The organism is Paenibacillus sp. Negev47 (assembly GCF_058313655.1).
Genome location: NZ_CM177754.1, coordinates 2,420,985 through 2,478,655 on the forward strand (window position 1 = coordinate 2,420,985; position 57,671 = coordinate 2,478,655).

Consider the following 57,671-nt stretch of genomic DNA (forward strand, 5'->3'; position numbering starts at 1 on the left):
GTTTACAGCACTCCTTGTGTTTGCTTCTGTTTCATATCTTCGATGATATCGTAAAAGGTTGCGAATGGCACATGGTCTACACCCAGCTCAATACACTTGTCCGTTAGAATGGAACGGGAATAGACGAGATCCGCGATCTTGGCACCTTCAAAATCCGTCAGACTGTCTCCAATGAGGATTCGATTGTATTGTTCTTCCGGGAAGGTACGAATCACGGTCGTTTTACACATGCCGCAGCCATTCTCACAAGGAGGCTGGCAGGGGTTCGGCCATTCAATCCGAATGGTTTCACCCGAGAAGTCAGCTCCATTGCAATAGACATGATCCTGCGGGATACCGAACGGTGCGAGTAAGGGGTCAATAAAAAAGTCCATGCCGCCACTCGTCACATTGAATTCGATACCTTCGCTACGGACATATTCAAGAAACTCGCTGAATCCTTCGCGGATCCCCGCTTGTCCAAGCACAAATTTCACAATCTCGTCTTTCTGCGATGCAGGCAACAGAGCGAACATGGCTCCAACACCTTCGCGCAGCGAAATTTTTTGCTCAATCGTATCTTTCATAATCGCTTCAATGCCCTCAGGCTTGAAATGTTTCATGATCGCTACGATGTTGTCCGAAAGGGTAATCGTCCCATCAAAGTCACAGAAAATAACGGTTTTCTTATCACTTCTCATCGTTCGCCACCCCACAGATCCAGTGCGCTTTTCAACTCCGGATGCTCGGTTGCGTATTGCGCGAGTGGTATGGAGCGCTGAGCTGCTTCAATGGCTTGCAGGAATGCCCGTCCTCCTGCTTCAGTGCCCATTGGATGTCCATGAATACCGCCACCCGCATTAACGATGACATCTGTGCCAAAGTCGCGCAAAATAAGCGGTACAAGGCCTGGATGGATACCGGCTGAAGGCACTGGCATACTGGTTCTCACCGGCAGATCAGATGACAACAGCTGCTCGGTAATCGCCATATTTTCTTCCTTCGGCATCGTTACCGATCCATAAGGAGAAGGGAAGAGCACCAGATCGGCACCCGCTAGACGCATCAACTGGCCTAGTACAACGGAAGCCGACATGCCGTAATGTGGTGAAGGATACAGTGCACCTGCAAGAGCAGGGTGAGCCATAATCGGCACATTAATATCTGGATCACTGCTGAGTTCATGCAGCACATCATATCCGTAGGACAATACGTTGAATAGCAGTGCATTGGCTCCTGCACCAATAGCGCGTTCAGCTTGCTCTTTCAGACGAGATGTAGGTCCCGTAAGATTGGTTGCATACAGAAGTTTCTTACCTGTCTCCTGGCGTGCCTGTTCGGCAGCTTTCATGCAGACCTCGACTCTTTTTTCAATAGGTGTCAATTTATTCTCGAACAGAATTTCATCGTCCTTGATCAGATCAACGCCACCAAGAGCCTGACGAATGAATTGTTCACGCAGTTCATCTGCATCCAGTCCGATAACCGATTTGAAGATACTCATTAACAGTGGACGGTCATGTACACCAAGCAGATCACGAACACCATTCAGTCCAAATTTGGGTCCCGGGAATGCACGGAGGAAACCATCCGAGAAACCAAGCTTTGTCAATTTGATCCGTCCATCCATTGAGATCTTGCCAAAGACCGTTACGAGCAGGGCAGGGATATCACGGCTGAAGTTCACATCAGGATATCCGATGGTAATATCGGCGTAACGCTCCCCTGCGGCCATGCCATCAGCTTCATGGACTTCTACGCTGATCACTTCACCCAGATGCTTTTGCATGGCTTCACGCTGGGCCTGTGGCAACTCAGTCCAGCTACCAACGGTCATGCCGATGGCGATGGATTGAGCCTTCTTGCGAAAGTCCGCATGATCATCATGCAGACGATATGTGGCTGTGCACATGTTGTTCATTTTAAATCCCCTTCCAAAGCAGCTCCCATCTCCCGTGAGCGCTCTGCACAGCGGTTGACGGCTGCGATTACATTTTCAAAGAAATCTCCTTCGTCCAGCGTCTTCAATGCTGCCTGGGTTGCCCCTCCCGGGGAGGTCACATCACTACGCAGCTTCATCGGCTCCAAACCGGTTTGTTGTACCATACGTGACGCGCCCAGCACCGTCTGAACAGTGAGATCGCGAGATTGCTGGCTGGATAAGCCACCACGAATACCTGCGGCAATCATGGCCTCCATTAAATAGTATACATAAGCAGGGCCGCTTCCGGAAATACCTGTGAGCACTTCAAGTTTATCTTCAGGCACAATGGTCACGATTCCAACCGCTTCAAACATGGTCATTACCGTACTGCGCTGATCATCCGTAATCTCCGCAGAGAAAGCAAGACCGGTTGCGCCAAGTCCGATGGTACTGGAAGTATTCGGCATGGTTCTGGCAATCGGCTGTTTGCGACCGAGCAAGGACTGCATCGTGCGGATCGATAATCCGGCAATGACAGACACGATCAGTTGATCAGGTGATAACAGCGGACCCAGTTCGCGTAGCGCTGCGGCAGCATCTTTGGGTTTCATACAGAGTACAATGACCGGAGTGGAGGCAAGATGATCCAAGGATTGTGAGGCAGTTCCGGTATGTACAGCATAACGGGTGCTGAGCTCCTCCTGACGTTTCTGGTTGCTACGGTTCAGCATCGTAATATCCTGAGGACGAACGACCAGGCGGGAGATCAGTCCGCGCACGATGGCCTCAGCCATCGCGCCTGCTCCGTGGAAAGTAATCTTCTGTTGTAGTAACGTCTGCTGCTCTTGACTCATATTTATCGTTCCTCCTATATAACTGGTGCTGGGATATTATTGACGAATCTGTCCATTGCCGGTAATCCGATATTTGGTTGACGTGAGTGCTGGAAGTCCCATCGGTCCACGTGCATGCAGTTTCTGGGTACTGATCCCGATTTCGGCTCCATAGCCAAATTCGTATCCGTCGGTGAACCGTGTGGACGCATTGTGATAGACGGCTGCTGCATCCACATCATGCATGAAGCGTTCTGCATGAATTGTATCTCTGGTTACGATACATTCGGAATGTTTGGTTCCGTAATGTGCGATGTGCTGCATCGCTTCGTCCAGGTTCTCGACCACACGGATATTTAAAATATAGTCGTTGTACTCGGTCGCATAGTCTTCCTCGGTTGCCTCCAGAGCGGAAGGGACAAGACGGCGCACCGTGTCGCAACCTTTCAAAACCACATTGGCCTCACGGAATTGCTCGGCAAGAGCAGGCAGATGCTCTTCCGCGTATGCGGCATGCAGCAGTAACGTTTCCATGGAGTTACATACCGATGGACGTTGTGCCTTGGCATTGATGGCAATTTCGGCTGCCATGACTGGATCGGCTGACTCATCCACGTAGGTATGGCAGATGCCTGCCCCAGTTTCGATGACAGGTACTGTCGCATTAGCAACCACATTACGAATGAGTGAAGCCCCTCCGCGTGGAATGATGACGTCCAGCAGTCCGTTCAATTTGAGCATTTCATCCACGGAAGCACGATCTGCATCCTCAACGAGTTGCAGCGCATCAGCAGGCATGTCTGTCGTTGCCAATGCCTGATGCAGCACCTCTACAATTTTGCGGTTGGAGGACAGGGCAGAGGAGCCGCCGCGCAGAAGCACTGCATTACCTGTTTTGAGACATAATCCCGCTGCGTCCACGGTTACATTAGGTCGAGCTTCGTAGATGATACCGATCAGACCAATCGGCACTCTCCGTTTTTCAACATGCAATCCGTTAGGGCGAGTGAATGTCTCCAGCACTTCACCGACTGGATCAGGCAGATCCGCAATCTGACGTAATCCTTCAGCAATGCCAGCAATGCGCTCCTTATTGAGGGCGAGTCGATCCAGCATGGATTCCGGTGTACCTTGTTCTCTGCCTCGTACCAGATCTTCGGCGTTTGCCGTAATGATGGAATCCGTCTCCGTAATCAATGCATCTGCCATGACACGCAGGGCCGTATTTTTCTGTTCTGTATTCAATCGGTTCAGTTGTGGAACCGCGGCTTGGGCTTTGCTGGCTTTTTCTCTAACTTCACTCATCTTAATTCCTCCTCATATATATAAAGTTAATTATTTCGACCACTATATAGCTGTATGTTTATTTTAACGTAATCCACTCGTCTCTATGAATAACTTCGAGTCTGTGGATGCTAGCAAGTTGTTTCATCACTTCGCCACTGGGAAGGCCGGCAATGAGTCGAAGCTGGTCATCATCATAATTGACAATACCGCGACCTAGCAAGGTTTCATCCATTCCAATGACTTCTACGACGTCTCCGGCATGGAATGTTCCCAGTACTCGCTTGACCCCTACAGGTAGAAGACTGTGGCCCCCATGGACAAGTGCTTCTTCAGCACCATCATCCACAACGACTGTTCCCAGCGGAGTAGACATGAACCCGAGCCACTGCTTTTTACGGGATAGCGAAGCGAGTCGTGTCTCAAAGTAAGTTCCTTTGCCCGTGCCATCAACCGCCTGCTGCATATCTCCAGGTTCTTTCACACTTCCCACGAATACAGGTACGCCTCCACGTGTCGCAACCTTGGCTGCATCGACTTTGGATCGCATTCCGCCTGTACCAACCGATGATCCTGAACCACCGGCAAAAGCGTAGATCTCAGCCGTTATCTCGGGGATACGGTCGTAACGCACGGCAGACGGATCTTTCCGCGGATCTGCGGTGTACAGCCCGTTGGTATCGGTAAGAATGATCAGATGCTGTGCCTTGACCAGGTTCGCAACCAACGCGGATAACAGATCGTTATCACCAAACTTCAATTCATCCACCGATACCGTATCATTCTCATTGAAAATCGGAATCACTCGCTGTTTGAGCAACTCTTCTACGGTCATGCCTGCATTACCCATGCGTTTACGACTGTGAAAGTCTGTGCGGGTTAACAGAATTTGCGCCGTAGTAACGCGGTGCGCTGCAAAAGCCTGTTGATATGCCTGCATCAGTAATGCCTGCCCAACGGCCGCTGCGGCTTGTTTCTCATGCAGAAGTTTGGGACGCTGAGGGTAGCCGATCTCCCGGAATCCGGCCGCTACCGCTCCAGAGGTGACCAAGAGCACTTCATGACCCTGATCAGCCAATGCTGCAATTTCTCCGGCAAAAAAAGTGATCGAACTGCGATCCAGACCGCCTTCTTCCGTTGTAAGCGAGCTGCTTCCAATCTTAACTACAATACGTGAAGTCATGGTTTCACTTCCTTAAACATGATTAATAAGTGCTTCTTGGAGCAGGCTTTTGCGGGTACAAAAAAAACTCCCGCCCTTTAGTTAAAAAGGACGAAAGTTCGTTACTTCCGCGGTACCACCTTTATTGATGATTAGATCATCCGGCTTCATGCCCTGTAACAGAAGGCACTGTCCTGTACGTAACAGGCCGCTCAGGGGTAGGTTTCAGAGAAGAGTCGCGGTAAATTCTTTCAGCAGGGTGGAATTTACTCTCTGGGCGCGACTGATTTCTCTTACTGGTCCCGTCATCACGTTTCGTTCAATATTTCTTATAACATACCATGGAAACTTGGCATATGCAAAGGGGTTATGGTCCTGTAAATTACTTGAATAAATTCAGCTTGCCAATCCGCTCCACAGCTTCGCGTAATCGGTTTTCATCACTTAGCAGTCCTGCGCGTACATAGCCTTCACCATGCGAACCAAAACCAATACCCGGGGCTACGGCAACCTTGGCTTCTCGCAGTAACAAGTCTGCAAATGAAGCGGAGGTATAACCGGCAGGTACAGGCAACCAACTGAAGAATGAACCTGCCGGTTTCGAAGCTTGCCAGCCAATCGAGGATAGAGCGTCATAGAACGCATTGCGACGGGATTCGTAACGTAAAACCAGCGAGGCAACACATTCCTGGGAGCCAGTCAGTGCTTCCGTTGCCGCAGCTTGAATCCCACCGAAAAGACTGACATAGATATGATCCTGGAGCAGATTGATTTTAGAGACAATCTCTGCGTTACCAAGTGCGAATCCAACACGCCATCCAGCCATATTATATGTTTTGGATAACGTATAGAACTCAATGCCCACTTCTTTGGCACCAGGAGCTTGCAGGAAACTTACTGGACGATGTCCGTCGAATCCAATCGCACCGTAAGCAAAGTCGCTGGCAACTACGATTTGATTTTGAATGGCAAATTCAACCGTATCTTCGTAGAACGAAAGGGGTGCCGTTGCTGACGTTGGGTTGTTTGGATAGTTCAGGAACATCAGCTTGGCCTTCTCCCGATCTTCCGCAGTAACGGCTTCGTAATCAGGCAGGAATGCGTTGGACTCCAGCAAAGGCATAAATGACATGTTTGCTTTGGCGAGTGCAACACCAGACCAGTAATCCGGGTAGCCCGGATCTGGAACGAGAACGGTGTCTCCGGGGTTAAGCAGTACCTGAGGTAACTGAACCAATCCTGTTTTGCCTCCGAACAGAATCGCAACTTCAGTCTCGGGATCCAGATCAACGTTGTAATCTTCCTTATAACGTTTGGCGACAGCTTCCTTCAGGAAAGAGTATCCTCTAAAAGGGGAGTATTTGTGGTAGAGGGGATTTTCAGCCGACTCTTGCAGTGTTTTCACAATATGGGGTGGTGTCGGTGTGTCCGGGTTCCCCTGACCCAGATTAATCACGTCATGACCACTTGCGATTTCGCGATTTACATTTTGAACAAGGGTAGCAAAAAATTGCGTTGGCAACTGTGCCATCACATCAGAAGTCGGTATCGTAAAGGCTGAACGAGCAGTTATATGGTCTGAATGGGTCATTATATTCATCACTCCGGTTATTAAATATGGCAAATAGTTCTCATTAATTTATCACGCCAATCCCGAGCTGTATAGAGGGAAATCCACTTGCGAACGGATTAAAAGAAGGGGAGACCGCTTCGATATTCACGTTGTATCCCGGGAATCGCCTGTTTGTCATGGCGGGTGCAGGATTGCCACAGTTGTTATATGGAAAAGACGGGCTGAAGCCAACTGCGGAAATTCAGAAAGTATTGGATGAGAGGTGAACCGACATGAAGGCTTTGGATCCCGATGGGGAGCGTACGAAGCAGATGTGGGCGAAGTCCATACAGAAAGATTGAAGAAGGGGAAACGGCATCTGTATTTACAGATCATCGGGGTGCACGATTATTTGTTATGGGCAATATCAGTGAATGTGGGTGATGCGCTCACGATCGATCGATTGCTGACCCTGCTCCCTGAGTTGTTATGTGGAGGTTTATAACGGAAACAGGGTTGCAGTCCTTAAGATGATCAAGCTATGATAGCAGGTATTACGGTTCAGAGGAGTGCTTGTCATGACAGAACAACAACATGGGGAAATGCGTGTAGCCCTGATTCAGGGCGATATTCAGCTCGGAGACCCTGAGGCCAATCATAAACATATGCAGTCGTTGCTTGAACGTGCGGTAGAACAATATCCGGATCTGGGGCTGGCTGTGTTGCCTGAGATGTGGAATACGGGCTACGCTCTGACGCAAATTCATGAACTCGCTGACCCGGAAGGCCAGAAATCACGGGAGTGGTTATCTGCTTTTGCTCAAAAACATCAAATCTCCATCGTGGGCGGTTCAATCGCCGAGAAGCGGGATGGACAGATCTACAATACAATGTACGCTTATAATCGTGAAGGAAAACAGGTAACACGATACGATAAATTACATTTGTTTCGCCTGATGGATGAAGAGAAATATCTACAGCCTGGTGCGGAACCTGAAATTTTTGAATTGCAGAACGGTCTTACAGCTGGTGCTTCGATCTGTTACGACATCCGGTTTCCGGAACTGGCCCGCACACTTGCTCTAAACGGGGCCAAGGCCTTGATTGTACCTGCGGAATGGCCGAATCCTCGTCTGCACCACTGGCGTACCTTGCTTACAGCACGAGCCATTGAGAATCAAATGTATGTAATCGCCTGTAACCGTGTGGGTAAAGGGGGAGAGACCGAATTTTTCGGGCATTCCCTCATCATTGATCCTTGGGGTGAGATTGTGGCTGAAGGTGGCGAAGGGGAAGAGATCGTGACCGGAATCATTCGTCCTTCCCTGGTAGATGAGGTTCGCGGCCGTATTCCCGTATTTGAGGACCGTAGACCTGGCGTTTATTTTGGCAAAAAATAAAAAAGCGGAATAAAATTTTTCGTAGAAGTGTTTATTCATCCAGGACGCGGGTAATGATAACTATCCCGTCACCAAGGAGGATGATCAATCAATGGACAACCATGTGAAAGATACGCTCAGGAGACTGGAACAGGATAACACAAGGGAAGATCACTTAAGGGCATTCTTAGAGAATGGAGCAGGAGGGCTATCACCCCCTGATTCAACTGTTCAGGACGAAGGCCGTGTAATGAATCAGCAAAACAGGCTGACAAGCGATCGTAATTTGCGAAAATAAACCGCCAGACATGAAGTTTTCTTATGTACGTTTCTACGTTAACATTATAAATAAGCATCGAAGCTAAACAACTTAACAAGCAACATTGTACTGGAACCAGTTACTGTGATTGCAAAGTAAGAACTTTATCCTGCGGATGCGGGAAACGAGTAAAACAAAGGCTTGGCCCATAGGGGTCAAGCCTTTGTTTTGGTTCAGTACCATATGCCTCCCATATCCAAAGGAACAATTCATTAGTCCCCTTGGGACAGTTCGGCAACGGTTTGTTGAAACGTATGGATGAAGGCCTCGGCTGCTTTTGACAGTACTCTTCCTTGACGATAAGCCACAACAAGTGTTCTGCTTGGAGTAGGCTCAGCAAGTGGCACATACACAGGCACGAATTCACTGCGCGGTGCACGGGCAATAAAGCGTGGAACCAGTGTAATGCCCATACCTGTGGCGACTAGCGACTGAACGGTTTCAATATTAGTGCTCTCAAACACAACTTGGGGATCAAAACCGGCCTGCTCACAGAGATCAAATGTAAGTTTGCGGAAGCCCTGTCCTTTTTTCAACACAACAAAGGGTTCATCACGAAGCTCTTCAATTCGCACAGGAATCGGATGTTCCGGATCCGCCCTGCGTGCCAGAGGATGATTCGGGGGAACTGCCAGATCAATCCGTTCCTCTCCAATGGTTACATAAGACAAGCTTGGTTCTTGTAAAGGAAGAGATAGCAAACTCAGATCAGCTTTGCCGCTTGCTGTCAATTTCTCCAGTGTAAGCCCGGAGTCTTCCAATAAGGTAACCTCAATCTCCGGATAAGCTTGTTGGAACGCTGGAAGCACATGTGGGAGCAAGTGTGAGCCCGTGATCGGCATGCTGCCCACAACGACTTTACCTTTGCGAAGCTGGGAGATGTCTGACATTTCCTGACGCAATAGCTCCATGGCATCTACGATCTTTTGGGCTTGCTCAACAAACGTAACACCGGCATGGGTTAACTCCACCGTACTTGTATTTCGCTGAAAAAGGAGTACACCCAATTCTTTTTCCAATTTGGATAATTGCTGACTTAATGAAGGTTGGGCAATATGCAGCTTCTCTGCTGCCCGGGAGAAATTGCGCTCGGCCGCGATTTGCAGCGTATATTGAAGTTGTCTGAATTCCATCGTCATCGGTCATTCCTTTCGTTATGCCACCATTATATCACTGCAGATGAAGAAATCATTAATTTCGCTTAATCGCTTGCACTACATCAGAAGAGTTGTTATACTGATTTTGAAAACGCTTAAGAGAATCACTTACCCGGGTAAAACAAAATCAACGTTTTCATATGTATCAGCTTTAAGCTTCAGCACGGATACATTTCAAATGTCATATTCTTTTTTGTTCATATAATTGAATAACAGTTCATCCAACGATGGCGTGTTACTGTTCGGCAGGCAAGACCTAGATTGGGTGGGAATATTTATTTTTCCTACCCTTTTTAGGTCTTTTTTTGTTTCCTACATGAAATATTGCGGAGGTGCACCATGAATCACAAACAATTAGCCCAATCGATTATGGAGCTGGTCGGTGGCAATGATAATATCAACACGTTAATTCATTGCTCTACCAGGCTCAGACTTACCCTGAAGAATCCGGATATGGCGAAGACCCAAGAAATTAAGAGCCTCGATGGCGTTATTGGCGCAGTGAATAGCGGCGGACAATATCAGGTAATTATCGGTAATGACGTCGCATACGTCTACAATGAACTTGCCAAGATGGTGGATACTCGGCAATCAAACGAGATTCAGGAGAAACAAAAAGCGGATTATAGCCCCAAAGGTCTGTTTAATACCTTTGCCAGTGTCATTGCAGGCATTTTCCAACCTATTATCCCAGCCATTGCTGCCTCGGGCATGCTTAAGGCACTGTTGCTACTAGCGACCGTGACCGGCTTGATGTCCAAAGAGAGCCAGACATATACCGTTTTGAGTGTCATGTCTGATGCTGCCTTTTACTTTCTTCCGATTCTACTGGCCTATTCCAGTGCAAATAGATTTAAAACCAATCCCTTTGTTGCCGTTCTGTTTGGTGGCATCATGTTACACCCGAATATGATTGGTCTGCTTGGCGGTGAAGATCCGGTGTCCTTTATTGGCATACCTGTTGCATCCGTTCAATATGCGACATCCGTAGTACCGATTATTCTAACGGTCTGGTTCATGTCTTACATTGAAAAGTTCGCGGACAAGATCTCACCAGGGCCGGTCAAGATTTTCCTTAAACCGTTGATTGTTATTCTCATTGTTGCTCCAGTTGCTCTGATTGTACTTGGACCTCTGGGGATGTATCTCGGAACGGGAATGTCCAACCTGATCTATTGGATTCAGGATAAGATTGGATGGTTGACCGTTGTCATTATGGCTATATTGATGCCTCTAATTGTCATGTTCGGTATGCATAAAGTATTTTATCCTATTATTTTTGCAGCCTTGGCTTCACCTGGATACGAGACACTGGTGCTGGTCGCGATGCTGGCATCCAATATGGCGCAGGGAGCAGGCGCACTGGCGGTGTCATTCAAAACCAAAGATATCAAGCTGAAACAAGTCGCTTTGTCTGCAGGAATTTCAGGTGTATTCGGTATCACGGAACCCGCTCTGTACGGTGTACATTTAAGGCTCAAGAAAACGCTGTTTGCCTGCATGATCGGCGCCGGAGTCGCTGGGTTGTTCGCAGGTATTGTGAATCTCAAAGCATATGCTGCCGTGGGTCCGGGGATTGCCTCCATGCCTATGTTTATCAGTGAAGATCATATGAATATTATCTATGCGATCATTACCATGCTGATCTCTGCCATTGTCGCGTTTGTCGCCGTATATGTCATTGGATTTCAGGATGTTGTTCCAACAGCAGTGTCGATGGCAGGCAGTCCCACAATCAAAGCGAGAGGCGAATCTGAAATCCAGCCATCCACAGGGATCAAATCGAAAAAGATCGTTTTTGCTCCATTGGAAGGCAAGGTGATGCCTTTAAGAGAGGTGAAGGACGAAGCCTTCTCACAAGAGGCCATGGGACAAGGTATGGCGATTCAGCCAAGTGTTGGAAAGGTGTTTGCCCCGTTTGATGGTACCGTTGAGACGGTGTTTCGTACCAAACATTCCATCGGTCTGAGATCAGTAGAGGGAGTTGAACTTCTGATTCATGTCGGATTGGATACGGTGAAACTGAAAGGCCAGCATTTTGATGTAAAAGTAAACGAAGGAGAACAGATCTCTCATGGTCAGCTCCTGATCGAATTTGATCTTGAAGCAATACAAGCTGCAGGTTATGACACCACGACCCCTGTAATTGTGACCAATTCATCGGATTATCTGGAGGTGTTGGGCAATGAAACTGCATCGATAACAGGACCGGGGAAACCATTAATTACGGTGTTATAACCCGCTGAAATATGAATGAAAGGCAGGCAGCCTGATATGGAAGTCGTAAAAATACTGAATTCGAGCATTGTTCTCGCCAGACGTGGTGAGGATGACAAGGAAATTATTGTGATGGGAAAGGGCATCGGCTACAAGAGCAAACCGGGAGATATCGTGAGTGAGGATGAGATCGAGAAGATCTATGTCCTTGAAAATGAAACGATCTCCTCAGATCTCACTGCCCTGATGAAGGAAACGCCAAAAGAATATCTGATTCTGGCTGATGAAATCATCTCCCATGCCAAACATACATTGTCCCGCCATCTGAGTGATCATCTCTATGTCGCATTAACGGATCACCTTTATATGGCCATGAAGCGATTCAAGGACAATATGACGATCCAGAACCGAATGCTGTGGGAAGTGAAAAAGTTCTATCCACAGGAGTTCAGTATCGGGTTGCACGGCCTGTCTCTCATTCAAAAAGAGCTTGGTCTCACCCTGCCAGAAGAGGAAGCGGCCAATATCGCCTTTCATCTCGTTAATGCCCAGCAGAATGATGACAATATGAATCAGGTCATGTTGATGACTAACACCGTCAAGGATGTACTTAATATTATCAAAATTCACTATCACGTGGAGCTGGATACACACAGCATCAACTATTCACGCTTTTTGACCCATTTGCAGTTCTTCATTCAACGGCTCTTTGAGCATAAAACATTAAATACGCAGGATCATGAGCTCTTTGAGCAGATCGCGAGTAAATATCCGCAGGAAGAAGCCTGCGTACTTCTGATCAAGGATTATATTGAAGCCCGGTTTGAACATACGATCTCCAATGAGGAGATGATGTATTTGATTATTCATATCAATCGGGTCATGAGTCGTAATTAAGCAAGAATGAAAGAGTCACAGCGTTAATCCAAGGAGGAATACACAATGACCAATACAACAAGACCGTTTCCAGAAGACTTTCTATGGGGAGGGGCAATAGCTGCCAATCAGGCAGAAGGAGCCTGGAATGTGGACGGCAAAGGTCTGTCAACAGCCGACATTGCTATCTATCGAAAAGGTGTGGCCAAGAGTGAGTATAAGAAACACAATGCAATCAATGAAGAACAAATCAAGACTGCGATGGAGTCTACCTCGGATAGAGAGTATCCGAAACGCAGAGGCATTGATTTCTACCACCGTTACGAGGAGGATCTGGCCTTGTTTGGGGAGATGGGTCTAAAAACGTTGCGCCTATCTATTGCGTGGACCCGAATTTTCCCAAATGGTAACGAAACAGAGCCGAATGAAGCCGGTTTGCAGTTCTATGACCGCGTTATTGATGGCATGCTGAAACAAGGAATTGAACCATTGATTACGTTGTCACATTATGAAATGCCGATGTATCTGGTGAATAACCACGGTGGATGGACGGATCGGATAGTGGTCGATTATTTTGTTCACTTTTGTAAAACCGTGTTCACCCGTTATAAGGACAAAGTGAAATATTGGATTACATTTAATGAAATTGACAGCATTGTTCGTCATCCGTTTACCAGTGGTGGCATTGTTCCAGAGCGTTTTGAGAATGTGGAGCAGGCGATATACCAAGGGTTACACCATCAATTTGTAGCAAGTGCGCTCGCAGTGAAGTACTGTCATGAGATCATTCCAGGTTCCCGGATCGGATGTATGCTTACCAAACTGACGACGTACGCTCATACATGTAATCCCGAAGACGTACTCGTTGCTTCCCGGGATAATCAATTCAATCTGATGTTCACGGATGTACAGGTGCGCGGAGCGTATCCGTACTTTACAAAGAGATTTTTTACCGAAAAAGGAATTCATCTGGATATGCTTGAGGGGGATGAGGAGATTCTGAAAGTACACACTGTGGACTTTATCTCATTCAGTTATTATATGTCCCTCGTCTCGAGTGTGGATGGCGACCGATTGGAACAGGTGAGTGGCAATACAACTGGAGGGGTGAAGAATCCGTATCTCCACACCAATGATTGGGGCTGGCAGATTGACCCGGTAGGTTTGCGTATCTCATTGAATGAACTGTATAGCCGTTACGAGGTGCCCTTGTTTATCGTTGAAAATGGGATTGGAGCTGTAGATACGATTGAAGCCGATGGTAGCATTCAGGATGATTATCGTATTGATTATTTCTGTTCTCACATTGAACAAATGCATGAAGCGATTCTGGACGGTGTTGAACTGTTGGGCTATACCAGTTGGGGAGTGATTGATCTGATCAGTTATTCTTCTTCAGAGATGGAGAAACGATATGGCTTTATTTATGTAGATCAGGATAATGACGGCAATGGAACACTGGAGAGAAAACGCAAGAAGAGTTTCCATTGGTACAAAGATGTGATTGCGAATAACGGCTTGTAATACGCGAGTAGGACAAGCACTCCATAAGACATTGTTGACTGGAATGGATCATCTAATAAGTCTAATGAGGAAGTGGGAAAGCAGCTCTGGATTCAGGGCTGTTTTTTCCTGTTTTAGATAAAAGCATTGACAGCGAAGAAGCGGGAACGTAGTATAGACTTTATATGATAATGATAATTGTTATCAACTGAAACCTCTGCTATGAGCAGTGGTTTATTTGCTTTTCCCTCATTATAGGTTAAACCTATTACATCTATAGATATTATATCTTGGAACAATGAAGGACAGGGTGATATATTTATGTCATTCAAGAGCTTCACTTTTTAGAAGAAACACGAGGCTCTTCCAAGGACCGAACTTATGATGAGGTGAAAATGATGAGTAAAAAAACGATGTTTGAGAAAATTTGGGAAAATCACGTAATTCATCAAGAAGAAGGCAAACCGAGCATTCTGTATATCGATCTGCATCTGGTGCACGAAGTAACTTCTCCGCAGGCATTTGAAGGACTTCGTCTGAGTGGGCGTAAAGTTCGTCGCCCTGAGCTGACATTTGCGACAATGGACCACAACGTTCCAACAAAAGATCGTTTCAACATTACAGACCCAATCTCCAAGCAACAAATTGATACACTTTCGCAAAACTGCCGTGATTTCGGCGTGAAATTGTATGATCTGGACACAATTGATCAAGGCGTTGTGCACGTTATGGGACCTGAACTCGGTCTGACTCACCCAGGCAAAACAATTGTATGTGGTGACAGTCATACGTCCACACACGGTGCGTTTGGTGCACTGGCATTCGGAATCGGAACAAGTGAAGTTGAGCACGTTATGGCAACCCAATGTTTGCAACAAGCGAAAGCCAAAACAATGGAAGTTCGTTTTGTCGGCAAACGTAACCCGGGTGTAACCGCGAAGGACATGATCCTCGCAGTTATTGCCAAATACGGTACAGACTTTGCAACAGGTTATGTTATTGAGTACACAGGCGAATCCATCCGTGAGTTGAGCATGGAAGAGCGTATGACGGTCTGCAACATGTCCATCGAAGGTGGAGCAAGAGCAGGATTGATCGCTCCGGATGAAACAACATTCGAATATCTGCGTGGACGTGAATACGTACCAGCGGATGCCAAATTCGATGAAGCTGTAGCAGGTTGGAAACAACTTGTAACCGATGAAGGTGCCGAGTTCGACCATGTGGTTGAAATCGATGTGGAAACATTGATTCCGCAAGTAACTTGGGGAACAAGCCCTGGCATGGGAACCGACATTTCTTCGAAAGTTCCTGTTCCGGCTGAATTGCCTACAGAAAACGAACGCAAAGCGGCTGAAAAAGCGCTTGAATATATGGGACTTGAACCGGGAACACCAATCGCCGAGATTCCAATTGACTATGTATTTATCGGTTCTTGCACCAATGGACGGATCGAAGATCTGCGTGCAGCAGCACAAGTGGCTAAAGGTCACACGGTATCCAGTCGGGTTACAGCAATTGTTGTACCAGGCTCAGGACGAGTTAAAATCCAAGCAGAACAAGAAGGTTTGGATAAAATCTTCACGGAAGCCGGATTTGAATGGCGTGATGCGGGATGCAGCATGTGTCTGGCGATGAACCCGGATGTATTGAAGCCAGGACAACGTTGTGCTTCGACTTCCAACCGTAACTTTGAAGGACGTCAAGGACGCGGAGGACGTACGCATCTGGTGTCTCCGGCAATGGCAGCAGCAGCAGCAGTTAAGGGCCACTTTGTGGACGTACGGGACTGGAATTTCAAAACGGAAGCAGCGATCTAACCAATAACGGACAGAAGGGAGAACGTTTAATATGGAAGAATTCAAAACATTACAAGGCATCGTTGCACCGGTAGACCGGGTCAATGTAGATACAGATGCAATCATTCCGAAACAGTTTCTGAAACGGATTGAGCGTACAGGATTTGGACAATTTTTGTTCTATGAATGGCGTTTTGATGAAGAGGGGAACAACATTGCTTCCTTCGAAATGAACAAACCTCGTTACGAGGGAGCATCGATCCTGATCTCGCGTGCCAACTTTGGCTGTGGATCTTCCCGTGAGCATGCGCCATGGGCGATTATGGACTATGGATTCCGTTGTGTCATCGCACCATCGTTTGCGGATATCTTCTATAATAACTGCTTTAAGAACGGAATCTTGCCCATCAAGCTGTCGGAAGAGCAGGTTGAGGACCTGTTCCAGCGTACAGCAACACATGAAGGCTACGAGATGAATGTGAGTCTGGAAAACAAAACGATTACTGATGCATACGGACTGCATATCGATTTTGATCTGGATGAGCACCGTCGTCAATTCCTGTTGCAAGGATTGGACGACATCGGTCTCACCCTTCAACATGATGATGAGATTGCTGCATATGAACAACGCCACGCGGCAAAACTGTTCGGTTAATCTCTAAAGTATCCTATAACAAAAAGCTTCTGCCTCCGAAAGGAACCTTGTTCCGATCAGTGAGACAGAAGCTTTTTGTATTTCAGAAAATATATATTCAAAGCGAACTCCGTGATCGGATTAGCCGTTTTGCCCATATCGTGTCCATCTACAATCCCAGCCCTCTCCAGCCGAGCTCACTGATCAGTACTTCACTAGCCTTATCCTTGAGCCACAGATCACGTTTGGTTCCTGTCATACTCTTCATGGGATATTGGATGAGCAATACGTAACCGTACTGCTGGGAGGCTTCTTTATAGCCCTGATCTGTGAAGCGCTTCAGATAGTCTCTTTTGAATTCGTCCTCATCGCGGTATCACACGGAAAGTCTTTTCTGCTCGTTGTACCATGAGTACCGACTGTGCCGATATGTTCAACGACTTGTCCTTCTTCAATCCAGTATTCCGCATAAAGGAATTTGCCATCGGGTTCTTTCTTATATAGTGTAAGCATCCAGTTCCCTCCTAAGAGTTTTTTATCTAATAACTTCTTTTTTTAGCAGTACTTTCTGTTCCAGAATATGTATACTTTAAAGTTACATTGTTAGATGTAATATCGTCAATATATGACATCATTGAAATGAAATCGATATACATTCATGACAATAAGAGATTCATGGCTTCATGTGATCCCTTTTTATCATCTTATTTCCGACTGAATATGACAACGTTGTAACCGGATGAAGGGACAATATCTGATAAACTGTTTAGTATATTATGGAAGGTTACATAGCGTCATTGTTTTTACACTGCAGAGAATCAGGTCGGATGTTCAAAAGACAAAAAGAATGGTGGATGAGGTATGAAGAAATGGTCAGCAGCAGTCGTTTTTTTTCTGTTCCTGTGTTTATTTCCAGTCATGGCACATGCAGACACCACTCCCTCGATTGTGCTCGACGGTGTAACCATTGACCAGCAGACGGGAGCTCCTGCAGAGAATATCGGGAAGACGGTCATGGTTCCAATTCGAATTGTATCCGAGAACCTAGGTTATGAAGTGAAGTGGGAGAAGGCAACCAAGTCAGTCCAGGTTCAAAAAGGAAGCAGCACCATTCAAATGACCGCTGGTAAAGATGCGGCTACAGTGAATGGAAATGTAGTAAACCTGGATTCGCCCCCATTAATCAAACAGGGAACTACGCTTGTTCCGCTACGTTTTGTCGGGGAAGGCATGGGTCTGCGTGTTGGATGGGACAATGGAACCAAGACAGTAAGCCTATTTAGTATTCCTCCCGTGGTTGAAACGGAAGGTGACAGTGCCCCCGTCGAGGCGCCTGTCCCAGGTGGTCTGACAGAACTTCAAGGGATCAGCTTCAGCGGAGATCGCTTGATTATAGCGACAAACGGTAATATTAGCCCGAAAGTTTCCAGTATTGGTGGGCCAGACCGTATTATTGTTGATCTTCCTGCAGCGACATTTTCTCAGGAATTCATTCAAGGACAAGCCTCTAACCCGGATGGCAGCGGACAGATTCTCGTTACGGATTCATCCCTGGTTTCCAAAGTTCGATATGCCATGTTCAGCAAGGCGCCTTCCACCGTGCGTGTTGTTCTGGATCTAAGTCAGAAGGCTACTGCCAAATGGTCTGTTGGAGATAACAATGTCCTGCTCGTCGATCTGACAGCCACGAGTGGAGAACCCACAAGCCAACCGGCAGTGCCTACGAATGACGGGAAAACGATTGTGGTCATTGATCCGGGACATGGTGGTCGTCAATCGGGTGCAGTGAGTTTGTCGGGTGCTTATGAGAAGGATTTCAATTTGGCTGTAGGACTGAAGGTACAGGCAATCCTTCAACAATACCAAGATATTCAGACGGTCATTACACGCCAGGATGATACAGAGCTTTCGCTTAAACAGCGCGTAGATATTGCTGAATTGAATCAGGCAGATATTTTTGTGTCCATTCATGGAAACAAATTTACGACACCCGTACCAAACGGCGTTGAAACGCTCTACAGCCGTAAGGAAAGCAAAACCTTGGCTGACACTCTTCACAAATATGTGTTGCCGATAACAGGACTCAAGGATCGTGGTGTTAAAACGGCGAGTCTGCATGTGACGCGCGAAACAACTATGCCTGCTGTGTTACTTGAACTTGGTTTTTTAAGCAACCCAACAGATGAAGCAGTCATGCTTACCGAAGAATACCAGGACAAATGTGCACAGGCGATTGTGGACGGAATCGTTGAATTTTTGGGACTGTAAAGTGAATTATGCGCAAATATGAAGGTTAGGGTAGTACGTTGTTTAGAGATGTATATTTGATAAATAAGGAAAAAAACAGACATTAAAATGTAAAAAAAGCTTGATCTGACAACGTTTTTTTTCTGTTATGTTGGAATATATTCGCAACTTTTGAGCGCGAGGGGCGTCTAATAGGTGTCTGGTAATGCCCAAGCGGTCAGTCGGAGTTGGAAAATGACAACATGCGGCAAAAAAATATGAGAATGGTAGGGGTGAAGGATGAAGAAGTTCGGTTTTTTGGTACTGTTATTTGTCTTTGGGCTCGTTTTCCCGGGCTATAGTCATGCAGCAACAGACACGAAAATTATCCTAGACGGAAAAGAAATCGTACAGCCATCGGATACGAAGGCGGAAATTATCAACAGCAAGGTGATGGTTCCGATCCGGGTTGTGTCCGAAAATCTTGGGTATAGCGTGGAGTGGAAGCAGCAAACGCAAACTGTGACTATCAGCAAAGACAACACTGCCATGCAGATGATTGTTGGACAGAAGACGGCAACGGTGAACGGCAGTAACGTAAACCTGGATGCCCCGCCACTCGTTAAAAATGGTACTACACTCGTGCCTCTCCGATTTATTGGTGAGGAAATGGGTCTTAAGGTGGGTTGGAACAATACCACGAAGACGGTAACATTAGTTACCCAGAATTCAGGTTCCGGAAACGGGACAACCACACCTCCGAACTCTGGCAATGAAGGTGGAGGATCGGATCAGGAAGGTCTTGTACTGGTGAACGGCATCAGCTTCAGCGACAACCGCTTCATGATTGCAACAAGCGGAAGTACGAAGCCGAACGTCTTCACGATGACAGGACCAGATCGAATCGTTATAGACTTGCCGAATACCGCATTTGCTGATTCATTCAGTGAAGGACAGGCTTTAGACAGCAACCAGAATGGACAACTCGTCGTTAGCGGCTATCCGGATGTGTCTAAGATTCGTTACTCGTTATACAGCAACAGTCCATCCACACTTCGTTTTGTGATCGATCTGTCGAGTTCAAAAGGGTACAGTGTGCAAAATGATTCCGGACTGATCATGATTGACCTCAACAATCAAAGTGGTACACCTGCTCCTCCAGTTGGTGATAATGGCAAAAAAGTTGTCGTTATTGATGCAGGTCACGGAGATCAGGATCCTGGGGCAATCGGTGTAACAGGCAAACGTGAAAAGGACTTCAATCTGGCAATAGCTCTGAAAGTAGAAGCCTTGTTGAAAAAAGAATCCAAAATTGACGTTGTGTTAACGCGCAGCGATGATACATTTTTGGCATTAAAAGAACGTGTGAAGATTGCACAAGACATAAAAGCGGATATCTTTATCTCCATTCATGCTAACAGTGGCCCGGCTGCTGCGAACGGTGTAGAGACATTCTATACACGCTCCAACAGCAAAGCACTTGCCACTGTAATGCACAAGTATCTTTTGCAGTCTTCCGGACTGAAAGATCGTGGAGTGAAAACGGCAAGTCTCCACGTAACCCGTGAAACGACAATGCCAGCAGTTCTGCTGGAAGGTGGATTCCTTAGCAACAAGAGTGACGAAGCAGCCTTGTTCACGGAGAGTTTCCAGAACAGCGTTGCCAAAGGGATTGTTGCAGGAATCAAAGAGTACCTGGGAATTAAATAAGGGACAAGCCCTTATGTTGAGGAGGCGGAGTTAGAATGAACAAGAAAATATGGATTGCAGCCTTGCTGGTCACGGTTATGGCAGTTGCTGCTGGATGTGGAAGCAAGCCAACAGCTGCTCCGAATCAGACGCAAGGCGCAGGAACCGAAACCGAAACCGAAACCAATGTGACCGAAGTTGAAGGCGAAACAATTACCGAACCGGTAACTGCTGATCCTGAAGAGAACACAACACCTACAGAATCCACGGAAGGCAGCTCAGAGGAGACGACTACTCCGTCTAGCGGAACGTCCACGGAGACGCCAGCAACTTCCGAAGGCAATGAAAAGAAAACGATCACTGTATTCTATACGGATGAAGAAGAACTGGAGTTGCACAAAGCTTCGGCAGAGATTTCATATGCATCGGAGGATGCCAAGTATAAGGCTGCCTTTGAATCTTTGCAACAGAGCAAAGACGATAAACTAGTTCCACTGTGGGCGAAAGAGATTGAATTGAAATCTGTGCAGTTCAAAGATGGAGCCCTTACGCTGGATATTCATATGCCAGATACGGCACGTCTTGGTGCAGGTGGAGAATCCTATGCGCTGGATGCTTTGAAACAAACATTCTTCCAGTTTGATGAAGTTAAATCACTTGATTTACTGGTAGACGGTCAACAGTCCGAGAGTCTGATGGGCCATGTGGATCTTGAACATCCAATGACAAGATAGGCTTTACAGCATGCTGTCGTACCGTGAATTCACGGAATATAGGTCGTTTTACATGAGAGAGGGGAATCATAGGTGACTTTTAAATATAACCATCCATCACACTCTAAAAAAGTAGTATCAGCCGTGCTTGCAGGCATGATGGCCCTTAGCGCCGGTGGAGCTGCCATGGCAGCAGAATCAACAGAAACGGGGCAGGGTCAGACTGCTACAATAACGAACACGGCTGCACCAACTGGTTTGTTCAGTGACATCAACGTCGGATACTGGGCTGAGAAACATGTGTACAAACTGGCATATCAAGGTATTCTCCTCGGTAATAACGGCTTGTTCCGTCCAGGAGACGCGGTAACTCAGCAAGAAGCTGTAACTATGGCAATCCGTTTTATGAATCAAGAGGGCCAGTTGAATACCGACACGGCTGCGGCATTACCGACAAACATGGAAGTGGGAAATTATTTCAAGCCATATGTCGCGCTGGCACTTCAACTGGGACTGATTGACAAGACGGAAGAATCAACGGTGGATGTATCCAAGACATCCTGGGGTCAAAAACCGGCTTCACGGGAATGGATTACGAAATTGTTAATCCGTTCATTGGACAAGGATGCTGAAGCCAAGGCACAAAACAATCAATCTACCGGATTTGCTGATAATGCAAGTATCTCCGAAAGTGGTAAAGGTTATGTCAATCTGGCTGTTAGCCTGGATCTGGCCAAAGGTGTGGAAGGCAACAAATTCAATCCAACCGGTTCCGTAACCCGTGCTCAACTCGCTACCTTCTTCAGTCGTGGCGAATCGTTAACGGATACAACGTATCCGAACACATCCACGGGTTATGTGACTGGATTGAAAGATGGGCAGATCACGCTGGTTGTGGACGGTAAAGCCGTTAACTTCGCAGTGAACAGCAGTACGCCTTACTTTACGAAAGACAGTGAAACCCGTGCTTCATCCACAGATGTGAAGCTATATACGAAAGTTATGGTTGTAGGTTCGGCAGGTGGGGCTTCTTATGTGGAAGTCGTTGATGCTACACCGCAGGTGGAAAGCGTTGAAGGTACTTTTGCGCGTTCATTGTCTGGTAACAAGATTGGTATCTTTGTGGGCGAAAATTACGAAACGTACAGTTATGATGAGGCAACTGCATTCATTGATCAGAATGGTAATACAATCAAACTGTCCGATATTACAGCTGATAGCATCATTGAAATACAGCGTGAGACGTTCTCGGCTGACAAAAAAACAGTTGCTATTCGTGTGAAATCCGGCATTGTTAACAAGAGTGACAATGGTGTAATTGCTGAAGTATCCACTTCTGGCAAAACAATCAAACTTGTCAATGCAGCGGGTGCTACAGAGCAGTTTGCATACAATGACAATCTGCTTGTCACATATCAAAACCGTATTCTGTCAGTGGCTGATCTCAAAGCTGGCAGTGCCGTGAAATACACCGTAAAGGACAGTATTTTGCAAACAATCGCATTGTCTCAAGGTGTGGAGCAATCGGTGCGCGGAACATTGGTTGAGATCGGTGGCAACCAGTCCACGTTAACGTTCAAACGTGAAGGGGGTTCCCTTGAGGCGAAACTGCTGACTGAAAAACCGGAAGTTATTATTAATGGTATTCAGGATGCGACGCTAAATGATCTAATCACAGATGCAACGAACGGAGATCAGGTGGAGCTGTCATTGAACTCTGACGATCAGGTAACGCGTATTCAGGTGATTGGACGTCAAATGGAACCTATGAACGGAGTAACGGTTGTATCTTACAACAGCAAAACAAAGGTACTTACCGTACTGGACAACAACAAAAAACCGTTTGTATTTACATTGGACGAAAAAACCAAATTGGACTACAATACGACCAAACCTACACTCGCTGGTCTGGAGTCGATTTTAAATGATGGTCGCAAATTGGATCTGACCTATGTGGGAACACGTGCGTTGTCCGTTAAAGTGATTTACAAGTACGAAGGTACGATTAGCAACATTGACACATCGGGCAAAAAAATCAGTTTGTTGTCTGGTAATCAGACGATTACAGTGCCTTATACTACCGCTTCTACGGTTGAGATCTATAATAAATCGGGCGCAAGTCTGGGAGATTTGAAGATTGGTGACAAAGTTACCGTAACGCTTGGAGCGAATCAGGATGTGGTTCAGAAGGTTGCACTGAACACTGTGGCTCAATTCGAAGTCGTAGCCTTGGAAGCGAATGGTCGTATTCGAGTAAAATCCGATCTGTTGACAAGTCAGTTCTACGTGGATCAAGCGGTGCTGACAGGAGAGAGTGGTCAGACGATCACGCCTTCACAACTGACAGCAGGCAACCTGATTAATGTAACGTTTGAAGGAGCTACGCCAAAAGCGGTACAAGTCGTGAAGCGCACGTTGGCTGAAGTCACAGCCGTGGATGCTTCATCCGTAACACTTAAGCAGTTTAACGGTCAGACTGAAACCGTGCCTGTTAGCGGTTCGGTTAAAGTCGTAAAATCTGGCTCTACCTTAACTTCACTGACTAGTCTTACGGTCGGAGATCGTGTCGAAATGACAAAAGATACGGATAATTCTACACGTTTCAGAGTGCTGACTGTCATGAGCAAACAATTCTGGTCTTATGATGGCGTTGGCAACCAGATTCTGGTTAAGCGGGAATCGACAGCAGACACGAACTATCGTTTTGCACTCGGATCAAGTGTATTTGTTCACCAGGGTGACAATACTTTAAGCGTGCAATCTCTCAGAGATAATGATAATATTGTATTGTATCTCCTGAACAATGTTATTCTGGAGATTCAAAAACAGTAATCGTTTCTTTTCGAGGATCAAAAGAATGACCGTCTTGATACGGGATCTTTCCCGCATCAAGACGTTTTTTTTGCAAGCTTTTTGGGGTCCCCGCAAAGCACTTGGATGAAGCTTCGAAGTAAGGCTCCTCAGAATGGAGTTATTTTGTGGGAGGTAGCTCTTCATGAATGCAGCGACGGTTAGACATATACTCGAAACTATGGAAGCAATGTTTCCTGATGCACATTGCGAATTAAATCACAGCAATGCATTTGAATTGACGGTAGCTGTCCTTTTGTCTGCCCAGTGCACCGATGAAACGGTGAACAAGGTAACTGCAGATTTGTTCCAAAAATACAGAAGCCCAGCAGATTATCTGGCGGTTCCTCTCGAAGAGCTGGAACAGGATATACGGCGTATTGGTTTGTATCGGAACAAGGCCAAGCATATTCAGAACATGTGCCGAATTTTAATAGAGCAGTATGGCGGCGATGTACCGCAGGAACATGATCAGCTTGTGACGCTACCAGGTGTCGGGCGGAAAACCGCGAATGTAGTTGTTTCCAACGCATTTGGAGTACCGGCAATTGCGGTAGATACTCATGTTGAACGAGTATCCAAGCGGCTGGCCCTTGCAGGTTGGGATGACTCCGTACTTGAAGTCGAGAAGAAACTAATGAAGCGCGTCCCCCGGGATGAGTGGACTTTAACTCACCACCGGTTTATATTTTTTGGACGCTACCATTGCAAGGCACAGAACCCTGCGTGTCATATCTGTCCATTGCTGGACATATGCAGGGAAGGGAAAAAACGTATGAAAACGTCCCAAATCAGGAAAGATAAGGAACGTGTCACTACCCGAAAACGAAAAATAAATTAATGAGCAGAAAAGGATGAATAATCATGAAATGCATTTCCGTGTACACTGACAATTTTGAGGCCTTCTCCGATATTTTTGAACAGATCGTTGAACAGGAAATGGCTGAAAATGAAGAAAAAGAAGTAGAAGGCATCACAGTAAGCCATTCTGGCGACGTGCCTGAACATTATCTGGAGCGTATGTCCGTAAAACCAGAAGTTGTTGTCATGAGAGACAAAGGCAGAGACATTACAATCCTGCAACATGGACAAGTATTTGAAATCTTGTTGCCTTCCATGGAGAACGCAGTTTCCTAAGAAGTGATTACACCAGTGGTCTTGTTGCGTTAATGCCATGTGGATCGTCTTGGTTAAGGTGATTGCGTCGGCCTTTAATGCAACAGACATTTGACTGATTGCTGATTATAGAACGTAATACAGATAAAACCGACTTGTTTCGGTTTTATTTTTTTTTAGATTATAGAATCTATACGTTTTCACCAGAGCTGAAGGAATTGATATTCGAAAGAAAAGCAACCGCTAAACCACGAATGGTTCATCATATCGATAGTGCTTCGATCGGAAGCTTTTCTTATATTTACTGTGTAGTGTCATGTATATTCAATTCCAACCGTTCAAATTCAAACTTGATAATGTTAAAATAAATGTTGTAAAAGAGATAGACGTCGAAACGGATGTCAAATTAGAGGAGCCAGGGGGAAGGCCAGTCATGTCCAGAACAGCAGATTACCCAAAAGAAATGGCCAAACCTCTGCTTCCGCTGCGTGAAGCGATGGAGCAGACAGGGGACCATACGGCTGTAAAGGCTTTAACGGATTTAATCAGCAAGGCGGAAATGAAACATCTGACGATTGCGTTCTGTGGTCACTTCTCTGCAGGCAAATCGAGTCTAATCAACAGTTTATGCGGAAAGCGGGTGCTGCCTTCAAGCCCCGTGCCAACAAGTGCGAATGTGGTATCCATACGTAATGGTAAACCGAGAGCGCTCATTTATACATCAACAAACGTAAGCGCTGACAATGGAGCAGGGACACTTGAAGTTTCTCCAGAGGAATTGGAGGCGTATTGCAAAAATGGTGGAGCTTATAGCTCAATTGAGGTATGGGATGATATCCCGCTGCTGAAAGATGATGCTGTTCTGCTGGATACACCAGGTGTGGATTCAACAGATCGGGGGCACAGTCTCGCGACTCATTCCGCGCTCCATCTGGCTGATGTGGTGTTCTATGTCATGGACTATAATCATGTTCAGTCCGAGACAAACCTTTCATTTGCCAAGAGTCTGTCAGATTGGGGCAAACCGCTGTTTCTGATCGTGAACCAGATCGACAAGCATCGGGAGCGGGAGCTTTCTTTTGACCAATACACCGAAGGTGTGGAAGCTATATTTGCGGCCTGGGAAGTCAGATATGACGGACTGTTGTTTACTTCCCTCCGCGACAAGGAGCATCGCTATAACCAGTGGGATGTGCTTCCGGAACTCATTGGACACATGATGCAAGAGAAGGAAGCTTTAATTAAGCACAGTTTGGCAAGTTCGGCCAATCATGTAACAGAGCAACACCTGACGAGACAAGCGGAGAAACGCGAGGATGAAGAGAATTCCCTCCTGGATGAGATCGGTGGCAAGGAAGGGATTGAACGCTTGGAACGAGAACTGGAGCTTCTCGATCAACAAGCAGCAGATATTCGTACCGGGCCTTCGCGAGTGCGTGAGAAGTTCAGGGCAGAGCTGGAACCCCTTCTTGCGAACGCGAATCTTACTCCTGCGGATATTCGTACGTCGGCTGCTGCCTATTTGGAGAGCCGTAAACCGGGCTTCAGGGTAGGCTTATTGTTCTCAGGCGGTAAAACTGAGCAGGAGAAACAACGCCGTGCTTCTGAACTGGTGCGGCTATTACAGGATCAGGCTTCCGGACAAGTGGAAGTACATATTCGTACGATGCTTAGGCAGCTGGGTGAATCCCATCAGTTATGGGGAACGGAGTGGGAGCAGGCGCTCAATACGGAGCTGCCTTCTGTAGATGAAGCACTATTGGAGATGAAACGCAGTGCCAGTGCAGAAGTCTCTCCAGAGTATGTGATTCAATTCAGCAAAGATCTGCGGGGCGAGATCGAAGCCCGCTATCGCAAGTCGGCCATGATGCTGGCCGACCGCATGCTGGAGGTGCTGGCTGCGCAAGGCGAAGCTGCGCTCCAGGCGCTGGACGCCAGCCGCGCAGCGCTGCTGGCGCAATCCGCGGCGGCGGCGCGCTACACGGCGCTCCAGCGCAGCGCCGCCGCAGAGGCAGCAGGGCTGCGCAGCCTGCTGCCCCATGCGGGCCCCCTCCCCTCCGGGCTATTGCCGGAGGTGAAGGGCCCGCACGTGCCCGCGGTGCCTGGACCGGGCGAAGCTCCCGGTCCGCATGCGGGCACGTCAGCGTCTGTGGCTGCGCAGCCACAGACGCAAGAGGCACCGCCGACGCAGCGCACAGCTGCAGCGGGGGTGCCTGGGCCATCGTCGGCGGCTGGCGCTGAACGCCGCCGACGCCTGGACGCAGCAGCGGCACGGCTCGAAGCCGCTGCTGCGCTGGTGGAGCCGTACCCCGCCATGGGGTCGGCGGTACGGGATCTGCGTGCACGCGCGGCTTCGCTTGCGGGCGGCACGTTCACTCTGGCGCTGTTCGGAGCATTCAGCGCCGGCAAATCCTCCTTCGCCAACGCGTTGCTGGGCGAAGCCGTACTACCCGTCTCGCCGCATCCAACGACAGCGGCGATTAACCGGATCATGGCTCCTGCAGGGGGCGCGGAACATGGAACAGCCCGGGTCCGCATGAAGACCCGGGCTGCCTTCCAGGAAGACCTCGGTTATTCCTTCCGATTGCTCGGCCTGGGTGAGCCTGGAACCGAGTGGCAGAAGCGAGTACGTTCCCTATCGCCACAGGATGTCCATCCCGCGGGGCGCCCGCATTACAGCTTTTTGCAGGCAGCAGCATCCGGCTGGGAAGAGACAGCGGACCAGTTAGGTCAGGATGTGTTGGTTGATCTGGAGGGTTACCGTAACTTTGTCGCAAACGAGAAGAAGTCCTGTTTTGTAGACAGTATCGATCTCTACTACAGCTGCGATGTAACTGAGCAAGGTATTGTATTGGTGGACACACCAGGAGCAGACTCCGTGAATGCTCGTCATACGGGTGTGACCTTCAATTATATGAAGAATGCAGATGCACTCATTTTCGTAACGTATTACAACCATGCTTTCTCACAAGGAGATCGCCAGTTCCTGAACCAGTTGGGACGTGTCAAGGATAGTTCTGCCATGGATCAGATGTTCTTTGTCGTGAATGCCAGTGACCTGTCTTCCTCCGAGGAAGAACTGGAGCAGGTTCTCGATCATGTGAGCACTCAACTGCGCAGTAACGGAATTCGGGCACCACGACTCTTCCCGGTATCCAGTATACTGGCGATGGAAGGCAAGATGGCTGGGGATTCGAAGCTGCTTGAGCAATCCGGTTTTATCCGGTTTGAGGAAGAGTTCAATCAATTTGCAGGCAGAGAATTAGCCGATCTTGCCGTCGGTGGTGCTTCCGAAGAGATGGCACGCGTCATTCAGCGACTGAAGAAGCGTGCGGAGGATGCGGCTCAGGGCGAAGAAGCATTGCAGCAGCGGCGGGATGAACTTGGGACCATTCAGGGACAGTCACGCCAGCGCATACAGCGGCTTGCAGAGCGATCCATGAAGGAAGAATTGTCACAGGAAACAGCAGAATTGCTCTTCCATGTGCGTCAGCGACTTGCCTATCGCCTTGGTCTATTCATGGCAGAAGCATTCCATCCATCCGTGCTTCGGGAGGATCGGGGGAATCTGAAGGCGGCTTTTGCAGCCTGTGGACGTGAGCTTTTGCGCATGATTGCAATTGAACTGGAGCAGGAACTGCTCGCCACAACCCTCAGACTCGAACAGGCTGGTCAGACCTGGCTGATGAAGCAAGTTACGGAATGTATAGACGAGGTGAGACAGTTATCTGGGGGCATGGATGTATCTTTGCCATTGAACGAACATTGGAGTACACCTGTGCTCGAAGAAGTCCGTTTGGAAGAACCGTCCGGGTGGAAGAACTATTTGAATTATTTCCGTAATCCGAAGCAGTTCTTCGAAGGGGATGGACGTCAGCGGTTACAAGAGGCACTGGATCCTGTCCTCAAACAGATGATCATTGAAGTTCTTCCTGCTGCACAAGACAAGCTGATTCAGTTTTATGACAACCAGCTTCGTCAATCATTGCAGCACCAATCCCGTCAGTTGGAAGAACGTCTGGACGAGGCGGTGAGCGGAATTCAAGATACGCTGGAGAGTGGAATTCCGGCCGAGCAATGGTCGAGCTTGTCTGTACAACTGGAACAGATTGAACGCAGTTAAAATCGTAGCATGACGCGTATTCTCTGGAAGTCTTTGTAAAACAAAATGATGGATACAGCAACATATTGAAAATGTTGCGTAAACCAACCCAAAAAGGCTCCTGCCGAAAAGGCATATAGGGAGCCTTTTTTTTGTACGAACAACCTGAAATAAAGAGAATATTCAAACATTTGATTGAAAGGTGGGCATTTACCTTCGTTAATGCGTCAATAAGCTGAAAGCAGGCAGAATATGGTCTGTTATTCGCTTTGCCGCGAATGGGGTACGGTGATAAACTTCATAAATGTTCATAGTATTTTTGAACGACATAAGAGGAGGAGAAACATGGATGTTCTTAGGCAACTGCAAACCTTTTTTTGGGAAAAGCGAACGTATTTATTTGTATCAATCTTTTTCCTCGCCTTAGCGACCGCGCTTGGGTTGGTGTATCCGTACATGCTGAGGATACTGATTGATGATATTATTGTTCCGCGCACTTTTGAAGACGTTCCCATAATTGCCTTGACTGTGTTAGGTGTAGTTATTTTGAAAGCGGGAATGCAGTTTTTACATGGCTTTTTTGGAGGACGCTTGGGTAACTTCCTGGCGTACAGACTCCGTAACGCATGTTACGAAAAGCTTCAATTTTTATCCTTCCGTTATTATGATACGGCCAAGACAGGTGATCTGATGTCCCGCCTCACGGGAGATTTGGAAGCCATCCGTAACTTTATCGGATTTGGTTTCGCCCAGATTCTTAACATGGTTTTGATGGTCGTATTCGGCGCAATCATGATGATGACCATGAGTTGGCAGCTTACGCTGTTCACGCTCATATGCATCCCATTACTTGCCTTCGTTGCGCTGAGATTCGAATCCAAAATTCACCCTGCATTTCAGGAGATGCGGCTGGCGCTCAGTTCACTGACGACAGCGGTACAGGAGAATATCACTGGAGTACGTACGGTAAAATCCTTTGCACGTGAGCCTTATGAAGTGGAGAAATTCTCTATACGCAATGAGCGTTACAAGACGAATCAGATCCATGCCGCAACATTGTGGAGTCGCTATTTTCCAATCATGGAGATTCTAGCTTCGGTGAGTATCGTTCTGTTGCTGGTAATCGGTGGAAAAATGGTTATACAGAAGACGCTGACACTCGGTGAACTCGTTGCCTTTTTCAGTTTGATCTGGTACATAATCGGTCCAATGTGGAACCTTGGGTTCCATATCAACAACTATACGCAATCCAAGGCTTCAGGTGAACGGGTGCTCGAACTGCTCAATACGCCAGTGGATGTGGAAGAAACGCAAGATCCGGTCATTGTGGAGGCAGACCAAGTGAACGGCCATGTGACATTTGAATCCGTAACCTTTGCCTACGGCAACAAAATGCCAGCGGTAACCGATATTAATTTTGATGCTGCACCCGGTTCTGTAATCGGTTTCCTCGGGGGAACAGGGTCAGGTAAATCGACCATTATTCAGCTCCTGATGCGTGCATACAACGTGAACTCGGGAACGATCAAGCTCGATGGAAAAAACATCAAAGATATAGGTATCCGCAGTTTGCGGAGTCAGATCGCTTCTGTATTCCAGGAAACATTCCTGTTCTCATCCAGCATTCGCAATAACATATCATACGGACTTAAGAACGTCACCATGGATGAAATTATCCGTGCAGCCAAGCTGGCCAAGGCACATGAATTCATTATGGAGTTCCCAGACGGATATGACACGGTGGTTGGTGAACGTGGTATGGGATTATCGGGAGGACAGAAACAGCGGATTGCGATCGCAAGGGCTTTGCTGAAAAATCCGAAAATTCTGGTACTTGATGATGCAACCAGTGCCGTGGACATGGAGACGGAACATGAGATTCAATCCGGTTTCCAGGAAGTCATGCGCGGCAGAACTACATTTATTATTGCACACCGGATATCTTCACTACGACATGCAGATGAGATTCTGGTACTCGATGAAGGTCGCGTGGTACAACGTGGCAAACATACCGAACTCATTGAGGTGCCTGGACCATATCAGGATGTTTATAAAATTCAATATGCAGATTATATTGCCCGCGGTAAGCGGGAGGCTGGGGAGCAGGTGAATTCATGAGTGCCGAAACGATAGCAGACAGGCGCGAGGCCAAAGTGGCCTCTGAGAAGAAACTGAATGAACGATTTGTTTATCAGGACGATGAAATTATTGAAAAGCCGTTTAACTGGAAAGAATTCGGACGTTTATTTGCATACATGAAACCTTATGCAAAACAACTGTTACCACTCGTTATTCTAATGATGATTTTGGGTACCATCACGAAATTGTCCGTACCTTTTCTGATCAGTCTGGCGATTGACCGGGCCATCGCACCGGCAACGGGGTTGCCGAGTATGACTATGCTTTATCTTATTGCAGGCTCCATATTCGTGTTGTATCTCATTCAATGGGCAGCCAATACGTACCGGATCAAACTGACGAACATTATTGGACAGCGCGTTATCTATGATCTTCGCTCGGATCTGTTCAAGCATATCCAGAAGCTGTCCTTTAACTTTTTTGACAAAAGACCGGCAGGTTCCGTACTGGTGCGTGTGACGAATGATATTAACTCTCTTCAGGATCTGTTCACCAACGGTGCAGTTAACGTCATGATCGACTGCGTGCAGCTGCTCGGGATCATTGTGATCTTGCTGTTGATTAACTGGAAACTGGGTCTTGCCGTGATCATTACGGTGCCGATCATGTTTATCATCTCGACCAAACTGCGGGTGCTGATCCGTCGTGCCTGGCAGGATGTGCGCATGAAGAACTCCCGTATTAACTCCCATTTGAATGAATCTATTCAGGGGATTCGAGTGACTCAGGCTTATACACAGGAAAAAGAGAACATGAAGTATTTTGACAACATGAACCTGTCCAGCAAAAAGTCATGGGATAGAGCATCAGCGATGAACCAAGGCTTCGGACCGCTGATTGAAATTACAGGCGGTTTCGGTACATTGATTCTCTTCTGGTTTGGTGCTTACCTGATTCAGGAAGGTCAGTTGACCGTGGGATTACTTGTTGCTTTTGCCAACTATGTCGGCAACTTCTGGGACCCGATCAACCGTCTGGGACAGATGTACAATCAGCTGCTGGTTGCGATGGCGTCATCGGAGCGCATCTTCGAATTCATGGATGAAAAGCCAAGTATCGCAGACAAACCAGGTGCCAAGCCGCTTCCTTCTATTAAAGGAGATATCGCATTCGAAAATGTTGTGTTCGAATACGAGAAGGGCAGACAGGCGTTGAAAGGAATCAGCTTCTCGGCGGCTGCAGGACAATCGATTGCACTTGTTGGTCATACGGGCTCAGGTAAAAGTACGATCATCAATCTAATCAGCCGTTTCTACGATATATCCGGCGGACGTCTCACCATTGACGGACAGGATGTGCGGGATGTAACGGTAGAGAGTTTACGCAGCCAGATCAGTATTGTATTACAGGATACCTTCATCTTCTCGGGTACAATCCGTGACAATATTCGATTTGGACGACTGGATGCAACGAATGAAGAGGTGGAGGACGCGGCAAAAGCAGTCAATGCACATGAGTTCATCATGAAGCTGCCTGGTGGATATGATACTGAAGTAGAAGAACGCGGAAACGTATTATCCATGGGACAACGGCAATTGTTATCCTTTGCCCGTGCGCTTCTTGCCGATCCACGCATATTGATCCTGGATGAAGCTACAGCCAGCATCGACACCGAAACAGAGCTTAAAATCCAGGAAGCGTTGAAGGTGCTGTTGCAGGGAAGAACGTCCTTTATGGTTGCTCACCGTCTATCGACAATCCGGAACGCAGATAACATTATCGTCCTGGATCATGGAGAAATTAAAGAAGAGGGTAACCATGAGCAACTTATCCAGAAACAAGGCGTTTATAATGGATTAATAGAAGCTCAATACAGATTTTTGTGATGATATCCTTGGACGACTGTGAAGCGTCTGATCACATATGAACTTATAACACTCTGGCGTTCTTTAGCCTGATCCTTCAATAATAAGTGCATCTTATTCATTGAAGACAGGTGAAGTAGCCGGAGTGGCTTATGAGGAACACCAAGAGTGGTTCAAAGATTAAATGAAATCTTCAGAGAATAAATCGAAAAATCCCAAGGTTTTAAACTTGGGATTTTTTTGTGTATTTCGATCCGCTGGAGTATTAAAATCTGTTCTTTTAACATTTCCTTAATTATGGGAGGAATGGAAGGAGTATCGAATCTGTGAACGGTAATTGTAAAATTTGATCGAAAAAACACAAAAAATCTTGTAAAATTCACAAGAAAAATAGGGGACACTCTTGCAATCTTTAACCAAAACCCCGAAAATAGAGAGACAGATATAGAAGATTTCTCTTTGGGAGGATTGGAAAGAACATGTGGGGTGCTCCTTTTACGGCTCAAGCCAAAAAAATGCTGCTACTAGGCAGTGGAGAATTGGGAAAAGAGGTCGGTATTGAGGCCCAACGACTGGGAGTAGAGACGATCGCTGTTGATCGTTATGAGAACGCACCTGCAATGCAGGTCGCGCACCGGTCTTACTGCATCGACATGCTGGATGCTGAAGCTTTGAAGCAATTGATCCGTAAAGAAAAGCCTCATTACATCGTACCTGAGATTGAAGCTATTGCAACAGAAGCTTTACTGGAGCTTGAGGAAGAGGGATTTTGTGTAGTACCTACTGCCCGAGCTGCACGTCTAACGATGGATCGCGAAGGCATCCGTCGGCTTGCAGCCGAACAATTGGAACTTCCGACAGCTGATTACCTTTTTGCGGATAACCTGGAACAACTTCAGGAAGCCGTACGTAAGCTTGGCACACCTTGTGTTATTAAACCATTGATGAGTTCTTCCGGTAAAGGGCAGAGTGTATGCCATACACCGGGCGACGTGGAGGATTGCTGGAACATTGCTCTTTCGGGAGCACGTGGCAAATCCGTTCGTGTCATCGTGGAGAGCTTTGTGCAATTTGACAGTGAGATTACATTACTTACCGTTAGGTCGGTATCAGGCACCGTTTTCTGTCCTCCGATTGGCCATATTCAGAAGGATGGGGATTATGTCGAATCTTGGCAACCTCATGCAATGACTCCTGAACAATGGGAGCAGGCTTGTCATATTGCCAAATCTGTTACGGATGAACTTGGCGGTTATGGACTGTTTGGAGTGGAATTGTTCCTGACTCCGGATGGTGTTGTGTTCAGCGAGGTATCTCCTCGTCCGCATGACACCGGCATGGTAACAATGGTGACGCAAGACAGTTCCGAGTTTGCGCTGCATGTACGTGCAATTCTTGGTTTTCCGGTTACAGGTGTACATCTGTTGACACCGGGAGCTTCAGCAACGCTGAAGGCTAATGATGAGACATCTGACTTTACTATAGGCGGGATTGAAGAAGCACTGGCTCTTCCTCGTACTCAGATTCGTGTATTTGGCAAACCTGAGACCAAAGTAGGACGCCGAATGGCTGTAGCGCTAAGTGCTGGTCAAGATGTGGAAGAAGCTCGTAGAACAGCGGTGCAAGCCGCTAATATGCTGAAAGTGGAGGTAAATCATGTCCAATAATGTTGAGGCCCCTGTACTGATGATCCGAGAGTGTGAACTGCGAGATGCTGAAGCGGTAACGGGACTGATGCGAGAGGTCAGCTATCCGACAACAGCCAATGTCATGAAAGAGCGCATTGAATGTTTGGAAACCAATCCAAACGCGTGCATGCTTGTTGCCGAAGTGGATGAACAAATTATTGGTGTGATTGGCTTGCAATGTGTGCAAAGTCATGCCTATCCAGAACCTGCCGCACAAATTACTTCTCTGATCGTTGGCCAGGAACATCGTGGTGGTGGAATTGGCCGTCGTCTGATGGCTCGTGCTGAAGATTGGGGCAGACAGCAAGGTGGTAAACAACTGTTTGTCACGGGTGCGAACCGTGAAGTGACTTCAACAACATACTCTTTTTATGAGCACATTGGTTTTCAGAAGAGAGGTTATCGGTTCAGTAAGGTTCTTCTATAGTATAAAAAGGTCTTTCCTATAACATGAAAATTCTCCTTATATCCTGATCTGCACCTTCTGGTGTCGTGAATGATAAATAGATGGTGAAGTGGCATTCGACTAGCATCTTTAGTCTGAATGTCTTTTTTTTATGGTTTTGTAAACAGGGATAGTGGCATGCAAAATAAGTGACAGGGCGTGTTTGAAACACTTTAAAAATGACAAAAAAGTTACTTTTCCATATTTTATGGGTACACAATCTCCGTATGAATTGATATACTGCTAGAGTATTAATTACAAATTTGTAATAACTATTCTTAAGGAGATGAATGAATTTGAAAAAGAAATGGATGAAAACCGTCGTAACGAGCAGTCTGACAGCCGTATTGGCCGTAGGGGTAATGCTCCCTGCTTCCGCGTCTGCTGCAGATTCATCATATAAGACTACCACAACGTACAAAATTACGAGTACAGACAGCCTGAAAGCATATATTGAGCAATGGCTTAAACAAAACGGATACACGGTATCTGAGGGGCAAATTGTAGAGAAACCTGCTACGCAGCCTGATCAAACTCCCAAACCTGCTGAGCCGACAACAAAACCTGCTGAGCCAACAACTAAGCCTGAGCAACCGGCAAAACCAGCACAACCAGCTCCAGAAGAAAAACCGGCAACTACACCAGCCAAAGATCCTTCGAACACGGGCAATACTGGCAACAATACAAATAATAACGGCAGTGAAAGCACGCAATCTGACTTTTCTGCACAAGTTGTTAAACTGGTCAATGCTGAGCGTGCCAAAGCAGGTCTGAGCGCACTGTCTTCTGATGCCCTTCTGGACAAAGTAGCTGTAGCCAAAGTAAAAGATATGAGCAACAATAACTATTTTGATCACCAGTCACCAACGTATGGTTCTCCGTTTGATATGATGAAACAATTCGGAGTAACTTACAGCTATGCTGGCGAGAACATTGCCAAAGGACAAAAAACACCACAGGAAGTTGTAACAGCCTGGATGAATAGTGAAGGCCACCGTGCCAATATCCTGAGTAAAAACTTTACGCATATCGGTGTAGGATACTACAATGGATATTGGGCTCAAGAGTTTATCGGTAAATAAAACATTTAATGAAGTAATTGTAGATTTGTTCTTCCATAAGGTTATGCCTGCACAGTTGAAATCTGTGTATGGTATAGCCTTTTTTCCGTAAAATGACATATGGAAAATGAATTCTACGATTATAGCGCCAAAATTTGCAAATTAACGACAGAACATTTATGTTATTTAGGAATAGCATCATCAGGGCGTGTCTGAAAACTCCGAAGTAAGCGGATTTTCAGACACGCCTTAATGTAAAATCATTATAAATTATAAGCACCCGGATTGGTGTACATGAGCGGAGATGTGATGATGAAAAAGAAAAAAAGCCTTGATTCAGCACCTTGGATCTGGAGAACCGTTAGTACAGTATCCATCTTGGCAACCTTGTTGTTATTATTTGGATTTGGATACGCGATAAAAGATGTGATTTTCCCTAAGGGAAATTCTGCGTTAACTACGGAGCAGGAGACAACTGCACCACCTGAGAATCACGTGGGGGAACCAGCGGTCGTGGAGGATGGCAAAATACGAATGGCCGTCATCGGGGATTCCCTGGCAAGAGGTACGGGAGATGATAAAGGACTTGGCTTCGTGAGACGTGCAGGGAATCTGCTCAAAGATAAAGGATATGACGTCCAGGTTCTTAATAATTTAGGTGTTAACGGGTTGAGAACAGATGCTTTATTGACAAAATTGGATGAGCAAGGTGTACGTTACGTATTACAACAGTCTAATTTTATTTTGATCTCCATCGGCGCGAATGATCTGTTCCAGGGCGGGCAGGTTTTGCAGGGGGAAGATCCGCCAACAGCAGAACAATTGGCAGCGGCTTTGCCGGAAACGTCGAAACGTCTTCAAGAGATTTTGAAGAAAGTAAAAGAAATCAATCCCAATGCACAGATTGCGTACATAGGGTTGTACAATCCATTTGGCGATGTAAAGGAACTGGAGAAGCCAGGCAATGCAGTTGTTGCTGCATGGAACGATGCTGCGTTGGCTATTTTGAACAATGAGGACAAGATGACACTCGTCCCTACATTCGATTTATTTGAAAATCATCTGGGGGAGTATCTCTCGTCAGATCATTTTCATCCTAACGGACAAGGTTACGAGCAGATTGCAGTTCGAATCGCACAGGAGTTTCAGGCGGATACACCTGCAGAAGGGAGCGGAAATTAAATGGCAGAGAAGCAGTATGATTCCGTCCTGTCCGTACAGCATCTGAAGAAGAGGATCGGACGCAAGTGGATTATCAAGGACGTTACATTTGATGTGAAACCTGGTGAAATCTTTGGATTTCTCGGACCTAACGGTGCTGGGAAAACAACAACGATTCGGATGTTGGTGGATCTGATCAAACCGACAGAAGGAAAAATTAAAGTCTGTGGTTATGATGTGAATCGGGATCCTGAGCGTGCTTTGAAGTATGTAGGTTCCATTGTTGAGAATCCGGAGGTATATACATATCTGACCGGGTGGGAGAACCTGGAGCATTTTGCTCGCATGCAACCAGGTGTGGACAACGAACGGATTCAGGAAGTTGTGGATATTGTACGTCTGGATCAGCGCATTCATGATAAAGTCAGAACATACTCACTTGGTATGCGTCAACGGCTCGGTATTGCGCAAGCATTGCTCGGGCGTCCGCGTCTGCTCATTCTGGATGAACCAACGAATGGTCTTGATCCGAAAGGCATTAAGGAACTTCGTGTCTTTATTAAGCAACTTGCCAGTGAAGGTATGGCTGTATTTGTCAGCAGTCACTTGTTAAGTGAGATCCAGCTTCTCTGTGACAGAGTAGCGATTATCAGTGCTGGACGTGTGCTTGCCGTTGGAGGCGTTAGCGAACTGATTGAAGATCATTCCAAGTTGGCTATATGGCATGTTTCACCTTTGGAGCAGGGCAAAAAGATGTTGTTGGATGCAGGCATTGCTCTGGTAAGTCGACCTGCGGATGTGATGGATGATACCATTGTTGCGGGCCTTGGCCCAAACGCTGTTGTTGCCGAGATGCATGAAGATCGTATTTCTGATATGGTGCAACAGATGGTTCAAGCTGGTGTACAGGTTGAAGGGGTACAGCGGATTCAGCCTACACTCGAACAACTATTCTTAAAAATGACAGAAGGTGAATCCATTGAATAACATCATGCCCCTGGTTCGGAATGAAACGATCAAGATGGTCAAGAAAAAACGCCTTTATATTATTTTTATTGTACTAGCGATCCTTGTACCGATGTTTACGTATGCCCAGATGAAATCTGCGGAGAATAATCGGGACAAGTTTGGTGGCGATTGGCGGCTTGAACTGCAACAGGCCATCACAGACAATCAAAACTCGCTCGGTAGTGATCGGGTACCCGAAGAATATAAAAAGTATAGAACAGTATATATACAGCAGATGCAGTATTATCTTGAAAATGATATCAATCCCAAAGAACCGGGCGGTGTTACCTTTACGCGGGAGTTCATGAACAACGCGGTTGGATTGTTCATCCCACTGTTGATCATGGCCATTGCCTCGGATCTTGTGTCTGGCGAACGAACGACAGGAACCATTAAAATGCTCTTAACTCGTCCGGTTAGACGCTGGAAAGTGCTTCTGAGCAAATTAATCACCCTGATTATGTTTGTATCCATTATAGTGGTATCAGCCTACATTATCTGTTATGTCATATCTGGTGCCGTCTTTGGATACAAAGGTTTCAATATGCCCATCTTCACAGGATTTAAGGTTGTGGGAACGGATGTCGATATGTCGGCAGTGCATGCTGTAGACCAGTGGCTGTATATGCTGATGCAGGCAGGACTGATCTGGTTTGTGAGTATAATCGTGGCTATGCTTGCATTTATGGTATCTGTGCTCGTTCGCAGTACTGCGGCAAGTATCGTCATTATGATGGCTGCACTAATTGCAGGAACGATCTTAACCAGTATGGCAGCATCCTGGCAGACAGCGAAGTATCTGTTCATGGTTAACCTCGAACTTCCGGATTATTTGTCTGGCGGATTACCACCAATCGAGGGAATGAATTTGGGTTTTTCCCTTATTGTGCTTAGTGTTTGGGGGATTGCTTCACTCATTGTGTCATTCCTTGTCTTTACGAAACGGGATATCTTGAATTAAAATGGACAAGGATAAGAAAACATCTGTTTGCATTTTAAGCATTTTTTTAGTTGCAAGTTAAGAAGGGGGAGCATGAATGGTCGAGCAAATCGATATGTCGGCAGGATCGACAGGCGGAGGACAAGGGTCTTCAGGCTACGAAGCGGACGACATTCAAATACTTGAAGGGTTGGTAGCGGTACGGAAACGGCCGGGGATGTATATCGGCAGCACCAGCACTTCAGGTCTACATCATTTGGTATGGGAGATTGTGGACAACGCTGTCGACGAGCATCTCGCCAAATTCTGCTCCAAAATCGATATCACGCTGCATAAGGACGGTTCTATTACGGTTCAGGATAACGGAAGGGGAATTCCGACAGGTATACATAAAACAGGGATTCCTACTCCCCAGGTCGTGTTTACGATTTTGCACGCAGGCGGAAAGTTTGGTGGATCAGGATACAAAAAATCCGGCGGTTTGCACGGTGTAGGTGCGTCAGTTACAAACGCACTGTCCGAATGGCTTGAAGTCGAGATTTTCCGTGATGGCAAGATTCATCGTCAACGATTCGAGTATTGGAAGGACAAAAAAGGGATTGAACATGTCGGAGAATCAGTGTCAGGTCTCGAAGTGTTGGGCAATACCAATCGCACAGGTACAAAAGTTACATTTAAACCGGATATTCGGGTGTTCCAGAGCGGTATTCAATTCAATTATGATACACTGGCAGAACGTCTTCAGGAGATTGCTTTTCTGAACTCAGGTCTGAGAATTGTGCTCAAGGACGAACGTTCGGGCAATCAGGATGAATACATGTATGAAGGCGGAGCAAGCCAGTTTGTTGCTTTTCTTAACGAAAATAAAGATGTATTGCATGATGTCATTCACTTCTATGCGGAGAAGGATGACATTGAGGTTGAAGTGGCGATCCAGTATAACGCAGGTTATACAGAAACGCTGGCTTCGTTTGTAAACTCGATCCCTACTCGGGGTGGCGGTACTCATGAGACCGGATTCAGAGCGGCGTATACCCGTGTTATGAATGACTATGCACGGCGTACCAGCATGATCAAGGAAAAAGATAAAAACCTCGAAGGCAATGATTTGCGTGAAGGTATGATGGCCGTTATCAGTGTCAAAATGTCAGAGGTTGAGTTCGTAGGTCAGACAAAGGATCAGCTCGGCAGCGCTTCCGCTCGAAGTGCAGTGGATTCGGTCGTGTCCGAAAATATTCAAAGATTCCTGGAAGAAAACCCGCAGGTAGCGCAAACGTTAATTCGCAAAGCGGTTCAAGCCTCCAGAGCCAGAGAAGCGGCTCGCAAAGCACGTGATGATATGCGTACAGGCAAAAAGCGCAGTGAAAGTTCTAACCTGAACGGCAAGCTGACGCCGGCGCAATCGAAGGATTTTACCCGAAATGAGTTATTTATTGTCGAAGGGGATTCCGCAGGTGGTTCTGCCAAACAGGGACGCGACTCGAAGATTCAAGCTATTCTGCCCCTGAAGGGAAAACCGCTCAATCCGGAAAAAGCGAAGCTGGCCGATATTCTCAAAAATGAAGAATACCGTGCTATTACAGCGGCGATCGGGGCGGGCATTGGAACCGAATTTGCAGTTGAAGACAGCAATTATTCCAAAATTATCATTATGACCGATGCCGATACCGATGGTGCACATATTCAGGTACTGTTGTTAACCTTCTTTTATCGTTATATGAAGCCATTAATTGATGCAGGCAAAGTATATATAGCTCAGCCGCCATTGTACAAACTTACTCGTAAGTCTGGTAAGCTTGCGAGCGTTCGATATGCATGGACGGATGAAGAACTGGCTAATTATATGAAGGAATTCGGAAATAATGTTGAGCTTCAACGTTACAAAGGACTTGGTGAAATGAACCCGGATCAATTGTGGGAGACAACGATGAATCCGGAAACACGTGCGATGCTGAAGGTACAGATCGTTGATGCAGCAAAAGCAGAACGTCGTGTATCTACGCTCATGGGTGATAAGGTTGATCCGCGTAAACGCTGGATTGTAGAGAACGTCGACTTTACAGAGTACGAAGAATAGAAGGTGCTTGGAATGAGTCCATCAGAACAATTTATGCCGGCCTTTCTGGAAGAGGTCGTTGGGGACCGTTTCGGTCGCTACTCCAAATATATTATTCAGGATCGAGCCATTCCGGATGTTCGGGATGGGTTGAAGCCTGTACAGCGGCGTATTCTATACGCCATGTATGATTCAGGCAATACGCCTGACAAGACTTACCGCAAGTCTGCCAAAACCGTTGGGGACGTAATGGGTAATTATCATCCTCATGGTGACTCCTCCATCTATGAGGGCATGGTGCGGATGGCACAACCATGGAAAATGGGCCATATGCTCGTAGATGGTCATGGTAACTGGGGATCTCAGGATGATGACCCGGCAGCGGCGATGCGGTATACGGAGGCCCGTTTGTCGCCGATCGCGATGGAGATGCTTCGCGATATCGAGAAACGGACTGTTCTGTTTAAGGATAATTTTGATAATACGGCCAAAGAACCGGTTGTATTGCCATCCCGTTATCCGAACTTGCTGGTTAATGGTGTCAGCGGAATTTCCTCGGGCTTTGCAACGGAGATTCCTACACACAATCTGCGTGAAGTCATTGATGCTTCCATCGCTGTAATGGAAAAACCATCCATTGAGCTGGATGAGATCATGATGTTTATGAAGGGCCCTGACTTTCCGACAGGCGGATTGATCATGGGTGGGGACGGTATTCTGGATGCCTATCGCACAGGTAAAGGACGGATCTATATCCGGTCCAAAACCGAGATTGAAAACATGCGCGGTGGCAAACAACAGATCGTCATTACCGAGATCCCTTATCAGGTCGTGAAGTCTCGTCTGGTTACAGCGATGGAGAACATTCGACTTGAGAAAAAGGTTGAAGGTATCGCCGAAGTGCGTGATGAGAGCGGACGTGAAGGTCTGCGAATCGTGGTTGAGCTGAAGAAAGAAGCGGACGCACAAGGTATTTTGGCTTATTTGCTGAAGAAAACCGACCTGCAGGTCACCTATAATTTCAATATGGTTGCGATCGTGAATAAAGCACCTCACCAATTAGGATTGAAATCGATCCTAGAGGCTTACATTGCTCATCAGCGGGAAGTTGTGACATTCCGTACCCGGTTTGAGCTGGAGAAGGCGCAAGACCGTGCTCATGTACTCGAGGGCCTGGTAAAAGCACTTAACATCCTCGATGAGGTCATTGCGGCCATCAAAGCGTCGAAGAACCGTCAAGATGCTCAAAATAACCTGATGTGGATGTTTGGATTCACGGAACGCCAAGCGGATTCCATCCTTACTTTGCAACTGTACCGTTTGACTAATCTGGAGATCAATTCTCTGGAAAAGGAACTCGGTGAACTGATGAAAAAGATTGCTCAATTACAATCCATTCTGGATAGTGACCGCAAGCTCATCGGAGTCATCCGCAAAGAATTGATGGAGATTCGTGAGAAATACGGCATAGACCGTCGTTCTACGATCCAGGGTGAAGTGGAAGAACTCAAGGTAAATCTCGAAGTACTTGTGAATGCCGAAGATGTATTTGTCACATTATCCAAAGAGGGATACGTGAAACGAACAGGCATGCAGTCCTTTACACGTTCTGGTGGTGAACGGAGCGGAAGTGGGGTAAAAGACGGCGATTATATCGCTCAGGTTCTGGAAGTAAATACGCTTGAGAATCTGCTTGTCTTTACTCGAAAAGGTCAGTATTTCCTGTTACCTGTTCATCAGGTGCCTGAGTTCAAGTGGAAAGATCCAGGTACAGCCATTGTGAACGTCATTCCACTCGCGAAAGATGACCGTATTGCAAGTGTGCTTGCTGTGAAATCCTTCGAAGAGCCAAATCATAGTCTGGTCTTTGTGACACGCAGAGGACAGGTGAAGCGAACGGAATTGAAGGATTACGTTACCAAGCGTTCCGGTGCAGTTGCGGCGTGCAAAGTGGGCAAAGACGATGAAGTCTTATCTGTACATCTAAGTACAGGCGGACAAGATATTATGTTGATTACGAAAGAAGCCATGGCGATTCGTTTCCGAGAGGATGAAGTCAATCCAATGGGGCGTGTATCCGGTGGTGTTCGTGGTATTCAGTTAAGAGATTCAGACGAAGTTGTATCTGCCCTATGGGTAGAAGGAGATGAAGGTGAAGTTGCTGTGTTGTCCGATTTGGGATATGGTAAACGTTCATTGCTCCTGGATTACGCTGTGCAGAGTCGTGGAGGCAAGGGGCTTGCCACATTCGAGTTCAAGGAAGGCAAACGTGTGAAACCGAATGGCAGCCGCTTGGTTGGAGCGTTTTATTGCAAAGAGAACCGTAATATCACCGTCATGACCAAAGAAGGTCAAGTGTATCCGATATCTTCAGAAGGTGTTCCAATAACCGAACGCAAACATATTGGTAAGCTGCTCGTTCATGTGGACAAACAGGATGAGATCGTTGAACTTCTGAGGGACTTTAATGAGAATCAGCCAGCATCATCTTCATAAAAAATAAGCAAACGAGACTTTTCGCAGAACAGCTAATCCTGTCATGCGAGGAGTCTTTTTTTGTTGTTCAAAGGCGGATTAGAAGAGCGCATCCATGCGAAGTTTAACAACCTTCGTCGATTACGGTCGATCGCTAGGAAAATGAAAAAAGGCAGCAGGAATGCGGCTTTGGAGAGCGAAAACTTAAGCAGGTGAAGTGATAACCGGTTGCAGAGAGGAGCGATGAAAGATGTATAATTCCGATTTTGCCAAGTGCTGGTCAAGACTAACCAAAGATTATAAACTGCATATGGATCAGGAACTGGCACCCTCATTAACGGAGGCTCAGCTGGCAGTTCTGGAGGTACTTGAAGATCATCAGAAGATGAAACCTTCGGATCTGATTCCTTTTCTGGCGACTACGCCAGCAGCCGTAACGATGCTGCTCGATCGTATGGAGAAGAACGACCTGATTCGCAGGAATCGAGATAATCAGGATCGACGCATTGTATGGGTATCTCTGTCCGAGAAAGGAAGAATGGAGACAGAGCGGGGGATCACCATCCGTAATGAATTCATGAATTCCGTGCTCAGTAACATTTCAATGCACAATCAACAACTGCTGGTATATCTGTTAGGCAAAATGACAACCCCCAAGACCAAAGAGCCTGCATTATCCACTTCGGTATGATAAAATGTTGATTCTTTTGTATAGCCATAGGTGTGCCTGCTCGTTTCGTGCAGGAGTCCTATGGTTATTTTATTTACAAAATACATATGCTACTCACTGTATCTGGGTAAGTTGATTCAGGGCTGAGATATAACCATGTAGTATGTCCTAATATTATTTTGGTGAATTCATATGTAAAGAGTTGACTATGTAAATATTTTTGTTATAATAAGTAATTGTTCCCCTGATATTTCGTGTACGAAATATTATATTCCAAAAGTAAAAGGGTGAATCAATGACTGATACGTATGAAGTATTCTATATTATCAATTCGTTCCGCCAAGTGAATCAAATGCTTTTTCGAGCATTTTGGAATGAAAACAAGGAGATCGAACTGACTTCGATCCAGTTTATGGTGTTATCCATCCTGAGAGAGCGTCCTTCCATCGGTATCAACGAAGTGGCTGAATTATGCCATATGGGTAGTAGTTCCATGAGCGCTGTTGTAGAGCGGCTGGTCAAAGGGGAATATATCGTTCGGACACGATCGGATGCTGACCGCCGATCCGTTAAGCTTCAAATTACGGATAAAGGGGAACAGGCACAACAGGAGACGCACCATTTATGGATGGAAAGAGTATCACCCATTCTGGATATATCGAAGGAAGATCTTGAGCACCTGCTTAGAATCCATAGTCAAATGATTGAAAAGTTAGAAGGAAGAGAGATGAACAACATATGAGTACGACTACTGCTGCAGCTCCATCCTCGGCGATGGACAACATCAAGAAAGGCCCAATTGTAGCGGCATTGTTAATTGGTGCCTTTGTAGCATTCCTGAACCAAACCCTGATGAACGTAGCTCTTCCTAAAATCATGGAAGACCTCGCTATCAATGCGAACAAAGCCCAATGGTTGACTACGGGCTATATGCTCGTCAACGGTGTACTGATTCCGGTTACGGCATATCTGATTGCAAAATTTTCGACACGTCAAATTTTTATTACGGCCATGACACTCTTTACCATAGGGACGTTAGTCTGTGGTCTTAGTCCGACCTTTACCATTCTGATGGTAGGTCGTGTCATTCAAGCGGCAGGTGCAGGTATTCTGATGCCTCTGATGACCGTTGTATTTCTGACTATCTTCCCGATCGAGAAACGTGGTCAGGCAATGGGCACGATGGGGATTGCAATGATTCTGGCTCCTGCAATTGGACCTACACTTTCCGGTTATGTGGTTGAGCATTATTCATGGAGATTATTGTTCTACATTATCTTGCCATTCTCTATTATTGCAACGGCGATCGGTATTGCATTTGTCAAAAATGTAACACGCCAGTCCAAGCCTAAACTGGATTATCCAGGCGTTATTTTATCCACGCTTGGTTTTGGTAGTTTGCTGTACGGATTTAGTGATGCGGGTACAGATGGATGGGGCAGTGTCATTGTTGTTAGTTGCCTGGTTGTAGGTGCGTTATCCTTGATCCTGTTCGTTATTCGTCAGTTGACGACAGATCACCCGCTCCTTGAGTTCCGTATTTTCAAGTACAATATGTATACATTAACGACGATCATCAATATGCTCGTGACAATGGCGATGTTTGCAGGTATGATTCTGCTTCCTATTTTCCTGCAAAACATTCGTGGATTCTCACCAATTGAATCAGGACTTCTGATGATGCCTGGTGCGATATTGATGGGGATCATGTCTCCAATTACAGGTCGTATATTTGATAAAGTGGGTGCTCGCTGGCTCTCGGTTGCAGGTCTTGCCATTACGGCGATTACAACTTGGGGACTGAGTCGTTTGGCAATTGATACGACGTACGGCTACATGATGTTTATTTACACGGCTCGTATGTTCGGTATGTCGATGCTGATGATGCCGATCCAGACAGCAGGTCTGAATCAACTGCCTCAGCGTCTGAATGCTCATGGTACAGCAATGTCCAACACATTGCGTACGGTCGCGGGTGCAATTGGTACAGCCGTTCTCGTTACCATCATGAGCAGCAAGCTCAAAACGCATCTGGCAGAGACATTGGCTGCGGGTCAGGTTAATCCGAATGATCAGGCGGCAATGGTTCGTGCTACGGCAGATGCAACGATTTACGGCGTAAACTATGCATTCATCGTTGCGACGGGAATGACCGTGGTTGCGTTGATCATGGCGTTCTTTATCCGTAAAACTAAACCGGCGATTGAACCGGTAACAGTGGAACAGGAAAAAGTGACTGCGACAGCATAATTCAATGTCGTCTAAACAAGAAAAGAGAACTCTAGCAGTTGAAGTGGGCGTACGCCATTAACTGTCTGAGTTCTCTTTTTTGTGTGTGCGCGATATGAGGAGAGTCGTCTTAGTCGGGCTGGGCCGATGGATCGAGAAGGAATACAGGATCGGGCTCATATCCAAACCGTTTGAGGTCAATGGTTCCGTTCATCTGAAACTCCACACCTTCGCTAATAAGTTCTGTTTCCTGCATCATGCGCGACTGTTCATCCGGTATGGAGATTTCGCCTTTTGCATTGACGACACGGTACCAGGGAAGGCGTTCCTTGCGGCTCAAGGAGTGCAGAATCCGTACGACTTGTCTCGCGGCTCTTGGGCTTCCAGCGTGGGCGGCAATCTGACCGTAAGTCATCACTTTACCTTCGGGAATCGCCGCGATGATTGCAACGACTTGTTTGGTAAATGGGGTCATTTTATGGCTCCTCTCTGTATCTTACGCATATAGCTGAAAATATTAAAAAACGTGTCATTCAGATACAGAATCTGAACGACACGTTGTATGGACAGATGTGACCTGATCCTGTGCACTTATAGAGGTTGTTCAAAAAAACCGCTTTTGATTACGAAGGATGCCTGCCGGCATCATCAGCATCGAATATGGGATTCAGCCGAAATGTCCGTTGCTCACGTAGTTTTCCCTACGCTCCGCTACTCCATTTCTACCTTTATCCCATCTTCTCGGTACTGAAAACCAGTCTTTTTGAACGTGCACTTATAGAGGTTGTTGTTCAAAAGCTTTTTGGTACACAGCAGCTGGCCATTCTGCCCAGGGAAATTCTCTTGCAGGCAAAGATTGCAAAATAACCTCTTCCTTGGTAACCGGATGGGGAAAAGCTGCAATTGCAGACCACAGAGCGATCTGTTGCCCGGGTTTATTCACGTTTGCACCGTACTTCTGATCCCCGTACAGCGGGCAGCCGATTTCTTTCATTTGCACTCGAATCTGATGAGATCTGCCGGTGTGCAGTTCGATATGAACCAGGCTGTATCGGTCCGTCTCACCAATGACCTGATAATCCAGAACGGCATCCTTACCGCCAGCCGTACCCTTAGGTACAACAGTAACGGTATTCGTACGTGCATCTTTCAGCAGCGTGTGCTTTAACGTTCCCTGCTGTGCAGGCAACTTGCCATGTACAACAGCCGCATATATTTTACGGAAATGACGTCCCCGCACAGTCTCGGACAATCTCGAAGCGGCTTTGGATGTCTTGGCGAAGATCATTGCCCCTCCAACAGGACGGTCAAGTCGGTGCACTAACCCAAGATAGACATTGCCGGGCTTGTTATAGCGTTCTTTCAGATCCTGCTTCAGCAATGTAAGCAAATCCGGATCCCCTGATGCATCTTCCTGGGTGGGTACATTGACCGGCTTCGTAATACCTAACAGATGATTGTCTTCGAACAGAATCGGAATCGCATCGTGATCATGCCGATGTTCTGACATGATTAGGACTCCCAGCGGCCCAAAATGCCACAAGGCAGATCGAGACCACTGCGTGTGATCGGCAGACCGATTTCACCTGCAGTAATTTCACCACCGTACTGAGCAGACATCGTCATGGTTAGCATGTTGCGCAGAACCGTGGAGGAGATGCCCGTAGTGTAGGAGTTAACCAGCATGAATAATGGATTATCCGACAAGATCGTCATACACGACTTCAAGAAAGGATAAAGGTTCTCTTCCAGCTTCCATGTCTCTCCATTAGGACCTCGGCCATAAGAAGGAGGGTCCATAATAATGGCGTCATAACGATTCCCGCGCCGTTGTTCCCGTTGTACGAATTTGAAAACATCATCTGTAATAAAACGAACAGGGCGGTCAGCCAGTCCGGATAATTGAACATTTTCCTTGGCCCATTGAACCATGCCTTTGGCTGCATCTACGTGAACCACCGAAGCACCGGCATAAGCAGCCGCAACAGTAGCACCGCCTGTATAGGCAAACAGGTTCAAGACGGAAATAGGGCGTCCTGCATTGGAGATTTTATCCATCATCCAGCTCCAGTTGGCGGCTTGTTCAGGGAACAGGCCAGTGTGCTTAAAGCTGGTAGGTTTAATGTGGAATTTCAGGTTTTCGTATCCGATCGTCCAGCGCTCGGGAATGGGCTTTTTCATATCCCAGTTACCGCCACCGGAAGAGCTGCGATGATAGTGACCATGGACTTGACGCCATTCATTAGTCTCTTGCTCAAGGGGCCAGATAATCTGTGGATCGGGTCTGCGTAGAATAACATCTCCCCAACGCTCCAGTTTCTCGCCGCCTCCTGTATCGATTACTTCATAGTCCTTCCAATTCTTAGCTACGTACATAATGATTTATCCATCCTTCAAAAGTCATTTGGATACTATTGTACAACAAAAAAGGGCTTGTACGCCAGTTGGGGGACGGGAGTAAGGAAGGAACCGAGTGGATCTGACCTGAAAGGTCAAAGTATTTTTAGCTGTGTTGAAATCCAACGTGCACCATATACTGAAAAACAAAGATAACCAAAAATTTAATTTGACAATGATAATCATTATCACATATGATTTTGATAATTCAAATTCATTCTTTCTTCGGAGAGAATATTAACATGAACAAACTAAAGTGAGGGAAAAATAGATGGCTAAATTGTTAGTGGCTTATGCAAGCATGACGGGAAATACAGAAGAAATTGCAGAACTGATTGTGGAAGGAATTACACAGGGAGGTCACGAGGCAGACCTGAAATCCGTAACGGATTGTAATGCATCCGATGTAATGGACTATGACGGATTCATGATCGGTGTCTACACTTGGGGAGACGGGGAGTTGCCTGATGAATTCCTTGATTTCTATGAAGAACTGGATGAGCTTGACTTGAGTGGCAAGAGAGCAGCAGTGTTCGGTAGTGGTGACACCTCTTATGAGCAGTTCTGCGGAGCGGTTGATCTTGCCGCTGCCAAGCTGCAAGAGCGTGGGGCGGAGGTATCTCCAGAGATGTTAAAGATTGAATACAGTCCGCTTGAGCAGGAGAAGGATACATGCCGTGACTTTGGCAAACGGTTCGCTGCTGCCGGATTACAGGTGTCCTAAAGGTCATGATAAGACATAATGTTCAGGCGGCGATGCCGGTTGGAAGGAAAGACCTTCCTGGACATCTGCTTGAGGATTACAGATTGGAAGAGATGCTGCGCAGCCCACACCGGTTCATCCGCCCTGAACCGGCGCCTGAACAGCATTCTCCTCTGCAATGGAGGCATCGTGTACAGTATGCGGTCAGTCATGCGGTCAATGCTTTTTACAGTCTTGACCCTGATGTTCGCAAAGAGGTACCCATACAGTATTTACTTGAGAAATGGTGGCCCAAGAAGACGAATGGTTTCGAATCTGTTCTCCATTACTGGGATGTAAAGAACAAGATTACGGATGAATTGTCGCTCGCCGTTGCAATGAACGATGATCTGAAGCATCCAGCGATTCTTTTTGAACAGTGGAGAACGGAGTTGCCTTCATTATCCATGCACTTATCAATGATATTTCAGGCGGCCTGGCAACCAGAAGGCTGGGATTCACTGCTTATTCAGAAATATATGGTTGTCCATGATCCGAATGTGGTTGAGGCATTTCAGCATATGGTCAGTGCATTCTGCTGGGAAGCCTTCGGTCAATTACCGGGTATGATCGAGATTTATTGCTTGCTGGAAGGACGCAAAATAAGATACATCCCTGGACGCCAATCTTTGATTCGTTCCATGGATTATATTCGTTTGATACGAGACAGTATGCCGCAAGCAGAAGTGGTGGAATCGGAGCAGTTTACAACGCGTGACAAAGCACGGGTACACGAAGAGGTAAATCGCTGGAGAACGGATGCCGCCGAACCGAAGAAAACATGGTTGATGTAAAGGCGGTCGAAGGATAACCATATATTATGCTGATAGAGGAGGGGATGTTGCCATGTCTACCGGTCTAAGTCAAGATATAAGCAGCGGCAAAAGACGTACAGGAGCTTGCGAATTCAGTCCGTTGCCAGTCCCACAGTCGGTCATACGAAAGCTGCTTGATGATGCAGATCCTTCATTATATGTCATGAGTTCAGAACCCTGGCGGTTTATGTTGTTCGCAGGCGAAGGACGGCAGCTTTATCTGGAAGCGGTCAGACAGAGCTATCCACCCCATCTGGCCGATCGCTACGGCGATTGGGCTACATATCAATACACGGAAGCGATCCCTGCCCACCTGGTTGTCGTGGCACCTACCAATGCCCGTGAGGATGATCTTCTACCCGCCAAAGCCTGGAGCAAGCGCTTTAGTATCCTGGCTGCGGAACAGGGCTTGAATGCTGTCTGGAAGATCAATGATTATCAACAACATCCTGTGTTTATGAATCTGATGGGCTTGACTAGTGAAGAGAAGGTGCTCGGGGTATTTCATATCGGTTACGGAGACCAGCCTGCATTGCGGGATATGGATGCAAGTCGACCAGCCTCTGAACTGATGACGGTCTATGACCATCTGGTATAAACATAAAATGATCCGTTAGTTCTCTTATTTGTTGGTGTTGGATAGAAAATCACGAACGAGCTGACGATTCGTCTGGTCCTTATTGCAGGCGGAGAACAGTCGATTCGATACCGTAATGGTATTGCCAAAAAAGAATCGTTCGAACTGGGTCTGTCTGCCCCCGAATGAACCCGCCCCAAGCTCCCAGATCAGGCGGAACAGAGCGTTGCGTTCGTGAGAATCCATATCGTTTCCTTTAAGATATACATTCAGTGAAGGAGCGATGTTGGAATGAAACTCTTCTTCCTGAGGGACCATAATCACCCCGCTCGAACCCAAGAGTTGCAGGATTTCAATCATTTCAGGATATAGTCTCGGAAAAAGGAGATTGGCTGCCATCAATGGTTTGGGTGCAGGTAACACAAATCCCCGCCCGTCTGGTATAGCACCTGCCTCCGCGGCCAAGGCCAATGCTTTTAACGTTTCGAGACCTGCGAACACACGCGCTGTTTTCTCGACAACATGTGCTTCCGTATTCAGATCCAGGGTATCTGTGAGAAGCTGGAGTGTACCGAGAACAAATTCCGTCTTTGCAATATAACGACACAACACCTGATGGCCTGCGTGAATATGAAAATGACTACTACTGAAGAGACGGGAGGACATCTCCTCACTTCCTGCAAAAAATATTCGTTCATGCGGAACAAGTACCTGGTCAAAGATGACGATATTGTCCATTTCTTCATATCTGGAACTCAGGGGATAGTTGGTGTGAGATTCGTCTGCGTAGGTATCCCTACATACCAGACTGATTCCAGGCAGATCATTCGGGACAGCAAAGGAAAATGCAAATGGATTCTCATCTTCAAATGGGGCAGGCGAAGGTGAAGGATAGACAAAAATCTCATCTGAAGTTGCAGCTTGTGTAGCCATCATGAATGCACCGCTAATAATGAGGCCTTCCTCAGTGCGATCTACGACCTTTGCAGCAATAGCATCCTCCGTAGCGTCCATTTGCCCTGAGATTTTGCTGGCGTGTGGCTGAATGAAAGCATGGGATAGTGTGATATCATGGTCCCGGCAGTACACATAATAATTTTTGAGATTTTCTGCATATTGGGGAGATAATTCGTTCAGGAGATCTGCACCTGTGTAAAAGGCCATAATGGCTGTATTCATATAGTCTGGTGAACGACCAAGAAAGCCATGATGCACATTCGCCCAGACATTCATTCCTTCCCGTCGTTTACGGAGGTCGTCGACACTGGTAGGAGGCAGGAAGGAAATGCCCACAGGTTTGCCGTCTACCGGGGAGGCATACGTCATCGTTTCTGCCAATGTTGGATCAGATTGCAGATCATACATGTACATCTGAGTCTCCATCAAACCAGCAAATGCAACATGTTCAGAGCGTTTTCCAGTAATAAGCTTACCTTTATACCAGCAGGGGACGGACTGGGCATTAATTCGTTCGCGATACTGTGTGCCACTTTTAACAGGCATTGTTATTCACCTCTTGGTTCTAATCGTTCATGGGCAGATTGACTTCTTACGTAGTGTACGTGGGTGATCTGTCCAATGTGCATTTAAGAGGTGAGCAGGATTTTTGCAGATTAGGGCTTGATAATAATTATCATTCTTGTTACAATAGACAAAGAAAAAAGGAACCGGTAAGGGCTCCTTTAAATGGAACATATGCAATTTCTTATTTCACTTCAAAAGTTTTGCAGTCTGTTTCAGCAGATTGACGAACTTCATCGTTGGAAATGTTGCTTACAATGTAGATCGAAGAAGCGTTACATTTGTTTTCATCAGCCCAGTGACGACAGGAATTAACTTCACACAATACGTCTTTTGCCATGATTGTTAACCTCACTTTTAATTTGGATTACATTCGTTGGTATAAAGATTCCGGAAATAGCAAGTTGCCGCTTGCGATATCTGGAAAATTTTGATGCTCTCATGAAATTTAGAGGGCTTTTTTGCGTTATACACAACGATGCATATTTAGAATAGCAAATTTCCTTGAAGCTTGCAACCAAATACCCCACCTTCTAGGGCAATATAGTGCCTTTGCTGTAGTTATCTTTGCAAATAGGCAGCAGTATGCTATTATTTAATAGTAATAATTACGATTAAAGAACGAAACCATAAATGAAGGAGCATGTGTACACATGAGCAAAATAAATCATATGAATCGGATTCCCCGAGCGAAAGGGATTGATATGGCTGCTTTTTACACACCGAAAGAGTGTAGGCGCAAAGCCCAGCATATTGTATTTTCCGCTGAAAATGAGCGTATCATTAATGAATTCATAACCATTCTGGGTATGAAAGAGAAGTTCAGAGAACATGATGTGTCAATCCCCAACAAGATGGTCATGTTCGGGCCTCCGGGGACGGGTAAAACATTAACTGCATCACATCTGGCTGAGCGCCTTGATATGCCATTGGTACTCGTGAGGTTAGATGCAATCATTCATAGCCATCTTGGGGAGACCGGAAGTAATGTACGCAAGTTATTCGAATATGCACGAATTAACCCCTGTGTACTATTCTTGGATGAATTTGATGCCATAGGCCGTACACGTGAGAGCAATGATGAGGTGAAAGAGATGGCACGTGTCGTCAATACGTTGTTGCAATGTTTGGACGAATTCGATGGAGACAGTATTCTGGTGGCTGCTACGAATCTGGAAACCCAACTGGATCACGCCATATGGCGACGTTTCGATACCAAGATGACCTACGGTATGCCTGATGATTCAAGCCGCAGATTGTATATCAGCAAGTTGGTGGGGGCATTTGAGCAGGAGAGTCAGATGGAAGAGTACATATGTGAACGCTTGGCAGGGTGCAGTTATGCGGATATAGAGCAGATTGTTCTGAAAGCAAAGCGGAAAGCGATCATCGCCAGCAGTGTGCTCCATAAGCAATTGATCTCAGATGCGTACGATGAATACAGGCCACGTGTATTAGAGTGTTGAGCGCTTCCATTCTGGATAAAACAACAAAGAACAAACATGAAATAGCCCAGTCTCCTGAGTGGAGTCGAGGGCTATTTGGCATGTTAGCGTGGTGCGTTACACTTTAACGGCTGCTCCGTATGCCTTTTCTGTAGTCATGGCTTCTTGCGTCGCAGTCCAGCGTGGCAGACTTAATCTGAACGTGCTCCCTTCCGGGCTGCTGGAGACAAGTGTCAGTTCACCGCCTTGTTCCTGAGCGAGTAGTCGACTATATGTTAATCCCAGACCCAGGCCACGGTTACGGCGTTTTTTGAGCTCTCCACGATAGAAGCGTTCGAAGATCTTAGGTTGGTCTTCGGCCGCGATGCCAGTACCGTTGTCCTTGACATCAACGTACAGCATCTGTACTTCTGCGCGCAGATAAATATCGAAGACAGCCTTTTGTTCAGGAGCTGTGGCATGAAGTGCGTTATTGAGCAAATTGACAATGATCTGCTGAATGCGGAGAGCATCCCCCATGGTGAAAAACGTAACGGGAGGGGAGTGCAGCTGAACCTCTGGCATTTTGTCCTCATATGCAATCTTCCACTGATAGATGATCTCACCGACCAACAGCTTCAGATCCGTTCGTTCCTTGCGAACGGCAACACTTCCTGCAGCCATTGCATTATAGTCAAGCAGATCTGCGACCATACGCTCCATACGTTCGGATTCTTTCAAAGCGATATCCAAAAATTCTTTTCCTTCCTGTGGACTCACGACATCGTCACGTACCGCCATAACGAGCCCCTTGATGGAAGTTACCGGTGTCTTGAGTTCATGACTTACCCCTGCCAGCGAAAGTGTACGCCACTCTTCGAGTTGTTGAAGACGTGTGGCCATATCGCGGAATGAATTTACAAGTTCGTTGATCTCACGTTCTCGTGTATTCAAATCAAGACTCACATCATAATTACCACCTCGAATCTGCTCAGCCGCATAGGCGACCTGACGAATCGGTCTGGATAACTTACTGGAGAGGAGATAGATTGTAAACCATCCACAGAGGATTAATCCTCCCAGGATTAGAGCAACAAGCCATATGGTCTCTGGACCAAATGTAATGGATTGCTTGGACTGCATGACCCACACTTTGCCCAAAGTTTGATCGCCTTCGGATATGTTGACCGTTACGCCCGCATATTTGTTGTTTCGCGGTTCACGATAGTCATCTGACAGTCGATAATGCACATCTTTTTGCTCCATTTTAGGCTGGGAAAAAATCAATTGATTGTTGTTGTCCAAAATCATGACACAAAAATAATGATCTGTATTGAATAGTTTCTCGCGTTTGGTTACCAGTCTGTCAAGATCGGGTGGAACCCGAAGCATATTGTTTTTACTAGTGACTTGATCTGCGATCTCCAGACCAAGCAGTTCTGCGGTTTTTAGACTTTTCTCAATAGATGTTGTTCGAATCCAGTAGAGTGCCCCTGCCACAATAATCGTGAAACCAATACACAAAATCAGAAAATATCGCAGTGTCCAGTGTGACAGAATGGATATGGTTCGTTTGGGTTTCTTTGGTTTCAGTTGGCGATCCAAAATTGATACCCCATTCCTCGTAACGTCCGAATTTCTCCTGTTTCGGGCAACCAGTGGGAGAGGGCTTGGCGCAGTCGTTTAATCGATAAATCCACAGCACGATCACTGCCGTCATAATCCATTCCCCATACCTGTTCAATAAGATGATCCCTGGTAAATGTCCGATTCGGATAATCGGACAGGAATAGCAGTAACGACAGGTCGCGAGGTGTGAGTGCAACCTCTGCACCGTTCAACAGCACCTGTTTGGCCGCAAGGTCAATGACGAGATTGCCAAAGGAACGCTTCTCTTCACCACCTGTGGACCAATGTGGATTACGGCGCAACACAGCATTAACTCTGGCGACCACTTCTTCCGGTACAAAAGGTTTGCTCATATAATCGTCAGCACCGGCATTCAGTCCGTTGAGACGGTCTGAAATGTCATCCAGTGCGGTTAGCATAATCACGGGACAAGCACTTTTTTCACGAATAATCCGCAGCAGATCCCATCCGTCCATTCCTGGCAGCATCACATCAAGTAATACAAGGGAAGGTGTTACGGAATCGAAAAGGGTAAGTGCAGTTGGTCCATCTGCTGCATGATGAACTTCAAATTCTGCTCTTCTCAGATAAGCAGCCAGTACTCGTGCAATAGCTTGCTCATCCTCGACGATGAGTATGGATTTCAAGAAAAGCGATCTCCTTTCATTTCAGAAGCTTGTGTACTGATTTTACATGAGCAAGAGCATAAAGCCAATCCTGTATTCGGGTTTAGAAAAAATCAGGAACTTGTCGTATCTTGACTTCTTCCTGACACATTCGGTTGATATGATCCATATCAACAAGCAATCTAAACCATAATATACTGGAGGAAACATACAGATGAACAAGAAAGCAAAAGCATGGCTTATTACAGGTGTGGCGGCGGTTGCCTTAATCGGTGGGGGTGGTTACTACCTCACCAATAGTTACTTGGGGAACAACGTTGAGATTGAGCAGGTCCTTCCCGCCAGCACAGCGACTTCCACAACAGCAGTAGATAGCACAGGAGCGGTTGTAGCAAATGAAACTGCGGGAGCAGAGCAATTGAATGGAGACTGGAGCATCAGCGAAGGTTCCAAAGTATACTTCTCCGTAACCACATCGCAGGAGACCGTTAATTTTGTGGACGAGCAGGTTACAGGTAATTGGACAATTAATGTAGACGATGCTTCTCAGATGAAAGCTGAAGGACAGATCGAGATGGACGGGATTGATTCCGGAAATGGACAGCGTGATGGTCACGTGAAGCAAGCCGACTTCTTCGACATTGCGACATATCCACAGGCAACATTTACAGCGACTTCATTTGAAGGTGTACCTACGGAGTGGCCTGTCGGTCAAACGGTTGATATTAAAATGAATGGTACCATTACGGTTAGAGGTGTTGAAAAAGAAGTGACATTTGATGCGAAAGCCGCTTATGAGAATAACGAAGTGTTGTTGTCGGCAACATCAATGGTAACGTTCGAAGATTTCGGAATGGAAAACCCGCATTCCGTTGTGCTCTCGACAGAAAATGATATCCAGGTACAACTTGAATTGAAACTCACCAAATAAGTGTAACAACGATCATAT

General features: G+C 46.6%; 47 protein-coding genes, 1 pseudogene and 1 other annotated feature. Of the genes and pseudogenes, 33 read left to right on the plus strand and 15 right to left on the minus strand.

What is annotated here, in order from left to right; translation table 11 throughout:
• Positions 1-2 precede the first annotated feature (2 nt).
• From AC4G47_RS11180 to AC4G47_RS11205, 6 genes are all read right to left on the minus strand, one after another.
• Positions 3-680 carry a 2-hydroxy-3-keto-5-methylthiopentenyl-1-phosphate phosphatase gene (locus AC4G47_RS11180; RefSeq protein ID WP_491106024.1) on the minus strand — a complete coding sequence of 226 codons (678 nt, stop codon included), beginning with the start codon at positions 678-680 and terminating at the stop codon, positions 3-5.
• Entirely contained in the window at positions 677-1,900 is a 1,224-nt protein-coding gene (locus AC4G47_RS11185) for a 2,3-diketo-5-methylthiopentyl-1-phosphate enolase (protein WP_491106025.1), read from the minus strand. The genes AC4G47_RS11180 and AC4G47_RS11185 overlap by 4 nt, the downstream gene beginning before the upstream one ends.
• Positions 1,897-2,757, minus strand: a complete 861-nt coding sequence (gene proC, locus AC4G47_RS11190; RefSeq protein WP_036607595.1) for a pyrroline-5-carboxylate reductase — start codon at positions 2,755-2,757, stop codon at positions 1,897-1,899. The genes AC4G47_RS11185 and proC overlap by 4 nt, the downstream gene beginning before the upstream one ends.
• Positions 2,758-2,793: 36 nt before the next feature.
• Positions 2,794-4,041, minus strand: coding sequence for a glutamate-5-semialdehyde dehydrogenase (locus AC4G47_RS11195; protein WP_491106026.1), 1,248 nt, complete (start codon positions 4,039-4,041; stop codon positions 2,794-2,796).
• 58 nt (positions 4,042-4,099) lie between these two features.
• Positions 4,100-5,203 carry a glutamate 5-kinase gene (gene proB / locus AC4G47_RS11200; RefSeq protein ID WP_347398062.1) on the minus strand — a complete coding sequence of 368 codons (1,104 nt, stop codon included), beginning with the start codon at positions 5,201-5,203 and terminating at the stop codon, positions 4,100-4,102.
• Positions 5,204-5,286: 83 nt separating this feature from the next.
• Positions 5,287-5,500, minus strand: a binding site (T-box leader).
• 64 nt (positions 5,501-5,564) lie between these two features.
• Entirely contained in the window at positions 5,565-6,773 is a 1,209-nt protein-coding gene (locus AC4G47_RS11205; protein ID WP_491106027.1) for a pyridoxal phosphate-dependent aminotransferase, read from the minus strand.
• A 92-nt stretch (positions 6,774-6,865) separates the two neighbouring features.
• Here AC4G47_RS11205 and AC4G47_RS11210 point away from each other — a divergent pair.
• The 3 genes and pseudogenes from AC4G47_RS11210 to AC4G47_RS11220 form a co-directional block, all read left to right on the plus strand.
• Positions 6,866-7,015, plus strand: a pseudogene (locus AC4G47_RS11210) (ABC transporter substrate-binding protein); the annotation flags it as partial.
• Positions 7,016-7,017: 2 nt separating this feature from the next.
• Positions 7,018-7,239 (plus strand): hypothetical protein, encoded by a 222-nt coding sequence (locus tag AC4G47_RS11215; protein WP_491106028.1) that lies wholly within the window; start codon positions 7,018-7,020, stop codon positions 7,237-7,239.
• A gap of 73 nt (positions 7,240-7,312) precedes the next feature.
• Positions 7,313-8,134, plus strand: a complete 822-nt coding sequence (locus AC4G47_RS11220) for a carbon-nitrogen family hydrolase (RefSeq protein WP_458123049.1) — start codon at positions 7,313-7,315, stop codon at positions 8,132-8,134.
• Positions 8,135-8,644: 510 nt separating this feature from the next.
• On the opposite strand, the gene AC4G47_RS11225 is transcribed toward AC4G47_RS11220, so the two are convergent.
• Complete coding sequence (locus AC4G47_RS11225; RefSeq protein WP_491106029.1) at positions 8,645-9,565, minus strand: LysR family transcriptional regulator; 921 nt, start codon at positions 9,563-9,565, stop codon at positions 8,645-8,647.
• Between the two features lie 363 nt (positions 9,566-9,928).
• Between AC4G47_RS11225 and AC4G47_RS11230 the strand changes: the two genes are divergently transcribed.
• The 5 genes from AC4G47_RS11230 (at position 9,929) to leuD (ending at position 16,639) form a co-directional block, all read left to right on the plus strand.
• Complete coding sequence (locus AC4G47_RS11230) at positions 9,929-11,827, plus strand: beta-glucoside-specific PTS transporter subunit IIABC (protein WP_491106030.1); 1,899 nt, start codon at positions 9,929-9,931, stop codon at positions 11,825-11,827.
• A gap of 36 nt (positions 11,828-11,863) precedes the next feature.
• Positions 11,864-12,703, plus strand: coding sequence for a BglG family transcription antiterminator LicT (licT, locus tag AC4G47_RS11235; protein WP_491106031.1), 840 nt, complete (start codon positions 11,864-11,866; stop codon positions 12,701-12,703).
• Positions 12,704-12,748: 45 nt separating this feature from the next.
• The gene (locus AC4G47_RS11240) at positions 12,749-14,206 is read left to right on the plus strand and encodes a glycoside hydrolase family 1 protein (RefSeq protein WP_491106032.1); all 1,458 of its coding nucleotides are present in this window, start codon (positions 12,749-12,751) and stop codon (positions 14,204-14,206) included.
• Between the two features lie 377 nt (positions 14,207-14,583).
• Positions 14,584-16,005 carry a 3-isopropylmalate dehydratase large subunit gene (gene leuC / locus AC4G47_RS11245; RefSeq protein ID WP_458127287.1) on the plus strand — a complete coding sequence of 474 codons (1,422 nt, stop codon included), beginning with the start codon at positions 14,584-14,586 and terminating at the stop codon, positions 16,003-16,005.
• A gap of 31 nt (positions 16,006-16,036) precedes the next feature.
• Positions 16,037-16,639 carry a 3-isopropylmalate dehydratase small subunit gene (leuD, locus tag AC4G47_RS11250; RefSeq protein ID WP_491106033.1) on the plus strand — a complete coding sequence of 201 codons (603 nt, stop codon included), beginning with the start codon at positions 16,037-16,039 and terminating at the stop codon, positions 16,637-16,639.
• A 318-nt stretch (positions 16,640-16,957) separates the two neighbouring features.
• Here the strand turns inward: leuD and AC4G47_RS11255 are convergent, their stop codons facing one another.
• On the minus strand, positions 16,958-17,131 hold the full coding sequence (locus AC4G47_RS11255) for a hypothetical protein (RefSeq protein ID WP_491106034.1): 174 nt from the start codon (positions 17,129-17,131) through the stop codon (positions 16,958-16,960).
• A 348-nt stretch (positions 17,132-17,479) separates the two neighbouring features.
• On the opposite strand from AC4G47_RS11255, the gene AC4G47_RS11260 reads away from it, so the two are divergent.
• The 20 genes from AC4G47_RS11260 to AC4G47_RS11355 all read left to right on the plus strand — a co-directional run bounded on the left by AC4G47_RS11260 (position 17,480) and on the right by AC4G47_RS11355 (position 47,012).
• The gene (locus tag AC4G47_RS11260; RefSeq protein WP_491106035.1) at positions 17,480-18,886 is read left to right on the plus strand and encodes an N-acetylmuramoyl-L-alanine amidase family protein; all 1,407 of its coding nucleotides are present in this window, start codon (positions 17,480-17,482) and stop codon (positions 18,884-18,886) included.
• A 258-nt stretch (positions 18,887-19,144) separates the two neighbouring features.
• Positions 19,145-20,554, plus strand: a complete 1,410-nt coding sequence (locus tag AC4G47_RS11265) for an N-acetylmuramoyl-L-alanine amidase family protein (RefSeq protein ID WP_491106036.1) — start codon at positions 19,145-19,147, stop codon at positions 20,552-20,554.
• Positions 20,555-20,589: 35 nt separating this feature from the next.
• Positions 20,590-21,267: a GerMN domain-containing protein gene (locus AC4G47_RS11270; protein ID WP_491106037.1), complete on the plus strand. Its 678-nt coding sequence runs from the start codon at positions 20,590-20,592 to the stop codon at positions 21,265-21,267.
• A 72-nt stretch (positions 21,268-21,339) separates the two neighbouring features.
• The gene (locus AC4G47_RS11275) at positions 21,340-24,078 is read left to right on the plus strand and encodes an S-layer homology domain-containing protein (RefSeq protein WP_491106038.1); all 2,739 of its coding nucleotides are present in this window, start codon (positions 21,340-21,342) and stop codon (positions 24,076-24,078) included.
• A gap of 163 nt (positions 24,079-24,241) precedes the next feature.
• Complete coding sequence (gene nth / locus AC4G47_RS11280; RefSeq protein WP_036607558.1) at positions 24,242-24,937, plus strand: endonuclease III; 696 nt, start codon at positions 24,242-24,244, stop codon at positions 24,935-24,937.
• Positions 24,938-24,960: 23 nt separating this feature from the next.
• Entirely contained in the window at positions 24,961-25,233 is a 273-nt protein-coding gene (locus tag AC4G47_RS11285) for a hypothetical protein (RefSeq protein ID WP_017687779.1), read from the plus strand.
• Between the two features lie 412 nt (positions 25,234-25,645).
• Positions 25,646-29,335, plus strand: a complete 3,690-nt coding sequence (locus tag AC4G47_RS11290; protein WP_491106039.1) for a dynamin family protein — start codon at positions 25,646-25,648, stop codon at positions 29,333-29,335.
• Positions 29,336-29,659: 324 nt separating this feature from the next.
• On the plus strand, positions 29,660-31,432 hold the full coding sequence (locus tag AC4G47_RS11295; protein ID WP_458123034.1) for an ABC transporter ATP-binding protein: 1,773 nt from the start codon (positions 29,660-29,662) through the stop codon (positions 31,430-31,432).
• Positions 31,429-33,279 (plus strand): ABC transporter ATP-binding protein, encoded by a 1,851-nt coding sequence (locus AC4G47_RS11300; protein WP_036613270.1) that lies wholly within the window; start codon positions 31,429-31,431, stop codon positions 33,277-33,279. Before AC4G47_RS11295 ends, AC4G47_RS11300 begins: the two co-directional genes overlap by 4 nt.
• A 458-nt stretch (positions 33,280-33,737) precedes the next feature.
• A complete protein-coding gene (gene purT, locus AC4G47_RS11305; protein WP_491106040.1) occupies positions 33,738-34,925 on the plus strand; it encodes a formate-dependent phosphoribosylglycinamide formyltransferase in 1,188 nt (395 codons plus the stop codon).
• The gene (locus AC4G47_RS11310; RefSeq protein WP_253438357.1) at positions 34,915-35,373 is read left to right on the plus strand and encodes a GNAT family N-acetyltransferase; all 459 of its coding nucleotides are present in this window, start codon (positions 34,915-34,917) and stop codon (positions 35,371-35,373) included. The genes purT and AC4G47_RS11310 overlap by 11 nt, the downstream gene beginning before the upstream one ends.
• Before the next feature lie 314 nt (positions 35,374-35,687).
• Positions 35,688-36,473 carry a CAP domain-containing protein gene (locus AC4G47_RS11315; protein WP_491106041.1) on the plus strand — a complete coding sequence of 262 codons (786 nt, stop codon included), beginning with the start codon at positions 35,688-35,690 and terminating at the stop codon, positions 36,471-36,473.
• Positions 36,474-36,764: 291 nt separating this feature from the next.
• Positions 36,765-37,634: a GDSL-type esterase/lipase family protein gene (locus AC4G47_RS11320; RefSeq protein ID WP_491106042.1), complete on the plus strand. Its 870-nt coding sequence runs from the start codon at positions 36,765-36,767 to the stop codon at positions 37,632-37,634.
• The gene (locus tag AC4G47_RS11325; RefSeq protein WP_491106043.1) at positions 37,635-38,600 is read left to right on the plus strand and encodes an ABC transporter ATP-binding protein; all 966 of its coding nucleotides are present in this window, start codon (positions 37,635-37,637) and stop codon (positions 38,598-38,600) included.
• Positions 38,593-39,582 (plus strand): ABC transporter permease, encoded by a 990-nt coding sequence (locus AC4G47_RS11330; RefSeq protein WP_458123029.1) that lies wholly within the window; start codon positions 38,593-38,595, stop codon positions 39,580-39,582. Before AC4G47_RS11325 ends, AC4G47_RS11330 begins: the two co-directional genes overlap by 8 nt.
• Positions 39,583-39,658: 76 nt before the next feature.
• Positions 39,659-41,638, plus strand: a complete 1,980-nt coding sequence (parE, locus tag AC4G47_RS11335; RefSeq protein WP_491106044.1) for a DNA topoisomerase IV subunit B — start codon at positions 39,659-39,661, stop codon at positions 41,636-41,638.
• 12 nt (positions 41,639-41,650) lie between these two features.
• Positions 41,651-44,113: a DNA gyrase subunit A gene (gene gyrA, locus AC4G47_RS11340; RefSeq protein ID WP_491106045.1), complete on the plus strand. Its 2,463-nt coding sequence runs from the start codon at positions 41,651-41,653 to the stop codon at positions 44,111-44,113.
• A gap of 229 nt (positions 44,114-44,342) precedes the next feature.
• The gene (locus AC4G47_RS11345; protein ID WP_491106046.1) at positions 44,343-44,783 is read left to right on the plus strand and encodes a MarR family winged helix-turn-helix transcriptional regulator; all 441 of its coding nucleotides are present in this window, start codon (positions 44,343-44,345) and stop codon (positions 44,781-44,783) included.
• A gap of 274 nt (positions 44,784-45,057) precedes the next feature.
• Positions 45,058-45,504 (plus strand): MarR family winged helix-turn-helix transcriptional regulator, encoded by a 447-nt coding sequence (locus AC4G47_RS11350; protein WP_036613308.1) that lies wholly within the window; start codon positions 45,058-45,060, stop codon positions 45,502-45,504.
• Positions 45,501-47,012: a DHA2 family efflux MFS transporter permease subunit gene (locus AC4G47_RS11355; RefSeq protein WP_491106047.1), complete on the plus strand. Its 1,512-nt coding sequence runs from the start codon at positions 45,501-45,503 to the stop codon at positions 47,010-47,012. The genes AC4G47_RS11350 and AC4G47_RS11355 overlap by 4 nt, the downstream gene beginning before the upstream one ends.
• A gap of 109 nt (positions 47,013-47,121) precedes the next feature.
• On the opposite strand, the gene AC4G47_RS11360 is transcribed toward AC4G47_RS11355, so the two are convergent.
• The 3 genes from AC4G47_RS11360 to AC4G47_RS11370 all read right to left on the minus strand — a co-directional run bounded on the left by AC4G47_RS11360 (position 47,122) and on the right by AC4G47_RS11370 (position 49,367).
• On the minus strand, positions 47,122-47,466 hold the full coding sequence (locus tag AC4G47_RS11360; protein ID WP_491106048.1) for an MGMT family protein: 345 nt from the start codon (positions 47,464-47,466) through the stop codon (positions 47,122-47,124).
• A gap of 300 nt (positions 47,467-47,766) precedes the next feature.
• Entirely contained in the window at positions 47,767-48,501 is a 735-nt protein-coding gene (locus tag AC4G47_RS11365) for an RluA family pseudouridine synthase (protein WP_458123024.1), read from the minus strand.
• A gap of 2 nt (positions 48,502-48,503) precedes the next feature.
• Positions 48,504-49,367, minus strand: coding sequence for a class I SAM-dependent methyltransferase (locus AC4G47_RS11370; protein ID WP_036613317.1), 864 nt, complete (start codon positions 49,365-49,367; stop codon positions 48,504-48,506).
• Positions 49,368-49,659: 292 nt separating this feature from the next.
• On the opposite strand from AC4G47_RS11370, the gene AC4G47_RS11375 reads away from it, so the two are divergent.
• From AC4G47_RS11375 to AC4G47_RS11385, 3 genes are read left to right on the plus strand one after another with little or no spacing between them, the layout of a single operon-like run.
• Entirely contained in the window at positions 49,660-50,112 is a 453-nt protein-coding gene (locus AC4G47_RS11375; RefSeq protein WP_145322341.1) for a flavodoxin, read from the plus strand.
• A gap of 5 nt (positions 50,113-50,117) precedes the next feature.
• Positions 50,118-50,924 carry a hypothetical protein gene (locus AC4G47_RS11380; RefSeq protein WP_491106049.1) on the plus strand — a complete coding sequence of 269 codons (807 nt, stop codon included), beginning with the start codon at positions 50,118-50,120 and terminating at the stop codon, positions 50,922-50,924.
• A gap of 52 nt (positions 50,925-50,976) precedes the next feature.
• On the plus strand, positions 50,977-51,543 hold the full coding sequence (locus AC4G47_RS11385) for a nitroreductase family protein (protein WP_336764461.1): 567 nt from the start codon (positions 50,977-50,979) through the stop codon (positions 51,541-51,543).
• A gap of 24 nt (positions 51,544-51,567) precedes the next feature.
• On the opposite strand, the gene AC4G47_RS11390 is transcribed toward AC4G47_RS11385, so the two are convergent.
• A complete protein-coding gene (locus tag AC4G47_RS11390) occupies positions 51,568-53,025 on the minus strand; it encodes a 4-hydroxyphenylacetate 3-hydroxylase N-terminal domain-containing protein (protein ID WP_491106050.1) in 1,458 nt (485 codons plus the stop codon).
• Positions 53,026-53,227: 202 nt separating this feature from the next.
• Positions 53,228-53,383: a DUF1540 domain-containing protein gene (locus AC4G47_RS11395; RefSeq protein ID WP_458123021.1), complete on the minus strand. Its 156-nt coding sequence runs from the start codon at positions 53,381-53,383 to the stop codon at positions 53,228-53,230.
• A gap of 313 nt (positions 53,384-53,696) precedes the next feature.
• Between AC4G47_RS11395 and AC4G47_RS11400 the strand changes: the two genes are divergently transcribed.
• Positions 53,697-54,509 carry an AAA family ATPase gene (locus AC4G47_RS11400; RefSeq protein WP_458123020.1) on the plus strand — a complete coding sequence of 271 codons (813 nt, stop codon included), beginning with the start codon at positions 53,697-53,699 and terminating at the stop codon, positions 54,507-54,509.
• A 96-nt stretch (positions 54,510-54,605) separates the two neighbouring features.
• Here the strand turns inward: AC4G47_RS11400 and AC4G47_RS11405 are convergent, their stop codons facing one another.
• On the minus strand, positions 54,606-56,072 hold the full coding sequence (locus tag AC4G47_RS11405; RefSeq protein WP_491106051.1) for a HAMP domain-containing sensor histidine kinase: 1,467 nt from the start codon (positions 56,070-56,072) through the stop codon (positions 54,606-54,608).
• Positions 56,057-56,743, minus strand: coding sequence for a response regulator transcription factor (locus tag AC4G47_RS11410; RefSeq protein ID WP_491106052.1), 687 nt, complete (start codon positions 56,741-56,743; stop codon positions 56,057-56,059). Before AC4G47_RS11410 ends, AC4G47_RS11405 begins: the two co-directional genes overlap by 16 nt.
• A 193-nt stretch (positions 56,744-56,936) precedes the next feature.
• On the opposite strand from AC4G47_RS11410, the gene AC4G47_RS11415 reads away from it, so the two are divergent.
• Positions 56,937-57,653, plus strand: coding sequence for a YceI family protein (locus tag AC4G47_RS11415; RefSeq protein WP_491106053.1), 717 nt, complete (start codon positions 56,937-56,939; stop codon positions 57,651-57,653).
• Positions 57,654-57,671: the final 18 nt, after the last annotated feature.

What these genes read in the sequence shown, in the direction of transcription:
- AC4G47_RS11180 (WP_491106024.1), bottom strand. Translation starts at nt 680, where the DNA reads ATGAGAAGTGATAAGAAAACCGTTATTTTCTGTGACTTTGATGGGACG.
- AC4G47_RS11185 (WP_491106025.1), bottom strand. Translation starts at nt 1,900, where the DNA reads ATGAACAACATGTGCACAGCCACATATCGTCTGCATGATGATCATGCG.
- proC (WP_036607595.1), bottom strand. Translation starts at nt 2,757, where the DNA reads ATGAGTCAAGAGCAGCAGACGTTACTACAACAGAAGATTACTTTCCAC.
- AC4G47_RS11195 (WP_491106026.1), bottom strand. Translation starts at nt 4,041, where the DNA reads ATGAGTGAAGTTAGAGAAAAAGCCAGCAAAGCCCAAGCCGCGGTTCCA.
- proB (WP_347398062.1), bottom strand. Translation starts at nt 5,203, where the DNA reads ATGACTTCACGTATTGTAGTTAAGATTGGAAGCAGCTCGCTTACAACG.
- AC4G47_RS11205 (WP_491106027.1), bottom strand. Translation starts at nt 6,773, where the DNA reads ATGACCCATTCAGACCATATAACTGCTCGTTCAGCCTTTACGATACCG.
- AC4G47_RS11220 (WP_458123049.1), top strand. Translation starts at nt 7,313, where the DNA reads ATGACAGAACAACAACATGGGGAAATGCGTGTAGCCCTGATTCAGGGC.
- AC4G47_RS11225 (WP_491106029.1), bottom strand. Translation starts at nt 9,565, where the DNA reads ATGGAATTCAGACAACTTCAATATACGCTGCAAATCGCGGCCGAGCGC.
- AC4G47_RS11230 (WP_491106030.1), top strand. Translation starts at nt 9,929, where the DNA reads ATGAATCACAAACAATTAGCCCAATCGATTATGGAGCTGGTCGGTGGC.
- licT (WP_491106031.1), top strand. Translation starts at nt 11,864, where the DNA reads ATGGAAGTCGTAAAAATACTGAATTCGAGCATTGTTCTCGCCAGACGT.
- AC4G47_RS11240 (WP_491106032.1), top strand. Translation starts at nt 12,749, where the DNA reads ATGACCAATACAACAAGACCGTTTCCAGAAGACTTTCTATGGGGAGGG.
- leuC (WP_458127287.1), top strand. Translation starts at nt 14,584, where the DNA reads ATGAGTAAAAAAACGATGTTTGAGAAAATTTGGGAAAATCACGTAATT.
- leuD (WP_491106033.1), top strand. Translation starts at nt 16,037, where the DNA reads ATGGAAGAATTCAAAACATTACAAGGCATCGTTGCACCGGTAGACCGG.
- AC4G47_RS11255 (WP_491106034.1), bottom strand. Translation starts at nt 17,131, where the DNA reads ATGCTTACACTATATAAGAAAGAACCCGATGGCAAATTCCTTTATGCG.
- AC4G47_RS11260 (WP_491106035.1), top strand. Translation starts at nt 17,480, where the DNA reads ATGAAGAAATGGTCAGCAGCAGTCGTTTTTTTTCTGTTCCTGTGTTTA.
- AC4G47_RS11265 (WP_491106036.1), top strand. Translation starts at nt 19,145, where the DNA reads ATGAAGAAGTTCGGTTTTTTGGTACTGTTATTTGTCTTTGGGCTCGTT.
- AC4G47_RS11270 (WP_491106037.1), top strand. Translation starts at nt 20,590, where the DNA reads ATGAACAAGAAAATATGGATTGCAGCCTTGCTGGTCACGGTTATGGCA.
- nth (WP_036607558.1), top strand. Translation starts at nt 24,242, where the DNA reads ATGAATGCAGCGACGGTTAGACATATACTCGAAACTATGGAAGCAATG.
- AC4G47_RS11285 (WP_017687779.1), top strand. Translation starts at nt 24,961, where the DNA reads ATGAAATGCATTTCCGTGTACACTGACAATTTTGAGGCCTTCTCCGAT.
- AC4G47_RS11290 (WP_491106039.1), top strand. Translation starts at nt 25,646, where the DNA reads ATGTCCAGAACAGCAGATTACCCAAAAGAAATGGCCAAACCTCTGCTT.
- AC4G47_RS11295 (WP_458123034.1), top strand. Translation starts at nt 29,660, where the DNA reads ATGGATGTTCTTAGGCAACTGCAAACCTTTTTTTGGGAAAAGCGAACG.
- AC4G47_RS11300 (WP_036613270.1), top strand. Translation starts at nt 31,429, where the DNA reads ATGAGTGCCGAAACGATAGCAGACAGGCGCGAGGCCAAAGTGGCCTCT.
- purT (WP_491106040.1), top strand. Translation starts at nt 33,738, where the DNA reads ATGTGGGGTGCTCCTTTTACGGCTCAAGCCAAAAAAATGCTGCTACTA.
- AC4G47_RS11310 (WP_253438357.1), top strand. Translation starts at nt 34,915, where the DNA reads ATGTCCAATAATGTTGAGGCCCCTGTACTGATGATCCGAGAGTGTGAA.
- AC4G47_RS11320 (WP_491106042.1), top strand. Translation starts at nt 36,765, where the DNA reads ATGAAAAAGAAAAAAAGCCTTGATTCAGCACCTTGGATCTGGAGAACC.
- AC4G47_RS11325 (WP_491106043.1), top strand. Translation starts at nt 37,635, where the DNA reads ATGGCAGAGAAGCAGTATGATTCCGTCCTGTCCGTACAGCATCTGAAG.
- parE (WP_491106044.1), top strand. Translation starts at nt 39,659, where the DNA reads ATGGTCGAGCAAATCGATATGTCGGCAGGATCGACAGGCGGAGGACAA.
- gyrA (WP_491106045.1), top strand. Translation starts at nt 41,651, where the DNA reads ATGAGTCCATCAGAACAATTTATGCCGGCCTTTCTGGAAGAGGTCGTT.
- AC4G47_RS11345 (WP_491106046.1), top strand. Translation starts at nt 44,343, where the DNA reads ATGTATAATTCCGATTTTGCCAAGTGCTGGTCAAGACTAACCAAAGAT.
- AC4G47_RS11350 (WP_036613308.1), top strand. Translation starts at nt 45,058, where the DNA reads ATGACTGATACGTATGAAGTATTCTATATTATCAATTCGTTCCGCCAA.
- AC4G47_RS11355 (WP_491106047.1), top strand. Translation starts at nt 45,501, where the DNA reads ATGAGTACGACTACTGCTGCAGCTCCATCCTCGGCGATGGACAACATC.
- AC4G47_RS11360 (WP_491106048.1), bottom strand. Translation starts at nt 47,466, where the DNA reads ATGACCCCATTTACCAAACAAGTCGTTGCAATCATCGCGGCGATTCCC.
- AC4G47_RS11365 (WP_458123024.1), bottom strand. Translation starts at nt 48,501, where the DNA reads ATGTCAGAACATCGGCATGATCACGATGCGATTCCGATTCTGTTCGAA.
- AC4G47_RS11370 (WP_036613317.1), bottom strand. Translation starts at nt 49,367, where the DNA reads ATGTACGTAGCTAAGAATTGGAAGGACTATGAAGTAATCGATACAGGA.
- AC4G47_RS11375 (WP_145322341.1), top strand. Translation starts at nt 49,660, where the DNA reads ATGGCTAAATTGTTAGTGGCTTATGCAAGCATGACGGGAAATACAGAA.
- AC4G47_RS11380 (WP_491106049.1), top strand. Translation starts at nt 50,118, where the DNA reads ATGATAAGACATAATGTTCAGGCGGCGATGCCGGTTGGAAGGAAAGAC.
- AC4G47_RS11385 (WP_336764461.1), top strand. Translation starts at nt 50,977, where the DNA reads ATGTCTACCGGTCTAAGTCAAGATATAAGCAGCGGCAAAAGACGTACA.
- AC4G47_RS11390 (WP_491106050.1), bottom strand. Translation starts at nt 53,025, where the DNA reads ATGCCTGTTAAAAGTGGCACACAGTATCGCGAACGAATTAATGCCCAG.
- AC4G47_RS11395 (WP_458123021.1), bottom strand. Translation starts at nt 53,383, where the DNA reads ATGGCAAAAGACGTATTGTGTGAAGTTAATTCCTGTCGTCACTGGGCT.
- AC4G47_RS11400 (WP_458123020.1), top strand. Translation starts at nt 53,697, where the DNA reads ATGAGCAAAATAAATCATATGAATCGGATTCCCCGAGCGAAAGGGATT.
- AC4G47_RS11415 (WP_491106053.1), top strand. Translation starts at nt 56,937, where the DNA reads ATGAACAAGAAAGCAAAAGCATGGCTTATTACAGGTGTGGCGGCGGTT.